At 35.8% G+C, this 57,671-nt stretch carries 48 protein-coding genes and 1 rRNA gene (2 of these 49 cut by a window edge); 29 read left to right on the forward strand and 20 right to left on the reverse strand.

Going from position 1 to position 57,671, the window contains the following annotated elements; genetic code table 11:
* Together trhP and DYE19_RS02075 are read right to left on the reverse strand one after the other, a co-directional pair.
* Positions 1 to 386: the 5' end (the start) of a prephenate-dependent tRNA uridine(34) hydroxylase TrhP gene (trhP, locus tag DYE19_RS02070; protein ID WP_115322444.1), read on the reverse strand. The gene continues 985 nt to the left of window position 1, outside the view; only the first 386 of its 1,371 coding nucleotides appear in the window; it begins with the start codon at positions 384 to 386; its stop codon lies beyond the left edge, outside the window.
* A gap of 159 nt (positions 387 to 545) precedes the next feature.
* Entirely contained in the window at positions 546 to 2,678 is a 2,133-nt protein-coding gene (locus DYE19_RS02075) for a hypothetical protein (protein WP_115322445.1), read from the reverse strand.
* 204 nt (positions 2,679 to 2,882) lie between these two features.
* Here DYE19_RS02075 and metF point away from each other — a divergent pair, with 204 nt between their 5' ends.
* The 6 genes from metF (at position 2,883) to DYE19_RS02105 (ending at position 9,753) form a co-directional block, all read left to right on the forward strand.
* Positions 2,883 to 3,767 (forward strand): methylenetetrahydrofolate reductase, encoded by an 885-nt coding sequence (gene metF, locus DYE19_RS02080; RefSeq protein WP_115322446.1) that lies wholly within the window; start codon positions 2,883 to 2,885, stop codon positions 3,765 to 3,767.
* 357 nt (positions 3,768 to 4,124) lie between these two features.
* The gene (locus tag DYE19_RS02085) at positions 4,125 to 5,639 is read left to right on the forward strand and encodes an ABC transporter substrate-binding protein (RefSeq protein WP_115322447.1); all 1,515 of its coding nucleotides are present in this window, start codon (positions 4,125 to 4,127) and stop codon (positions 5,637 to 5,639) included.
* A gap of 187 nt (positions 5,640 to 5,826) precedes the next feature.
* Positions 5,827 to 6,831, forward strand: coding sequence for an ABC transporter permease subunit (locus tag DYE19_RS02090; RefSeq protein ID WP_049216344.1), 1,005 nt, complete (start codon positions 5,827 to 5,829; stop codon positions 6,829 to 6,831).
* Between the two features lie 18 nt (positions 6,832 to 6,849).
* Positions 6,850 to 7,743: an ABC transporter permease subunit gene (locus DYE19_RS02095; protein ID WP_115322448.1), complete on the forward strand. Its 894-nt coding sequence runs from the start codon at positions 6,850 to 6,852 to the stop codon at positions 7,741 to 7,743.
* Between the two features lie 10 nt (positions 7,744 to 7,753).
* The gene (dppD, locus tag DYE19_RS02100; protein ID WP_049216342.1) at positions 7,754 to 8,749 is read left to right on the forward strand and encodes a dipeptide ABC transporter ATP-binding protein; all 996 of its coding nucleotides are present in this window, start codon (positions 7,754 to 7,756) and stop codon (positions 8,747 to 8,749) included.
* Between the two features lie 23 nt (positions 8,750 to 8,772).
* Positions 8,773 to 9,753 carry a peptide ABC transporter ATP-binding protein gene (locus DYE19_RS02105; protein ID WP_115322449.1) on the forward strand — a complete coding sequence of 327 codons (981 nt, stop codon included), beginning with the start codon at positions 8,773 to 8,775 and terminating at the stop codon, positions 9,751 to 9,753.
* 68 nt (positions 9,754 to 9,821) lie between these two features.
* Here the strand turns inward: DYE19_RS02105 and znuB are convergent, their stop codons facing one another.
* Both znuB and znuC read right to left on the reverse strand, forming a co-directional pair.
* Positions 9,822 to 10,607: a zinc ABC transporter permease subunit ZnuB gene (znuB, locus tag DYE19_RS02110; RefSeq protein ID WP_115322450.1), complete on the reverse strand. Its 786-nt coding sequence runs from the start codon at positions 10,605 to 10,607 to the stop codon at positions 9,822 to 9,824.
* 11 nt (positions 10,608 to 10,618) lie between these two features.
* A complete protein-coding gene (znuC, locus tag DYE19_RS02115; RefSeq protein WP_115322451.1) occupies positions 10,619 to 11,410 on the reverse strand; it encodes a zinc ABC transporter ATP-binding protein ZnuC in 792 nt (263 codons plus the stop codon).
* A gap of 204 nt (positions 11,411 to 11,614) precedes the next feature.
* On the opposite strand from znuC, the gene mepM reads away from it, so the two are divergent.
* Positions 11,615 to 13,372: a murein DD-endopeptidase MepM gene (gene mepM, locus DYE19_RS02120; protein ID WP_438361427.1), complete on the forward strand. Its 1,758-nt coding sequence runs from the start codon at positions 11,615 to 11,617 to the stop codon at positions 13,370 to 13,372.
* A gap of 178 nt (positions 13,373 to 13,550) precedes the next feature.
* Here the strand turns inward: mepM and DYE19_RS02125 are convergent, their stop codons facing one another.
* From DYE19_RS02125 to DYE19_RS02155, 7 genes are all read right to left on the reverse strand, one after another.
* The gene (locus tag DYE19_RS02125) at positions 13,551 to 14,498 is read right to left on the reverse strand and encodes a ribose-phosphate pyrophosphokinase (RefSeq protein ID WP_049216337.1); all 948 of its coding nucleotides are present in this window, start codon (positions 14,496 to 14,498) and stop codon (positions 13,551 to 13,553) included.
* A gap of 68 nt (positions 14,499 to 14,566) precedes the next feature.
* Positions 14,567 to 15,457, reverse strand: a complete 891-nt coding sequence (gene ispE / locus DYE19_RS02130; protein ID WP_115322452.1) for a 4-(cytidine 5'-diphospho)-2-C-methyl-D-erythritol kinase — start codon at positions 15,455 to 15,457, stop codon at positions 14,567 to 14,569.
* Complete coding sequence (gene lolB, locus DYE19_RS02135; RefSeq protein ID WP_115322453.1) at positions 15,457 to 16,074, reverse strand: lipoprotein insertase outer membrane protein LolB; 618 nt, start codon at positions 16,072 to 16,074, stop codon at positions 15,457 to 15,459. Before lolB ends, ispE begins: the two co-directional genes overlap by 1 nt.
* 40 nt (positions 16,075 to 16,114) lie before the next feature.
* The gene (locus DYE19_RS02140; RefSeq protein ID WP_115322454.1) at positions 16,115 to 17,392 is read right to left on the reverse strand and encodes a multifunctional CCA addition/repair protein; all 1,278 of its coding nucleotides are present in this window, start codon (positions 17,390 to 17,392) and stop codon (positions 16,115 to 16,117) included.
* An 11-nt stretch (positions 17,393 to 17,403) separates the two neighbouring features.
* Positions 17,404 to 18,015 (reverse strand): TIGR04211 family SH3 domain-containing protein, encoded by a 612-nt coding sequence (locus tag DYE19_RS02145; RefSeq protein WP_049216333.1) that lies wholly within the window; start codon positions 18,013 to 18,015, stop codon positions 17,404 to 17,406.
* Between the two features lie 70 nt (positions 18,016 to 18,085).
* Positions 18,086 to 19,348: an inorganic phosphate transporter gene (locus DYE19_RS02150; protein WP_115322455.1), complete on the reverse strand. Its 1,263-nt coding sequence runs from the start codon at positions 19,346 to 19,348 to the stop codon at positions 18,086 to 18,088.
* 28 nt (positions 19,349 to 19,376) lie between these two features.
* Positions 19,377 to 20,057, reverse strand: a complete 681-nt coding sequence (locus DYE19_RS02155; protein WP_115322456.1) for a TIGR00153 family protein — start codon at positions 20,055 to 20,057, stop codon at positions 19,377 to 19,379.
* A 175-nt stretch (positions 20,058 to 20,232) separates the two neighbouring features.
* On the opposite strand from DYE19_RS02155, the gene DYE19_RS02160 reads away from it, so the two are divergent.
* The 7 genes from DYE19_RS02160 (at position 20,233) to serS (ending at position 29,589) form a co-directional block, all read left to right on the forward strand.
* Positions 20,233 to 21,306, forward strand: coding sequence for a CYTH domain-containing protein (locus DYE19_RS02160; protein WP_115322457.1), 1,074 nt, complete (start codon positions 20,233 to 20,235; stop codon positions 21,304 to 21,306).
* Between the two features lie 3 nt (positions 21,307 to 21,309).
* Entirely contained in the window at positions 21,310 to 22,689 is a 1,380-nt protein-coding gene (radA, locus tag DYE19_RS02165; RefSeq protein WP_115322458.1) for a DNA repair protein RadA, read from the forward strand.
* Between the two features lie 60 nt (positions 22,690 to 22,749).
* A complete protein-coding gene (lrp, locus tag DYE19_RS02170) occupies positions 22,750 to 23,229 on the forward strand; it encodes a leucine-responsive transcriptional regulator Lrp (protein WP_082303084.1) in 480 nt (159 codons plus the stop codon).
* A 4-nt stretch (positions 23,230 to 23,233) separates the two neighbouring features.
* Entirely contained in the window at positions 23,234 to 26,032 is a 2,799-nt protein-coding gene (locus DYE19_RS02175; RefSeq protein ID WP_115322459.1) for a DNA translocase FtsK, read from the forward strand.
* A 10-nt stretch (positions 26,033 to 26,042) separates the two neighbouring features.
* The gene (lolA, locus tag DYE19_RS02180; RefSeq protein ID WP_049216326.1) at positions 26,043 to 26,660 is read left to right on the forward strand and encodes an outer membrane lipoprotein periplasmic chaperone LolA; all 618 of its coding nucleotides are present in this window, start codon (positions 26,043 to 26,045) and stop codon (positions 26,658 to 26,660) included.
* A 13-nt stretch (positions 26,661 to 26,673) separates the two neighbouring features.
* Positions 26,674 to 28,011 (forward strand): replication-associated recombination protein A, encoded by a 1,338-nt coding sequence (locus DYE19_RS02185; RefSeq protein ID WP_115322460.1) that lies wholly within the window; start codon positions 26,674 to 26,676, stop codon positions 28,009 to 28,011.
* A 288-nt stretch (positions 28,012 to 28,299) separates the two neighbouring features.
* A complete protein-coding gene (gene serS, locus DYE19_RS02190; protein ID WP_115322461.1) occupies positions 28,300 to 29,589 on the forward strand; it encodes a serine--tRNA ligase in 1,290 nt (429 codons plus the stop codon).
* Positions 29,590 to 29,730: 141 nt separating this feature from the next.
* Here the strand turns inward: serS and cdd are convergent, their stop codons facing one another.
* The 6 genes from cdd to potA all read right to left on the reverse strand — a co-directional run bounded on the left by cdd (position 29,731) and on the right by potA (position 35,929).
* Positions 29,731 to 30,627: a cytidine deaminase gene (gene cdd, locus DYE19_RS02195; protein WP_049216323.1), complete on the reverse strand. Its 897-nt coding sequence runs from the start codon at positions 30,625 to 30,627 to the stop codon at positions 29,731 to 29,733.
* 103 nt (positions 30,628 to 30,730) lie between these two features.
* Complete coding sequence (locus tag DYE19_RS02200; protein ID WP_049216322.1) at positions 30,731 to 31,780, reverse strand: extracellular solute-binding protein; 1,050 nt, start codon at positions 31,778 to 31,780, stop codon at positions 30,731 to 30,733.
* A 252-nt stretch (positions 31,781 to 32,032) separates the two neighbouring features.
* Positions 32,033 to 33,079: an extracellular solute-binding protein gene (locus tag DYE19_RS02205; protein ID WP_049216321.1), complete on the reverse strand. Its 1,047-nt coding sequence runs from the start codon at positions 33,077 to 33,079 to the stop codon at positions 32,033 to 32,035.
* Between the two features lie 126 nt (positions 33,080 to 33,205).
* Positions 33,206 to 33,973, reverse strand: coding sequence for a spermidine/putrescine ABC transporter permease PotC (gene potC / locus DYE19_RS02210; RefSeq protein ID WP_049216320.1), 768 nt, complete (start codon positions 33,971 to 33,973; stop codon positions 33,206 to 33,208).
* Complete coding sequence (potB, locus tag DYE19_RS02215; RefSeq protein ID WP_049216319.1) at positions 33,973 to 34,827, reverse strand: spermidine/putrescine ABC transporter permease PotB; 855 nt, start codon at positions 34,825 to 34,827, stop codon at positions 33,973 to 33,975. The genes potC and potB overlap by 1 nt, the downstream gene beginning before the upstream one ends.
* Complete coding sequence (potA, locus tag DYE19_RS02220) at positions 34,817 to 35,929, reverse strand: spermidine/putrescine ABC transporter ATP-binding protein PotA (protein WP_160531467.1); 1,113 nt, start codon at positions 35,927 to 35,929, stop codon at positions 34,817 to 34,819. The genes potB and potA overlap by 11 nt, the downstream gene beginning before the upstream one ends.
* 327 nt (positions 35,930 to 36,256) lie before the next feature.
* Here potA and pepT point away from each other — a divergent pair, with 327 nt between their 5' ends.
* Entirely contained in the window at positions 36,257 to 37,495 is a 1,239-nt protein-coding gene (pepT, locus tag DYE19_RS02225; protein WP_115322463.1) for a peptidase T, read from the forward strand.
* A 75-nt stretch (positions 37,496 to 37,570) separates the two neighbouring features.
* Here the strand turns inward: pepT and DYE19_RS02230 are convergent, their stop codons facing one another.
* Positions 37,571 to 40,228, reverse strand: coding sequence for a PqiB family protein (locus DYE19_RS02230; protein ID WP_115322464.1), 2,658 nt, complete (start codon positions 40,226 to 40,228; stop codon positions 37,571 to 37,573).
* On the reverse strand, positions 40,215 to 41,462 hold the full coding sequence (locus tag DYE19_RS02235; RefSeq protein ID WP_115322465.1) for a paraquat-inducible protein A: 1,248 nt from the start codon (positions 41,460 to 41,462) through the stop codon (positions 40,215 to 40,217). Before DYE19_RS02235 ends, DYE19_RS02230 begins: the two co-directional genes overlap by 14 nt.
* A 216-nt stretch (positions 41,463 to 41,678) precedes the next feature.
* Here DYE19_RS02235 and proQ point away from each other — a divergent pair, with 216 nt between their 5' ends.
* The 6 genes from proQ to DYE19_RS02265 all read left to right on the forward strand — a co-directional run bounded on the left by proQ (position 41,679) and on the right by DYE19_RS02265 (position 48,157).
* Positions 41,679 to 42,299: an RNA chaperone ProQ gene (proQ, locus tag DYE19_RS02240; RefSeq protein ID WP_115322466.1), complete on the forward strand. Its 621-nt coding sequence runs from the start codon at positions 41,679 to 41,681 to the stop codon at positions 42,297 to 42,299.
* Between the two features lie 96 nt (positions 42,300 to 42,395).
* On the forward strand, positions 42,396 to 44,447 hold the full coding sequence (prc, locus tag DYE19_RS02245; protein WP_115322467.1) for a carboxy terminal-processing peptidase: 2,052 nt from the start codon (positions 42,396 to 42,398) through the stop codon (positions 44,445 to 44,447).
* 67 nt (positions 44,448 to 44,514) lie between these two features.
* A complete protein-coding gene (locus DYE19_RS02250; RefSeq protein WP_115322468.1) occupies positions 44,515 to 46,023 on the forward strand; it encodes a L,D-transpeptidase family protein in 1,509 nt (502 codons plus the stop codon).
* A 143-nt stretch (positions 46,024 to 46,166) separates the two neighbouring features.
* Positions 46,167 to 46,727 (forward strand): peptidoglycan L,D-endopeptidase MepK, encoded by a 561-nt coding sequence (mepK, locus tag DYE19_RS02255; RefSeq protein ID WP_115322469.1) that lies wholly within the window; start codon positions 46,167 to 46,169, stop codon positions 46,725 to 46,727.
* Positions 46,728 to 46,926: 199 nt separating this feature from the next.
* The gene (gene tnpA, locus DYE19_RS02260) at positions 46,927 to 47,391 is read left to right on the forward strand and encodes an IS200/IS605 family transposase (RefSeq protein WP_115322470.1); all 465 of its coding nucleotides are present in this window, start codon (positions 46,927 to 46,929) and stop codon (positions 47,389 to 47,391) included.
* 136 nt (positions 47,392 to 47,527) lie between these two features.
* On the forward strand, positions 47,528 to 48,157 hold the full coding sequence (locus DYE19_RS02265) for an MBL fold metallo-hydrolase (RefSeq protein WP_115322471.1): 630 nt from the start codon (positions 47,528 to 47,530) through the stop codon (positions 48,155 to 48,157).
* A 273-nt stretch (positions 48,158 to 48,430) separates the two neighbouring features.
* Here the strand turns inward: DYE19_RS02265 and gap are convergent, their stop codons facing one another.
* Positions 48,431 to 49,435 (reverse strand): type I glyceraldehyde-3-phosphate dehydrogenase, encoded by a 1,005-nt coding sequence (gene gap / locus DYE19_RS02270; protein WP_049216309.1) that lies wholly within the window; start codon positions 49,433 to 49,435, stop codon positions 48,431 to 48,433.
* A 245-nt stretch (positions 49,436 to 49,680) separates the two neighbouring features.
* On the opposite strand from gap, the gene msrB reads away from it, so the two are divergent.
* From msrB to DYE19_RS02310, 8 genes are all read left to right on the forward strand, one after another.
* Positions 49,681 to 50,073 (forward strand): peptide-methionine (R)-S-oxide reductase MsrB, encoded by a 393-nt coding sequence (gene msrB, locus DYE19_RS02275; RefSeq protein WP_115322472.1) that lies wholly within the window; start codon positions 49,681 to 49,683, stop codon positions 50,071 to 50,073.
* A gap of 102 nt (positions 50,074 to 50,175) precedes the next feature.
* Complete coding sequence (gene gmk / locus DYE19_RS02280; protein ID WP_115322473.1) at positions 50,176 to 50,802, forward strand: guanylate kinase; 627 nt, start codon at positions 50,176 to 50,178, stop codon at positions 50,800 to 50,802.
* A 64-nt stretch (positions 50,803 to 50,866) separates the two neighbouring features.
* Positions 50,867 to 51,136, forward strand: a complete 270-nt coding sequence (rpoZ, locus tag DYE19_RS02285) for a DNA-directed RNA polymerase subunit omega (RefSeq protein ID WP_049216306.1) — start codon at positions 50,867 to 50,869, stop codon at positions 51,134 to 51,136.
* 54 nt (positions 51,137 to 51,190) lie between these two features.
* Entirely contained in the window at positions 51,191 to 53,314 is a 2,124-nt protein-coding gene (gene spoT / locus DYE19_RS02290) for a bifunctional GTP diphosphokinase/guanosine-3',5'-bis pyrophosphate 3'-pyrophosphohydrolase (protein WP_115322474.1), read from the forward strand.
* On the forward strand, positions 53,311 to 55,392 hold the full coding sequence (gene recG, locus DYE19_RS02295) for an ATP-dependent DNA helicase RecG (RefSeq protein WP_115322475.1): 2,082 nt from the start codon (positions 53,311 to 53,313) through the stop codon (positions 55,390 to 55,392). Before spoT ends, recG begins: the two co-directional genes overlap by 4 nt.
* Positions 55,385 to 55,912: a chorismate lyase gene (locus tag DYE19_RS02300; protein WP_115322476.1), complete on the forward strand. Its 528-nt coding sequence runs from the start codon at positions 55,385 to 55,387 to the stop codon at positions 55,910 to 55,912. The genes recG and DYE19_RS02300 overlap by 8 nt, the downstream gene beginning before the upstream one ends.
* Positions 55,905 to 56,714: a glutamate racemase gene (gene murI, locus DYE19_RS02305; RefSeq protein ID WP_115322477.1), complete on the forward strand. Its 810-nt coding sequence runs from the start codon at positions 55,905 to 55,907 to the stop codon at positions 56,712 to 56,714. The genes DYE19_RS02300 and murI overlap by 8 nt, the downstream gene beginning before the upstream one ends.
* Before the next feature lie 360 nt (positions 56,715 to 57,074).
* A 16S ribosomal RNA gene (locus DYE19_RS02310) occupies positions 57,075 to 57,671 on the forward strand (it continues 945 nt past the right edge of the window).

Consider the following 57,671-nt stretch of genomic DNA (forward strand, 5'->3'; position numbering starts at 1 on the left):
ACTGAAGCCCAGTTCACTGCGTTTGCTTGAACTGAAAGATGAATAGCAACATGTGGGAAGTGTTCACGTACTAACATAATTAAGCCAGGATCAGACATAATTAATGCATCAGGTCCCATAGCAATGACGGGTTCTAAATCGCGAATAAATGTTTTTAATTTTGAATTGTGTGGTGCGATGTTAACCACAACATAGAATTTTTTACCAAGTGAATGGGCTTCATCAATGCCAATTTTTAAATTAGCATGGTTAAATTCATTATTACGTACACGCAAGCTATAGCGTGGTTGTCCAGCATAGACAGCATCTGCACCATAGGCAAAAGCATAACGCATATTTTTTAATGAGCCTGCTGGAGAGAGCAGCTCAGGAGTGAAAGTTGTCATAGTGTTTCCGTTAGTCTGAGTTCAAGTCAGGTATTCACTGTCGTGAATAATTAAAGGGCAATATTGTATGGGGATTTTAGACTTTGTAAAGTAGAAAGCATTCGTCTAAATAAAAAGTGCGGTCTATTTTAACACTTTTTTAAAATAGACCGCTTTTGATTAAGGATTTGTAGGTTGGTTCTCTTGTTCAACTGTTGATGGTAATTCAGAAACAGGTTGTTCAAGAGAAGAGGATTCATCAATCGTTTCTGATTTTGTTGGTGAATTGAGCTTGTCCATTACTTCGTCAAATGGTTGACCATTAATAGTTTTCACATGATTTTGTTGTACATAATGGATGACGTAATTGTCATCTTGCTCGATAAAATAAGGGGCTAATTGCTCATTTGGTTTCACATAAGTACGTAGCATATCCCAAATATTGTGCTCTTGATTATCATTTGCTTGAATATCTTTAATTAGTCCTTTTGCAAGAGTTAATTTGATATCCATATTGGCGTACATGACACTAGATAACATATTGATTATATTCAAATACATCATGTTATTTTCAGAAGGTATAAGCTCAACAGTTAAATTAGCACTGATAGGATACGCTTGGCTATTAGGGAGAGTATCTAAAAAAGCCTTCAATTCTGCATTTTTAATTGTAGGTGTTGTTTCATTTGCAAAACTTTTTTGCCATTTTTGGTAGGTTTTTTCTGAAAGATAGAATGCACATAACATTCGATAACTATTGTCATAGCATAGATCTAATGGTGAAGCAGTTTTGCGTGGCGCTAGACGAAATGGGATTTGGTAGTTTAAATCATTAACTTGTAATTTAATATCATCATAGACAAATTTTCCAAGAGAAAGCGTTGAGGTATAGCCATATTTCTCTTGTTGTTGATCCTCTGTATGGGCCATCTTGAGTTTGTTTAATGCTAATTTTTTTGCTGATTGAGTATCAGCATAGCTTAATTCATCTATACTGAGTGTGAATTCATTTTTTTCATTAAATGTGGCTAAGTTGTGTTTCAATGTTTCAATGAAAGCTGGATCATCTTTCTCTGGGAAAGTCTTCATTGTTGATCCATTTTTTAATAGGTCTGTATAGAATCGAAGTAAACTCAAGCGATTGTCTAAGTTTATTTGAGCAAGTTTGTGTGTTGCAGATAAGCCTTTTAGGATTAATGTTTCTTTGTTATCTTTATGTCCTTCTCCATCTAAAGTGATTTGTTTTGCATTGAGTACTAAGTCTGTGTTGATATTTTGACGATCTTGATTATTAGCCTCGAAAGACAAAGAAAAATCGTTTAGTTTTAAAAACCTATTTTGATAGGGATTTTCCAGTAAGTTTAATTCCTTCATTGCTATTTTTGCTTCTGCGGAATCGTTATTAAATAGCGTATCAGCAATCAACTGAATAACTTCAGGAAAGGTTTTATTTTCTTCTAGGATACTGCTAAATTCACGGTAGAAACTTAAACTATTAGGGATTTTTGTGTGCTTAGATGAGAACACAAATTCATTTATAGCAGTTTGATCTTTTTCTGAGATTTTATTTTTGTTTGAGATATTAACTTTTTTGCTATTAAACTCTGTAGTCAAATCATAGTACTGTTCGTTTAAAGATTTGTTGAGTGAATAACGCATTTGTTCTAATTTGATATTCGTATTTTCACCATTTAATAAGTAAATATCAGCATTTTTTACGTTTAATTCTAATTCAGCCAAATCATAGTGATGATCCCCAATTGGGATCAGTACATATTGCCCAGTCACTCCATCAAATTTTGTCTTTGCATCATAATTAAAGCCAGAGAGTTGGCTTTGGATTTCCATAGACTTTGTTTTTGCCGCGTAGTTAATATCAATTTGTAGATCCTGTGGTTTGTTAGCAAGATCTCTAAATTGTGTCACAATATTAGATTGTAGGTAGTCGCCGACGACAGAGAATTTACTATTAATACTATTTTTATCAATAGTGATATTTAATTTTTTATTTAATTCGCTGATAAGAGGTTGAGGAATATGTGATTCTGCAATAATCGTAAAAGGGAGTGCAGTCAATTTTGTTGAAATAATGTTTGTTTTATGCTGTTTATCATCTTCAAGACTAAAAACTAATTCACGTTGGAAAAAATTAGCTTGTTTTTCAGTAACATGTAAGGTTAGTTGATCTTTAAGATGATAAGGAAAACTTTGCAAACTAAGATTAATTTTATGATTAGTGTAATACTGTGCTGCTATACCTAAAGCAAGTGTAATGCCTGATAAAATAAGCGTGATTTTTGCTTTTCTATTCATTATTTCCCCACTCCGTCTATTTTGACGTAATTGACATAGTATAAAGTATAACGAATTCATATTCTGAGTACAAATTCCTGTGTTTGGCTAGATCATGAATTCAATTCATTTATAGAATGAATTTTTTAAGGATTGACATAATAGATTTTTCTCTTTAATTTAGCCATATAGACATCTAAAAATGATTTTATTCTGAGGTGAACGATGAGTTATGCAAAAGAGATTGATACACTTAATCAACATATTGCCGATTTAGACGGCAAGATCAATGTATCCTTTGAATTTTTTCCACCTAAAAATGAAAAAATGGAAACGATTTTATGGGAGTCCATCCATCGTTTAAAAGTACTTAAACCTAAATTTGTCTCTGTGACTTATGGTGCCAATTCAGGTGAGCGCGATCGTACGCATTCCGTTGTGAAGAACATTAAACAATTAACAGGATTAGAAGCTGCACCACATTTGACTGGTATTGATGCTACACCACAAGAATTAATTAATATTGCCAAAGACTATTGGAGTAGTGGTATTCGTCGTATTGTTGCATTACGTGGTGATGAGCCAGCAGGCTACGCGAAAAAAACGTTTTATGCAGCAGATTTAGTCACATTATTACGTTCTGTCGCTGATTTTGAGATTTCAGTGGCAGCTTATCCCGAAGTCCATCCAGAAGCAAAATCTGCTCAAGCAGATTTAATCAATTTAAAACGTAAGATTGATGCAGGGGCGAATCATGTCATCACTCAATTTTTCTTTGATATTGATAGTTATTTACGTTTTCGTGATCGTTGTGCTTCCATTGGTATTGATGCTGAAATTGTGCCAGGTATTTTGCCAGTCACTAATTTTAAACAGCTAATGAAAATGGCTACGATTACTAATGTCAAAATTCCAACTTGGTTAGCCAAAAAATATGAAGGGCTGGATGATGATCAAACTACGCGTAATTTAGTTGCTGCTAGTGTCGCCATGGATATGGTACGAGTCCTTTCTCGTGAAGGTGTTAAAGACTTTCACTTTTATACGTTAAACCGTAGTGAACTGACTTATGCAATTTGTCATACACTCGGTGTACGCCCAATAGAATAAGGCTAGATGAGTGACCTGTTTTAGTAAAATTTAGTACTTAAAACTAAAAATGGGAATTAAAAAGATAATAGGTGGATTTTATACTGAGTTTTTTTAATAAATTAGAAGAAAGTTCGGCTTTCTCTTTCTTTTGTAGAGCTGTTTAATATATATATAGCCATATTTAGTGATAAATAATGTGTTTTATCTAAAAATATGGCTCTTTTTTTCGAAAAAAATTAATAAAAAATGATATTTTTTCACATTTTATTTACATTAGGGATTGCTATTTGGTCTAAAAATTGCCATATTCGTAGATGCTTATGCAAACAAAAGGTACATCTTTTGTACTAAATCGACAACATCTTGGAGTGAACAATGAAAAAATTAACAAAACTCTCTCTTATCGCATTGGCGATGACTTCGACTGCCGCTTTCGCAGCGGGTCCGAAAACATTTGTGTACTGTTCTGAGGCATCCCCTTCTTATTTAAGCCCAGTACTAGGTACGGATGGTGCGACTATTGATGCTTCTGGTCAGGCAATGTTTAATGGTTTAACGACTTTTGAGCGTGGTACGACGAATGTAATTCCTGCACTAGCAGAAAAATGGGACGTTGCAGAAGATGGTAAAACTTACGTGTTTCATTTACGTAAGGGCGTGAAGTTCCATAGTAATAAAGCCTTTAAACCAACCCGTGATTTTAACGCTGATGATGTTGTTTTCTCCTTCAATCGTCAATTAGATCCAAACCACCCTTATCACAAAGTATCTGGTGGTAATTATGAATATTTTATCGGTATGGATATGCAAAATATCATTGATAAAGTAGAAAAAGTGGATGACTACACTGTAAAAATTAGTTTGAAAGTTCCTAATGCACCATTTTTAGCAAATTTGGCGATGGATTTTGCTTCAATTTATTCTGCAGAATATGCAGATGCGATGGCAAAAGCAAAAACACCTGAAAAATTAGATAGTGTACCAATTGGTACAGGTCCATTTGAATTTGTTTCTTATCAAAAAGATTCTTCTGTACGTTATGCTAAGTTACAGAAAGGAGAATGTCATGCAGCACCATATCCAAATCCAGCAGATATTGCAAAATTAAAAGCAGATCCAAACATTAATTTATTAACTAAGCCTGGTTTGAATGTAGGTTATTTAAACTTTAATGTAAAAAAAGCACCATTTGATAATGTCAAAGTACGTCAAGCATTAAATTATGCTGTAAATAAAGAAGCGATTATTGAGTCTGTTTATCAAGGCGCTGGACAAGTTGCCAAAAACCCGATCCCGCCAACAATGTGGTCTTACAATGATGATGTAAAAGATTACGAATATAATCCTGAGAAAGCAAAGGCACTATTAAAAGAAGCGGGCTTTGAAAATGGGTTTGAAACGGATTTATGGGCAATGCCTGTATCTCGTCCATATAATCCAAATGCACGTCGTATGGCTGAATTAGTTCAAGCAGATTGGGAAAAAGTAGGCGTAAAAACAAAAATTGTTAGTTATGAATGGGGTGAATATCTCAAACGTATGCGCGCGGGCGATCACCAAACTGGTATGATGGGCTGGACTGGTGATAATGGTGATCCTGACAACTTCTTAAATACGTTATTAAGTTGTGCAGCAGTTGAGTCTGGTTCTAATTATGCAAAATTCTGTCATCCAGAATTTAATGATCTTGTGACAAAAGCGGCGCAAGTGACTGATCCAGCAGAACGTACAGCGATTTATAAACAGGCACAAGTTGTCTTTAAAGAACAAGCACCATGGATTACAATTGCTCACTCAACTACGTATTTCCCTGTACGTAAAGAGGCCACAGGCTATGTAATCGATCCATTTGGCTTACATAATTTCTATCATGTTGATTTAGAAAAGTAAGTTGTTAGCTTAAGTGCGGTCAAATTTTTATGAATTTGGCAATAAGGGATAGCATGAGTCATATAAGCTTGTGCTATCCTAATTAAGTTATCATTTATTCTACTTTCAGTTTGACCAGTTATAATTTTCCTCTTTATTTATAGGGGAGCAAGGGATTCAACACTATAAATAATATAGAGAGTCTTCGATGTTTCAATTTATTTTTAAACGCCTTTTAATGGTTATTCCTACGTTTATTGCAATAACCTTGATTACTTTTGCGTTAGTTCATATGATTCCAGGCGACCCAATCGAAATTCGTATGGGAGAGCGTGGTTTGACCCCAGAAGTGCATGCTGAAATGATGCAAAAGCTGGGATTGGATAGGCCTTTACCTGAACAGTATTTCAGCTATGTTAAAGGTGTATTACAAGGCGATTTAGGCACTTCATTTCGTAACAATGAACCTGTACTCAAAGAATTTTTTACACTCTTTCCTGCCACCGTCGAATTAGCTTTTTTTGCTTTGTTATGGTCGTTAATTTTAGGTGTTTTTTTAGGGGTAATCGCAGCTGTTAAAAAAGATTCCTGGATATCACATACAGTAACCACACTTTCTCTCACAGGTTATTCAATGCCAATTTTTTGGTGGGGATTAATTTTAATTCTGTATTTTTCGACTCCATTAGGATTGCCTGCGTCAGGGCGTTTACCTGCAGAGTATTGGATTGAAGCTGAAACAGGTTTCATGTTGATCGATACTTGGAACTCAGATGAACCAGGCGCATTTTTAGCCGCCATTAAGTCATTGATCTTACCTTCAGTTGTGCTTGGTACGATTCCTTTAGCTGTTATCACTCGTATGACACGATCTTCTATGTTAGAAGTGCTTGGTGAAGATTATATTCGTACAGCAAAAGCCAAGGGCTTGAACACAACACGTATTGTCGTAATTCATGCTTTACGGAATGCGTTAATTCCTGTTGTTACAGTTGTAGGGCTCATTGTTGGGCAATTATTATCTGGAGCAGTGTTAACTGAAAATATTTTTTCTTGGCCAGGGATAGGAAAATGGATTATTGATGCGATTAATTCTCGAGATTATCCTGTATTACAAGGTTCTGTATTGATTATTGCTACATTAATTATTTTAGTGAATTTAACGGTTGATGTAATTTATGGCATTGTGAATCCGCGTATTCGCCATACTTAATTTTGATTGGAGTGAAACATGTCAAGTGTGACCACACTGAGTTCACCTGCACCGAAAACACCATTACAAGAATTTTGGTTTTATTTTAAACAAAACCATGGTGCGGTGATTGGATTAACTTTTATTACGATTGTTTTAATTGTTTGTATTTTTGCAGGGCTGATAGCCCCTTTCGATCCTATTGCACAAGACCGAAGTGCTTTATTACTTCCTCCCTCATGGGTTGAAGGCGGAAATAGTGCCTATTTATTAGGGACTGATGATATTGGACGTGATATTTTATCGCGTATTATCTACGGTGCTCGCCTTTCTGTATTTATTGGTTTAACTATTGTTTTATTATCTTGTTTTTTTGGCGTGATTTTGGGTTTACTCGCAGGTTATTATGGCGGTTTAATTGATACAATCATTATGCGCTTTGTGGATATTATGTTAGCTATTCCGAGTTTATTATTGACCATCGGTGTAGTAACAATTCTTGGACCCTCTTTAACTAATGCTGCAATTGCAATTGCGGTTGTTTCCATTCCAAGTTATGTCCGTTTAACCCGAGCCTCAGTTTTAAGTGAGAAAAATCGTGATTATGTCATAGCGTCTCGCGTTGCGGGTGCTAGTGTATTCCGTCTAATGTTCATTGTTATTTTACCTAACTGTTTAGCGCCATTAATTGTACAAATGACAATGGGGATTTCTAATGCTATTCTTGAGCTTGCAGCATTAGGTTTCTTGGGGATTGGGGCGCAACCACCCACACCAGAGTTAGGTACTATGTTGGCGGAATCTCGAGGCTTTATGCAAACTGCGCATTGGCTAGTTACAATTCCTGGTTTGGCCATTCTTTCTCTCGTGCTTGCTTTCAATTTAATGGGTGATGGTTTACGAGATGCGTTAGATCCAAAATTAAAACAATAAGAGGAAAAGCATGGCGTTATTAAATGTAGAAAATTTATCTGTTCATTTCGGTGATGAAAAAGCACCATTTAAAGCAGTTGATCGCATTAATTACACTATAAATGAAGGTGAAGTATTAGGTATCGTCGGAGAGTCAGGTTCAGGAAAATCAGTGAGTTCATTAGCGATTATGGGCTTAATTGATTACCCTGGTCGTGTGTATGCTGACAAGTTGGAATTTAATCAAAGTGATTTGTTGACACTGAATGCTAAGCAAAAACAAAAAATTGTAGGTGCAGATGTGTCGATGATTTTCCAAGATGCGATGACTAGCTTAAATCCGAGTTATACGGTTGGTTATCAAATCATGGAAGCGTTGAAAGTACATCAAGGTGGAAGTAAAGCATGGCGACGAGAGCGAACAATCGAATTATTAACATTGGTAGGCATTCCAGATCCTACTTCTCGTTTAGATGTTTATCCACATCAACTCTCTGGTGGTATGAGTCAGCGTGTGATGATCGCAATGGCGATTGCTTGTAATCCAAAACTATTAATTGCAGATGAGCCTACAACAGCACTTGATGTGACGATTCAAGCGCAAATTATTGATTTGTTACTTGAACTACAACGTAAAAAGAATATGGCATTAATCTTGATCACGCATGATCTCGCTTTAGTAGCAGAAGCTGCACACCGTATTATTGTGATGTACGCAGGGCAAGTTGTAGAGGAGGGGAAAGCTGAAGAGATATTCAAAGCACCACTACACCCTTATACTCAAGCATTGTTACGTGCGCTTCCTGAATTTGCAGAAGGAAAATCGCGTTTACAGTCTTTACCTGGTGTTGTACCTGGTAAATATGATCGTCCAACAGGTTGTTTACTAAATCCACGTTGTCCATATGCAACGGAATTATGTCGTCAGCAAGAACCTGAAACACAGATTGTAAATGGTCATCGAGTAAAATGTCATACCCCATTAAATGCGCAGGGGAGACCGACTACAGCCGCACTTGCTGTGTGATAACAATAATAAAAGAGAGCAATATGCAACAAAATCAATTAGATGCTCCACTTTTGGATGCTATAAATCTTAAAAAATATTACCCAGTTAAAAAAGGGATGTTCAGTAAGCCGAGATTAGTTAAAGCGGTGGATGGAGTTTCTTTTACACTCGAACGTGGTAAAACTCTTGCAATTGTTGGAGAATCAGGTTGTGGGAAATCGACACTTGGTCGAATGTTAACAATGATTGAGGAGCCAACTTATGGTGAGTTATTTTATCAAGGACAAAATTTTTTGGTTAATGATGCAGTAACGCAAAAATTACGCCGCAAAAAAATTCAAATTGTTTTCCAAAATCCCTATGCGTCTTTAAACCCACGTAAAAAAATAGGAGCAATTTTAGAGGAGCCTTTATTAATTAATACTGATTTATCCGCTCATCAACGTAAACAACAAGTATTGGAAATGATGGCTAAAGTGGGTTTAAAACCTGAGTTTTATGATCGTTATCCACATATGTTTTCAGGTGGTCAGCGTCAACGTATCGCAATTGCTCGTGGTTTAATGTTACATCCAGATATTGTGGTCGCAGATGAGCCTGTTTCAGCTCTTGATGTTTCGGTACGTGCTCAAGTACTCAATTTGATGATGGATTTACAAGAAGAAATGGGACTATCCTATGTCTTTATTTCTCATGATCTTTCTGTTGTGGAACATATTGCTGATGAAGTTATGGTGATGTATTTAGGACGATGTGTTGAGCAAGGTGAAACTAAGAAAATTTTTAGTAACCCGCGTCATCCTTATACACAGGCATTATTATCTGCAACACCTCGATTAGAAGCTGAACACCGTAGAGAACGCATCAAGTTGACTGGTGAATTACCAAGTCCATTGAGCCCGCCTAAAGGCTGCGCCTTTCATGCTCGTTGTCGATTTGCAACTGCACAATGCGCAATTGAAAAGCCTGCATTAAAAACCTATGCCGATGGAACAAAAATTGCCTGCTTTATCGTCGATTAATTAGAAAAAAGCGAATATTGTATTCGCTTTTTTTACTTTTTCAAACTTCTCTGAAATCAGCCGCACTTTTAAGTACTTTCTTTCTTAAACAAAGAAAGTAAAAATAATAAACTGGCACTAATCACTACAGAAGGTCCAGCAGCAGTATCATAGAAGGCTGAAAGTAATAAACCTAAACTAATAGCAACCATGCTGATAAAAATAGCAATAATCACCATACTTTCTGGTGTTTTAGCAAATCGACGTGCTGTTGCAGAAGGAATAATAAGTAAGGATGTAATAATTAATGCACCAACAAATTTCATACTAAGGGCAATAGTTAATGCAGTGAGAATCATTAAAATGAAGCGCATTTTTTGTACATTAATACCTTCTACTTGTGCGAGTTCTGGACTAACAGTTGTTGAGAGTAAAGGTTGCCAAAAATACAGTAAAGTGACTAATACGATAATGACACCTAATCCGATAAAGAGCAGATCATCGTAATTCATTGCCAGTAGATCTCCAAATAAATATGCCATTAAATCCACGCGTACATTTTGTAATAAACCGACAGTGACTACACCGAGTGACAAACAACTGTGTGCAATAATGCCAAGTAAAGTATCTACAGAAAATTGCGTTTTACCTTCTAACCATACCATACTGACAGCGAGAATCAGCGTTAAAATAACAATAGATACATAAGGGTTAATATCGAGGAAAATACTAAGTGCAACACCAAGTAAGGCAGAATGTGCTAAGGTATCGCCGAAGTATGCCATTTTGCGCCATACAACAAAAGCACCAAGTGGTGCGGTAATCAGTGATAGTAAAATACCCGTTAACCAAGCTGGGAAAACAATTTCAAACATAATTTATCTCGTTATTTCTGATGGTGACATTGCTCTGATGTAAAGTTTGGTGCACAACAGATATCGCCATGTATATCATGTTTGTGATTATGCTTATGAGTATACAGTGCAACATTTTTAGCAAATTGGTCACCGAAGAAGTGAATAAAAGTCGGATCATTAGATACGATTTCAGGTGTGCCTGCACAACAAATATGTTGATTGATGCAGAGGACTTGATGTGTATCTGCCATCACAATATTTAAGTCATGCGACACCATCAAAATGGCGCAATTCAGTTTTTGTTGAGTTTGATGAATCAGTTGATATAGCTCTGCTTGACCATTAATATCCACACCTTGAGTAGGTTCATCAAGTACTAATAAGTTAGGCTTGTTTAGAATTGCCCTTGCTAACAATACACGTTGCATTTCGCCACCAGAGAGCTTTTGCATCTTACTTTTAGTTAAATGAGAAATAGATAATAGAGCTAGCGTTGATTTAATTTCTTGTGAGCTAACGCCTTTTTTAAGTGATAAAAATCGTTCGACTGTAATTGGTAAATTGTGATCAAGATGAATTTTTTGTGGTACATAACCGATACGTACATTTTTACTATAGTGTACTTTTCCTGATGTGGGAGTTAAGAGTTTAAGCAGGACTTTTAATAAAGTCGATTTACCACCACCATTAGGGCCAACAATCGTAATAATGGAATTGGGATAAATCGTGAGATTGATATTTTGTAATGCTCTTTTTTGTTCAAAAGTGACATTAATATTTTTTAGTTCAACTAGGGGTAAATTGATAGAATGAATTTGCATTATTTGTTAGACTTGACCGCTTAAAAATTGCAGTAAAAATAGCTTATTTTTAGCTATTTCACAAGTTTGCCGTATGAAAATGAGTAGAATGGATACAATTCCAGCATTTATTCGCTTTTTTTGAAAGCGTGTCGAATTTTTTAGCATTTATTTGGTCATAATAAAGCAACATTATTAGAGTTTAAGAATACATAAAGGGATAGAATGGTGCGACATGTTAAGTTAGCAAGAGATAGACGAAGAAAAAAATTACAAATTAAAGTAATGATTTTCTTTAGCGCCATTTTATTAATTATTACAGGTATTTTATTAAGAGATAAAGAAGAAACAGCTGATACTGTATCTACTACTGTTACGACTCAAGCACAAGAGAATATTCCACGCTCTGAATCCTCTAACCTATATTCAGAAGTTTCTGTTCCTACTTCAAGCACTGAATTGAATCAATCTGAGCATTCATCATTTACTAAATCTTCTACTGATACAAACGTCTCGACAACATTATCTTCTTCTCTTGAGTCTTCATCTCCACCTGAAATAACAAATTATGAATCACATTCAAAAGTAGCCGAGAATGAAATAGCATCAGTAAACCAGCTAACATCGCCTGTAGTAGATTCTACATCAGTTGGAGTTGACCCAGCAGAAACTATATCAGGAACTTCTTTAAGTTCAGGTTCTTCTACTGAGCATAGTGTAGTTGGAGAGAATGAAATAGATCGAGCTAGCATGAATAAATTGGAGGTTAATTCTCTTGATGCAACTTCGTATTATGATGATCTTGAAGCGAAAGATGATGAAGTTGATGAAATTAAGCCAGAAACAATCGATGAGCTCGCAGAGTTTCCTGAATCAGCTCGCAATGCATTAAATGATTTATTTGATGTGATGGATCAGGCTATGCGGATTAAAAATCAATTTAGTCATACTGTAGTTAAAGGCGATACATTAAAAGACGTATTAGAACTATCAGGTTTAGATGTGAAAGTCAGCGATGCACTGATAAAAAGTTATCCTGAGTTTAAAAACCTTAAACCTGGTCAGCAATTTTATTGGATATTAGATAATCAAGGTGAGTTAGAATATTTAAACTGGCTAGTTTCTGAACGTGAAGAACGAATCTATGAAAGAACTGAAGAAAGTAAGTTTAAACGTGAGATTCTCAAAAAACAGAGTGTATGGAAAAAAGAAGTATTAAAAGGAAAAATTGATGGTTCTTTTAATACAACTTTAAGAACATTAGGATTAGAGTTACGCCAAATTAATCAACTTGCAAATGCATTACAATGGCAAATTAACTTGAAACGTCTTAAAAAAGGAGATAAGTTCGCTCTACTCGTTACGCGTGAATATATTGATAATAAGCGCACTGGGCAAGGCAATGTAGATGGTATTCATATCATTTCAGGAGGCAAAAGCTATTATGCGATTCAAGCTAGCAATGGACGTTACTATAACCGACAAGGCGAAACATTAGGTAAAGGTTTCGCGCGTTATCCTCTACAGCGTCAAGCACGTGTTTCTTCTCACTTCAATCCTTATCGCCGCCATCCTGTAACAGGGCGTATTGCACCTCATAAAGGTGTTGATTTTGCAATGCCTATAGGTACTCCAATTATTGCGCCTGCTGACGGTATTGTTGAAAAAGTAGCATATCAGGCAAATGGTGCAGGACGTTATATTGTGATTCGCCATGGTCGTGAATACCAGACGGTTTATATGCATTTAAGTCGTCCTTTAGTAAAGGCAGGACAAAATGTTAAACGTGGTCAACGTATTGCTCTTTCAGGAAATACAGGGAGATCGACTGGACCACATTTACATTATGAATTTCATATTAATGGGCGAGCAGTGAATCCATTAAGTGTCAAGTTACCAGGGACAAGTAGTGGAATGGGAACAGCTGAACGCAAACAATTCCTTGTTCGGGCCAAAGAAGTTGAGCGGCAATTGAAACTATAGTAGAGATGATAATATTTTCTACACAAAGTGTGGTTAAAATTTTTCTAGTTTTAACCGCACTTTATTTACTAATAGTTATATTGATATTATAAATAAGCATGAGTTCATGACTTATTTGGTATTTTATAAAATATAAAAAAGGCGAATCTGATGATTCGCCTTCATTTTTTAAAGTATTTTATGTAAACATCGCAGAGATAGATTCTTCGTTACTGATACGACGAATTGCTTCTGCCAACATACCTGAAAGAGTTAAAACACGCACTTTGTTGAGTGCCTTAATTTCTGGTGAAAGTGGGATAGTATCTGTTACTACTACTTCATCTAAAGCATCACTTGCCAAGTTCTTTGCAGCTGAACCAGAGAATACCGCATGTGTAGCATAGGCAAACACACGTTTAGCACCACGTTCCTTTAATGCCTCAGCTGCTTTACATAATGTGCCACCTGTGTCAATCATATCATCAACTAAAATACAATCACGACCAGCCACATCACCAATAATATGCATAACTTGAGCAACATTAGCACGAGGACGACGTTTATCAATGATTGCCATATCTGTATCATTCAATAATTTGGCAATTGCTCTCGCACGAACAACGCCTCCAATATCAGGGGAGACGACGATAGGATTTTCCATATCTAGTTTCTTTAACATATCATGCACAAGTACTGGTGAACCAAAGACGTTATCTACAGGTACATCAAAAAAGCCTTGAATTTGTTCCGCATGTAAATCACAGGTAAGTACACGATCAACCCCAACACTGGATAAGAAATCTGCAACAACTTTCGCAGTAATCGGTACTCGAGCAGAGCGTACACGACGATCTTGGCGAGCATAACCGAAATAAGGTATAACTGCAGTAATACGACCAGCAGATGCACGACGCAGCGCATCAACCATTACAATCAACTCCATTAGGTTATCATTTGTTGGTGCACAAGTAGATTGAATAATGAACACATCACTACCACGTACGTTTTCATTGATCTGAACTTGGATTTCACCATCACTGAAGCGACCGACAGTCGCATCACCTAATGAGAGATATAAACGTTCAGAAATTCGTTTTGCTAGTTCTGGAGTTGCATTACCAGCGAAGAGTTTTATATCAGGCATTGTTAATTGAACCTCGAGGTTTAGATTGTAAAGAATAAAAAATAGTAGAGTTAATCTGTTATTGCATTTTATTTGTTTAATTGCATAAGCATTTTATGCAAAGGTGAAATATTTAATCCTTGTGCGACAAAACCAAAATATTGTTTTGGCATCGTTTGAAAGGCTTTTTTAGCACTTTCTTCATCATTAAATTCAGCAAATACACAGGCGCCAGTGCCTGTTAATCTCGATGGCGCATATTGTAGCAACCTGTGGAGTATTTCTTCAACCTCTGGATAATGATTTAGGACAACTTTTTCGCAATCGTTTTCATATTTTTGTGTAAGTAATTGCGCTAGTGGTTTTTTGGGGGTATTTCGCGTTAAATTCGGATCCGAAAATATTATTGCTGTCGAGATAGCAACATCGGGCTTTAATACAATATACCATTTTTCTGGTGGATCACAGTAAGTAATCTTTTCCCCCACACCTTCTGCAAAAGCAGCATGCCCATGTATAAAAATAGGCACATCCGCGCCGAGAGTAAGACCTAATTTTGCTAATTGTTCTATACTTAACTGTGTATTCCAAAGTTGGTTTAACGCGAGTAATGTCGTTGCAGCATTTGAGGAGCCTCCCCCAATACCCGCACCCATCGGCAAGATTTTATCTAAGTGTAAATTAGCACCTAGCTTGCAGGCGGTTTTTTGTTGGAGCAGTTTGGCAGCACGGTAGACTAAATTATCTTCTGTTGCCAAATTAGGTATTTCAGGTGTAAGACAGATTTCATCATCTTGTCGAACTTCAATCTCTAACCAGTCACCAAAATCGAGGAATTGAAATAATGTTTGCAATTCATGATAGCCATCAGAGCGTTTATTATTGATATAAAGAAACAAATTTAGTTTAGCGGGGCAAGGAAAACGTAATTTTTCCTCTTGTAATGATAAATGTGCAGTAGAAAATTGATAATTTTGCATTAATATGTCCAGTTATCTATACGTATTTTCAACGTTTGCCCTTCAGTTTTTAACAGAATATCTTTGGGTAAAGGTAAATTTTGTTGATGGTAGCTGAGGTAATCTGCTGTCCAAATATAGTCATTGAGTGGATAGCTAAAATTTGCTAATAGATGGTTCTCTCCCACATTGTAATCTACTTTTTCATCTGGCTGTCCTTTCAGCCATAGTGCAAACTGTGCTAACGGAAAATCTATACCAATCATTTCTTTTAATAATTGTCTTGCATCAGATGCCGCACGTTGATTGCCTTTGTTATCATAAATACGCATCAAGTTATTACGCATTTCAAGTGTCAGAGTCGTATTACTGATTGTCGATGAAAGGATCAAAAGATAATTTGCTGAGTTTTGATATTGCCAACTAAAACGCGTGGAGAATCTCTCTTTTGTACTGATATAACCGAGTTGACCTTGATTACGATATTGCTGGATTTTTTTTATTTGACTGAGGTGTTGTTGCCAGCTTGGATCTGTTTTATCGATATACTTGATATTTGTTGGGCGCTCTGTATCGAGTGTACAAGCGCTTAAAATAAGACTGATGATAGCTGAAAAAAAGATGTAATATTTTTTCATAATATAAAAAGAAACGTAAAATTAAGGTTATTTTACGAGCTTAATCCACATTAGTAAAGTGCGGTAGAATGTCCACTCGTTTTTGCTTGATGACTTCAGTACGACGACGATTAAGTTCATCGCGTATAGTCTGTTTTTTAAAGCCCTCAGCAATAATATTTTGGACATCAACTTGTTGTGCGGCTTGATAAAGCTGCCATAGAAAGTCTTTTTGTGGGTAAGTAACCTGCTCAAAGCCTATTCTTCCCCGACTATCAGCAATACAAACTAATAAAAACTCTTCAAAACGTTGTGGTTTACGCCATATATCAAAAGTATTAAATAACTTAATGATAGTTTGAGGTCTAAGCTCAAAAGCTTTATGGACATGTGAGTGATATTCACAACATAGTTCTGCCAAAGTTTGTATCGCTTTGGGTATTTTTAAACGCTGACATAACGCTTTTATTGGTTTGATACCTACTTTCTCGTGTCCATAATGGTGAGGTAAAATCGTTTTGGGTGTTAATGCTTTACCTAAATCGTGACAAATTGCAGCAAAACGAACCGCACTTTTATGGTAATTTGTATTCTCCGTGAGTAAAACTGCCTGCTGTAAAACTAACATGGTATGAATAAATGAATCGACTTCAGGGTGGTATTTTACTGGATTTGGTACGCCATATAATCCATCTAATTCTGGAAAAAGTATAGTCAGTGCACCAATTTGACGTAGTGTTTCAAAATAAATTTCAGGATTTTTTTCTAATAGTGCTTTTTCTGTTTCTGCCCAAACTCGTTCAGCAGTAAGATGAATGAGCTCACCTGCTTGTGTCAGTTGTTGCATGAGTGCAAGAGTTTCCTCTGCGATTGTGAAACCAAGATAGTGATAGCGAGCAGCAAAGCGGGCCACACGTAAAATCCGTAAAGGATCTTCTGCAAATGCGGGGGAAACATGGCGTAAAATACCATTCTTAAGGTCATGGAGGCCACCATAGAAATCATGTATTTTCCCATCTGAATCTTGGGCGAGTGCATTAATGGTTAAATCACGACGCATTAAATCTTGTTTGAGTGAAATAGTAGGTGAAAAATCACAGATAAAACCAGTATAACCACTACTTACTTTTCGCTCTGTACGAGCAAGAGCATATTCTTCTTTTGTATATGGATTAAGAAAAACAGGGAAGTCTTTACCGACTTGCTGATAACCTTGTGTAATTAAATAGTCTGGTGTGGCACCAACGACAACCCAATCGCGATCTTTAACTGGTAGTTTAAGGAGCTGATCTCGCACAGCTCCCCCTACTAAGTAAATTTGAATGTTGTCTTTTTGCATTAGTTTAAACGTTATGCCCAACCATTATTACGACGGCGTTTTGGTAAAATTAATGGGATGATTAAACCTAGTAAGAGACCAACACCAAGTACAGAACCACCATAAATGAACCATTGAATTGCAATTTCACGTTTTCCCGCATCAAGCATCGCTTCAAGATCACGATTTTTATTTTTAGTAATTTCTAATTCTCGTTTTAATTGAGAATTTTGTTCTAATAGTTGGCTACTTTGTTGTTCCGCTTGATTTGCTCTACGCTGCATTTCACTAGTACGCTGCTGCCAATCGCTGTCTAAGCGATTCAATTTCATTGTCAACTCTTGAATCTGTGTTTTTAATTTGGGATTTTCTTCTTTACTACTAGGTGTTGATGTTAACTCACTAGTGAGGATCCAAGCATCACGATTTTTACTATCGCGGATTAAGCTGTATTTATCTTTTTGATCTAATACTGTCACAGGTTCACCCGCACGAATTGCGCCTGCAATTTTGTATTGCTCACCTGCACCTTTACGTAGAAATGTAGTTAAATTCTCAGTAACATATTTTGTTTCGGCATGAGCCAATTGGATGGATACACCGAGAAAAAGACAGGAAAGTAAGACTTTAGTGATTTTCTGCATAAAACAATATCCTATATAAATCAATAACAAAAGAAAAGTGCGGCAAAATATCACCGCACTTTAATCAAGATTAGTGGAAAATAAAGCTTAACACATAATAAATGATAATGGCGAATAATGCACCAGCTGGTAGTGTAACAATCCAAGAGGCAATAATATTACGGATAACATTTAAGTTTAATGCTGCAATCCCACGTGCGAAACCAACACCTAATACCGCCCCTACTAGGGTTTGAGTTGTTGAAATAGGCAAGCCTGTACCTGAGGCGAGAACAACAGTAATTGCAGTGGCAAATTGTGCGGCAAACCCACGACTTGGCGTTAAATCAGTAATACCTGTACCAATTGTTGCCATGACTTTATATCCCATCACAATAAGACCAACTACGATACCTAATGCACCTAAAGGTAGTATCCACCAAGCAAGTTGTGTTTTTGGTAAGATTTGTCCACCATGTTCAACAATTGAAACAACAGCCGAAAGCGGCCCAATTGCATTTGCTACATCATTTGATCCATGCGCAAATGCCATAGCACAAGCAGTTAATAACATTAATATACTAAATACTTTTTCTACTGCACCAAATGTACCTTTTTGAACTTTTTGAATGAAATTTGGACTTCTAAAATAGAAATGGCAAATGGCGATAGAAATAATACCTACAATTAAAGAGATTAAAAAGACTTCAAAACCATTTAAGTGTAAGCCAATATGTTTTAATCCTTTAGTGAGAGTAACAATACACAAAATAAATGAGGTTAATCCCATATAATATGGCCCATATTTTTGTGCATTTTTGAGTGGTTCATCTGTATCAAAAATTAATTTTTGAGTACTGGCAAAAATACCATAAGCCAGAATACCAGCAATTACAGGAGTAATAAACCAGCTACCAACAATATTCTTAATTGTTCCCCATTCAACGGCCTCTTTACCTACAGTAACACAAGCAAAGCCAACAACAGCACCCACAATAGAGTGAGTTGTTGATACTGGCCAGCCCATGCGAGAGGCTATTAATAACCATAACCCAGAAGCAAATAATGCTGCCATCATACCTAATACTAAAATATCAGGAGTAGCAGCAAATTGCATTGGATCGATAATACCACTTTTGATTGTTTCTGTGACTTCTCCGCCAGCTAAATAAGCACCAGCAGACTCAAAAATCATTGCAATGATAATGGCTTGCTTTGCAGTAATAGTGCCTGAGCCAACAGAAGTTCCCATTGCGTTAGAGACATCATTAGCACCAATACCGAATGCCATAAAAAAACCAAAAATCGCAGTGATAAGAACGAGCACAGTACCATATTGATTAAGTAGTTCCATTTTTTGTTCTTCCTATTAAACCGATGGGTTATGAACGAGCTAACATTAATTCTATCCGTGAGCCTACGCGTTGAGCTTGATCTGCTAAGACGCCAACCCATTCAAGTGTTTTATATAAAAACATCACATCAATTGGGTTATAGCGAGATTCAATACTAAGTAGCATTTTTCTTAAATAAATTTGCATTTGATCTGTATCATCTTCAATTGCATCAAGTTCATTGATCATGCGATTAACTAGATCAAGCTCTCGTCCTTTGAAGCCAGTTTCAAGTAATTGCTCCATTTCATCGATCACACGGTGTGCTTGTACAATTGAATCTAGACTACGTTTTAAATATTTTTCAAATTCAGGTTGCATTTCTTCTGGAATTGCAAAATGGCGACCGATCATTCGACCTGAGATATCTTTGGCAAAATTAGCTAATTTATCTTGTTGAGTGACTAATTCAAGTAAATCTGTGCGATCAATTGGCATGAATAAGCCGCGAGGCAATTTCAAACGAATTTCTCGTTTTAATGTGTCTGCTTGACGCTCACATTCTGAAATTTTAGCGCGTAATTCTTCAGCTTTATCCCATTCGCCACGAAACGTGTGTTCAAAGAATGGAATAAGCAAATTACAGCATTCAGTCACTTTTTCTGAGTGTTTTTGCAACGGCTTTAACGGCGAATGTGCAAATAATCCAAGGATATTATTAATTGCCATAAGATAGCTCCCAAATAGAGATTGATGTATTTTTCACGCGAATCTTACCTTATGTCAGCTAAAAATTCACGATTTTAATCGAAAAAGTTCAGTATTTATTAGATAATGCAGAAATTAAATGCTTTTTATATAACTGATGAAGTTTATAATTTATTGAAATAAAAGGTTTTTTATAATGAGTAATGAAGTAGAGCTTAAATTAGCCGTAGAACCTAATTTTATTAATTTTTTACATCAAAAAATAACGGGTTTTCGTTTGTTAGGAAATGAAAAGCAATTTTTGGGTAATTGTTATTATGACACCCCAGAACATTTATTAGCAAAACAAAAAATGGGTTTACGAGTACGGCAGCAGAACGGGCAATATACCTTAACATTAAAAACCGATGGTGAAGTAAAAGGCGGATTACATATTCGCCCAGAATATAATGTTACTTTACCAAATGCGGAGCCTGATTTAGCTTTGCTAGTTAAAAAGTGCGGTGTGGATGTGGAAAATTTGGCTCAATTTAAGCTACAGCCTATTTTTAGTACTGATTTTGAACGTCAATCATGGTTGATTGAATGTGGAGCGCACACAGTGATTGAAATTGCTTTTGATTTAGGACAAATAAAAGCGAATGACAAACAAGTGCCTATTTCTGAAGTCGAGTTTGAATTAAAGTCAGGTAATATAAGTGACTTACTAGATTTTGTGGCAGGCTTAGAGTTAGAAGGGAATGTGCGTTTAAGTGGGGCATCAAAAGCCAAGAGAGGCTATGCATTGGCTTATGCACAACAACCAGTCGAAGTCACTCATTGGTTAGAAAAATGGCGCGAGTTTTTACAAGTTGAACAAAGTACACATAATCCTATAGATAAGCTCAGTGCACTTTTTCAATTAGAACAAGCTTTAATTGACGAAACTTTTACTATAGAGAGTAGCTATTTTAATGTGGATTTTTTACGTACTGTAGAACGCATTGGCGTATTTTTTAATTTGTATCATTATTACATTGATCAAACAGTTTTATTAGAAACAATTTTTAATCAAAGACAGTCAAAATGTCTCTCAGAAGTGAATGCTAATGTATTAATAGATTTGTTGGAAAGTAATAATGAACTATTTGTTCAGATTCGTGAGATTATACGTTTTCACAGTGAAACGAAAAACAATCAGATCGCTTTAGAAAAATTAAAACAAGTATTGCAAACTGGGCAATATGTAAAACGTATGATCAATTTAATTTCTTTAACCTTGGAGCATTAATTTATGGCAAAAGCACCTAAAACTGCTTATGTATGCAATGATTGCGGTGCAGAGTTTTCACGTTGGCAAGGACAATGTGCAGCTTGTAAGGCGTGGAATACTATTAGTGAAGTACGTTTAATCTCTGCGAGCACATCCTCTAAAGGGGATCGCTTTAGTGGCTATGCTGGGGAAACTCGTGCCAAAATTCAAACACTTTCAGATATTTCACTACAAGAAACGCCTCGTTTTGCGAGTGGCTTTAATGAATTAGATCGTGTATTAGGCGGTGGTGTGGTACCGGGTAGTGCAATTTTAATTGGTGGACATCCTGGAGCAGGGAAAAGTACGTTATTGTTGCAGGTCATGTGTGGTTTAGCTGAGAAAATGACCGCACTTTATGTGACAGGAGAGGAATCTTTACAACAAGTGGCTATGCGTGCAAAACGTTTGGGATTACCTTCTGATAAATTAAATATGCTTTCTGAAACATCAGTTGAGCAAATTTGTACTTTAGCTGATCAGTTAAAGCCACAAATCATCGTGATCGATTCTATTCAAGTTATGCATTTGGCTGATATTCAATCTTCACCAGGAAGTGTTGCTCAAGTTCGTGAATGCGCTTCATTTTTAACACGTTATGCAAAAACAAGACAAGTTGCGATCGTGATGGTCGGGCATGTGACGAAAGATGGGACTTTAGCTGGACCTAAAGTATTAGAACATGTGATTGACTGTTCTTTATTATTGGAAGGTGAGGCAGATTCACGTTATCGGACATTACGTAGTCAAAAAAACCGTTTTGGTGCAGTCAATGAATTAGGTGTATTTGCCATGACAGAACAAGGTCTACGAGAAGTGAAAAACCCATCTGCGATTTTTTTAAGCCGTGGTGAAGAACAAACTTCTGGTAGCTCGGTGATGGTTATTTGGGAAGGTACTCGTCCATTGCTAGTGGAGATTCAGGCATTAGTTGATCATTCTATGTTAGTCAATCCACGCCGTGTAGCTGTTGGGTTGGAACAGAATCGTTTAGCATTATTATTGGCAGTATTACATCGACATGGCGGACTACAAATGTCAGATCAAGATGTTTTTGTTAATGTTGTGGGTGGAGTGAAAGTAATGGAAACGAGTGCAGATTTAGCATTATTGTTAGCGCTGATTTCGAGTTTTCGTAACCGTCCATTACCACAAGATTTGGTCGTATTTGGCGAAGTGGGGTTAGCGGGTGAAATTCGCCCTGTACCGAGTGGACAAGAACGTATTAGTGAGGCGGCTAAACATGGTTTTAAACGCGCTATCGTACCATTCGCTAATCGTCCTAAAAATGCATTACAAAATATGGAAGTATTTACAGTGAAAAAATTATCTGATGCATTGACTATATTAGATAATTTTTAAATATCATAGTATTATCTGACTTAATCTTAAGATTGAAAACTACAATAAAGGATATCGCCGATGGAAAAGAAATTGATAAAAGCGCTTGATAGTATTGATATAAAAATTCTAGATGAATTACAACGCAATGGTAAAATTTCAAATATAGATTTGTCTAAAAAAGTAGGGTTATCACCTACGCCTTGCTTAGAACGTGTAAAACGCCTAGAAAAACAGGGCGTGATTATGGGGTATCGTGCCTTACTAAATCCTGAATTACTAGATTCACCGTTATTAGTTATTGTCGAGATTACGTTGATTCGAGGTAAACCTGATGTATTTGAAGAGTTTAATGCAGCAGTACAACAACTTGATGAAATCCAAGAATGTCATTTAGTATCAGGTGATTTTGATTATTTATTAAAAACACGTGTAGCAGATATGGCGGCTTATCGTAAATTACTCGGGACAACATTATTACGGCTACCTGGTGTAAATGACACCCGTACTTATGTGGTGATGGAAGAAGTAAAACAAACTAACTTTTTACAACTGAAATAAGACAATGATTAAACGAATTTCTGAAAAATTTACACCTAAGCAGTATTTGTTTGAGTTTTTCTTTATCTTGACTACATTTTTTGCGCTTTATTTGATTGCCGCGTGGTCAAGTTACTCGCCTTTAGATAATTCATGGGCATCTTCAAGCTATATTGGACATACAATCAATAAAACAGGTGCTTTGGGGGCTTGGTTAATTGATTTGTTTTTTGTGCTATTTGGACATATTGGACATCTTATTCCTTTCGTGATTTTAATCACTTCGCTTTATTTTTTACGTAATAAAAAAAACAAACAATTTAATATATTACGTTTCAGTTTTAGCGTATTCGGCTTTGTCGTTTTTTTATGTGGGGCTTGCGTTCTCGCTACGTTATTACTAACAAATTCACCGTATTATTTAGCTGGAGGGGTTCTTGGCGGCAGTTTAGTAACGGTATTTTTTCCTTTATTAGATTTTGTTGGCTTGATGTTATCTGGTGTTGCATTAACTTTACTTGGATTTATGTTGTGCTCTGGTTCCTCATTGATTCGTTTATTTGTTAGTTTCTTTAATTGGTTAACGATGAAAACTGATGATAAAACACGACAAAATGATATTCAGTCCTTACCAATGCAACAAGATTTAGACTTACAACATACTGATTTAGAAGAGAAAGAGACTAATAATCTATCGGATCTAATTGAAGAAATATCAATTGAAGAAGTGCCGACAGTTGAAACGACAGCACCTGATTTAGTGAACATTGAAAATTTTATTAATATTAATGGAGTAAATACTGAGCAAGCTACAGTAGCGGTGTCTCCATCAACATTAAATTCTGATGTTGAGTTTGATAATCTTGAAAATGCCCAACTTGGTGGGTATGCAGTTGAGCAGGATCTTTCATTGCCAACAGTAAGTGTACAAAATGAATATAATGTTCCACCTTTTTCAGTAACAATACCTGAACCTACATCTCCTGTGGTTGAAGAATTGCCTGAAAATGTGAGTGATTTTTCATCTGACATAACTGAAATACCAACAGTCTCTTTATCTCCACTTTCAGATAAGATTTCGCAAAATTTGACCGCACTTAATGATGAGCAAGAGAGTGATTTAGCGCGGCAATTTGCAGTGCAAGAACAGCAAAGATTGGATGAAATGGCATTACGTGCAAAAGAAATAAATGCAGAAGATGCACTTCAAGCGATTTTTACAGAACCTTCATTACAAGATGTTAATTTAGCACCAACTGCACCACTCTATAAATCTTATGCGGATTCTTTAATTCATCCTGCATTACAGCAAAAAGTGACGACTAAAGCTAAACCAACAACACCAATGCCGAGTTTAGAATTATTAGAGCATCGTCCAAGTCAGGCACATCGTATTACTCAGGAGGAAATTCTTGAAATATCGCAACGGATTGAACATCAATTACGGAATTTTGGTGTAAAAGCTACTGTCAGAGATGTGTTAGTCGGTCCTGTTGTTACTCGTTATGAACTTGAGTTACAACCTGGTGTCAAAGCTGCGAAAGTGACAAGTATTGATACAGATTTAGCACGAGCATTAATGTTTCGTTCAATTCGTGTTGCAGAAGTTATTCCAGGTAAACCTTATATTGGGATTGAGACACCGAATATTAATCGTCAAATGGTGACTTTACGCGAGGTCCTAGATAGTGAGGAATTCCGACAATCAAAATCGTTACTCTCAATGGCATTAGGCAAAGATATTAGTGGTAAACCCGTAGTGGTTGATCTTGCTAAAATGCCACATTTATTAGTGGCTGGTTCAACAGGATCTGGGAAATCAGTTGGAGTCAATACGATGATTTTAAGTTTACTTTTCAGAGTGAAGCCTGAGGAAGTAAAATTTATTATGATTGATCCTAAAGTCGTTGAATTATCTATTTATGATGGTATTCCTCACTTACTGACAGAAGTCGTGACAGACATGAAGAAAGCTGCAAATGCATTACGTTGGTGTGTTGATGAGATGGAGCGCCGTTATCAATTACTTTCTGCATTACGTGTACGCAATATTGAAGGCTATAACGAAAAAATAGATGAATATGAAGCCATGAATATGCCAATTCCGAATCCATTGTGGAGACCTGGGGATACAATGGATGCATTGCCCCCTCCATTGGAGAAATTAAGCTATATTGTGGTGATTGTAGATGAATTTGCCGATTTGATGATGGTAGCGGGTAAACAAGTAGAAGAGCTGATAGCACGTTTAGCTCAAAAAGCACGTGCTATTGGGATTCATTTAATTTTAGCAACACAACGTCCATCAGTAGATGTTATTACAGGATTAATTAAAGCTAATATTCCAAGTCGGATTGCTTTTACCGTGGCAAGTAAAATTGACTCTCGTACTATTTTGGATCAAGTTGGTGCAGAAGCATTACTTGGACGTGGTGATATGCTGTATTCAGGAGCAGGATCTTCTGATTTAGTTCGTGTGCATGGTGCTTTTATGAGTGATGATGAGGTTGCTCGCGTTGTTGATGATTGGAAAGCACGAGGCAAACCAACTTATATAGAAGGGATTTTAGATGGATCAGATGATGATGAAGCTGATTCGCAAAGGTCAACAACAGATTCGGATGATTTAGATGATTTATTTGATGAAGTCGTTGAGTTTGTTACCAGCACGGGCAATACTTCAACTTCATATGTACAACGTAAATTTAAAGTCGGTTTTAATCGAGCTGCACGTATTATGGATCAACTTGAAGAACAAGGGATCGTTTCGCCAATGCAAAACGGTAAACGTGAAATATTAGCACGACGTTCTTCTGATTTTTAAGGAAATCAATATGCAAAAAATTTTGTTAAAAACAATCGCACTTATTGCTACCTGTTTTAGTAGTTTAGTTTGGGCTGATGCTACTAGTGAGCTGCAACAGCGTTTGGCGAAAGTCAATGTCTTAAGTGCGGATTATACGCAAACTGTGAGTACCGCTGATGGAAAAAATGTACAACAGGGAAGTGGTAAAATTCAAATTAAACGACCTAATTTATTTCGTATGGATAATAAAGAGCCACAGGAAAGCCAAATTATTTCTGATGGTAAAACATTGTGGTTTTATGACCCTTTTGTTGAACAAGTCACTGCGAATTGGGTAAAAGAAGCGGTGAATAATACACCTTTTGTGTTACTTACGAGCGACGATAATAGCCATTGGACGCAATATTCGGTTGAACAAAAAGCAGATACTTTTATTCTAAAGCCAAAGGCTAAGAATAGTAATATTAAACAATTTGATATTCGTATTGATAGTGAGGGAATATTACGTAATTTCAGTACTATTGAAAAAGATGGGCAGTCAAATTTATATGTATTGCGTAATATTACTAACCAACCTTTAACTGACAGTTTATTTAAATTTACTGTACCAAAAGGCGTAGAATTAGACGATCAGCGTAAAAAATAAATAGGAATAGTTTATGTCTAACTTGAGTCTTGATTTTATGCACGATGATTTCCGCCCTCTTGCTGCAAGAATGCGTCCAACAACGCTTGAACAATATTATGGTCAAACGCATTTAATTGGTGCAGGAAAACCTTTGCGTAAAGCGCTCCAATCTGGACATATTCATTCAATAATATTGTGGGGACCACCTGGAACCGGAAAAACTACGCTTGCCGAGATTATCGCACAACACATTCAGGCGGAAGTAGAACGCATTTCTGCAGTAACTAGTGGTGTAAAAGAAATTAGAGAGGCAATTGAACGAGCTAAACAAAATCGTTTAACAGATAGACGTACAATTCTTTTTGTAGATGAAGTGCATCGTTTCAATAAAAGCCAGCAAGATGCTTTCTTACCTCATATTGAAGATGGCACTATTATTTTTATCGGTGCAACGACTGAAAATCCGTCTTTTGAATTAAATAGTGCGCTCTTATCTCGTGCTCGAGTATATATTTTAAAGCCTCTTACTACTTCTGATATTACTCAGGTTCTTCAGCAGGCTTTGAAAGATGACGTTCGGGGATTGGGAAAAGAACACATTGTTTTAGCCCCGAATTTACTTGAGACGTTGGCTGAATATGTGAATGGTGATGCTCGTTTGGCATTAAATAGCCTTGAGTTAATGGTTGACATGGCGGAAGAAAATACAAATGGAAAAGTGTTAGATCATACTTTATTAAAAGAAGTGTTGGGGGAACGCCAAGCCCGCTTTGATAAACAAGGTGATCGTTTTTATGATTTGATTTCAGCACTACATAAATCTGTGCGAGGTTCTTCACCAGATGCAGCATTATATTGGTATGCAAGAATTATTACTGCTGGTGGTGATCCTCTCTATGTTGCAAGACGCCTATTAGCTATTGCTTCAGAAGACGTGGGAAACGCAGATCCTAAAGCGATGCAAGTTGCACTTGCTGCTTGGGACTGTTTCACTCGTGTTGGTGCAGCTGAAGGCGAAAGAGCGATTGCACAGGCTATCATTTATCTTGCGGTGGCACCAAAAAGTAATGCAGTGTATGCCGCGTTTAATCAAGCAAAAAAGCAAGCAAGAGAATTACCTGATTATGATGTTCCAGTACATTTGCGTAATGCACCGACTAAGTTGATGAAAGAGCTTGGTTATGGGGCGGAATATCGTTATGCTCATGATGAGGTTAATGCTTATGCTGCAGGCGAAAATTATTTTCCTGAAGCTCTCAAAGATACACAATACTATTTTCCAACTAATCGAGGTATGGAAATTAAAATCAAAGAGAAACTTGACTGGCTTCGACAACAAGATCAAACGAGTCAGAAAAAACGTTATTAAAATATATTGGATTGACAAGTTTTGTTAGCCATAACTTGCATATCCTCATATCCTCATATCCTCATATCCTCATATCCTCATATCCTCATATCCTCATATCCTCATATCCTCATATCCTCATTATGTGTTTACAAGAAGTTGGCTTTATTCTTGATATTGTTTACTTTTAATCTCATACGCTTTGATTTTAAACTGGTTTATTCATGTAATTCGATCTAAAATACTTCAATCAATTTTATGCAAAAGTGCGGTTAATTCCGTCTAAATTTTAATCAAAGTAGGTAAAAAATGATCGATCCAAATCTATTGCGTAATAATCTTGCAGACGTGGCTGAGAAATTAAAAATTAAACGTAATTTTGTATTAGATATTGCGCTGTTAACAGAGCTTGAAGAGCAACGTAAAACATTGCAAGTGAAAACAGAAACTTTACAAGCAGAACGTAATGCGCGTTCAAAAAATATAGGTCAAGCAAAAGCGCGTGGTGAGGATATTTCAGCTTTATTAGCAGAAGTTGATCATATGGGGATTGAATTAAGTACAACTAAAGCTAAATTAGATGACGTATTAGCCGAAATTAATCAAATCGCTTTGGCTATCCCTAATTTACCAGCAGATGAAGTGCCTTTAGGTAAAGATGAGAATGACAATTTAGAGGTGCTACGCTGGGGAAATCCCAAAAATTTTGATTTTGATGTAAAAGATCATGTGTCATTAGGTGAAGCACTTGGTGGTTTAGATTTTGCGGCAGGTGCGAAATTAAGTGGTTCTCGTTTTGCTGTAATGAAAGCCCAAATAGCTAAATTACATCGAGCTTTATCACAGTTTATGTTGGACTTGCATACGGAGCAACATGGTTATACAGAAACTTATGTGCCTTATCTAGTCAATCATGCGACACTATATGGAACAGGTCAGTTGCCAAAATTTGGAGAAGATTTATTCCATACTCAAGCTTTAGAAGGACAGCAACCTTATGCGCTCATTCCAACCGCAGAAGTACCTGTAACTAACTTAGTACGTGATGAAATTTTGGACGAAACTGATTTGCCATTAAAAATGACTGCACATACGCCTTGTTTTCGTTCTGAAGCAGGCTCTTATGGGCGTGATACTCGAGGTCTCATTCGTATGCACCAATTTGATAAAGTTGAGTTAGTTCAAATTGTTGCGCCAGAAACTTCTATGGATGCTTTAGAAGAACTTACAGGGCAAGCTGAAAAAGTATTACAATTATTAGAATTACCATACCGTAAAGTCTTATTATGTACAGGAGATATGGGCTTTGGGGCTTGTAAAACTTATGATTTAGAAGTGTGGTTACCTGCACAAAATACATATCGTGAAATTTCGTCTTGTTCAAATATGTGGGATTTCCAAGCTCGTCGTATGCAAGCACGGTGCCGTTCTAAAGCAGATAAGAAAACACGTTTAGTCCATACTTTAAATGGTTCAGGTCTAGCGGTGGGACGTACTCTTGTAGCTATTTTAGAGAATTACCAAAATGTAGATGGAACGATTACTGTACCGCATGTGTTACGTCCTTATATGAATAATTTAGATATTATTGGCAAATAAATTTTTTACGAGAGAGGAATTTATTCTAGTTGGGCTATATCATTAAAATAAGTAATAATTCAGTCTAATCCTGTTATATGTAAAATGTGGCTAAGATTTTTAGTATTTTAGCCACATTTTTCTTTTTATAGTTATTTTTGACTAGAGAGATACATATTCTAATTTTATATCACAAATACTCTCGATTAAATCCTCACTCATTTTACGATAGCTTAGCGCATTTGCTTGTTCTATCATGACAATGCGTTGAATATTTTCAATTTCCTCTCCATTCAAAAATACATTATTAATAGCGACTTGCAGTGCAGGTAAACTTGGGTTAAATGCAGCGTTTTCTGCATAGCTACCAATAAAGATTTGTTGATTTTCAGTCTGGATTGCAACACCATGATAAGAGTTAGAATAAGGTGCATGAGCCATATTCGCTGCACTGAGAGCTGCTAAAATAACAGGATCATCTGTCTCATAGCTAAGATGATTAGAATGAGCATCTAACAAATGTAGTTCAATATCCAGATTTCTTGGACCAAAAGAGTCTGGTAAATATTTTTGTAGTGGGTTATTTTGACTATGAGGTAAATGAATTTGTAATTCTGAAGCTGAGTTTAGCTCATTCATGAATTGTCTACAGTGACCGCATGGTGTATGGTTTACGACAATATCAGTAAGTGATTTCTCCTTATTTATCCAAGCATATGAAATAGCACTTTGTTCTGCATGGATAGTTTGCTGGATGTTACTATCTGAAAATTCTTGATTTGCGCCAAAATAAAAATTACCGCTAATACCAATAGCGACTGCACCAACATGGAAATGTGAAATTGGTGTATGGGAATAGCAAGCCGCAACAGGTAACAATTTTAAGGCCAGTTGCTTATTATCAAGCTGATGTTTTTGGCCAAGATGATTGATAACGAAGTGAGGTAATAAGCCAGTAAAATGCTGCTCCTCTAAAATATGCCATATATCTTCTCCGAGCTGTCTCGGCTCAATAAGATAGGCTGCTTGTTTTATTCTGTCTGAAATATGTTGCTTCATATTATTTCTCCTTGTCTAAATATTTTTGACTATATTAATGTACAAAATGGAAAAGATCTTCATCCCGAAGATCTTTTTGTGATTGAAATCAAGCTATGGTCAATTATTTTGCTGCTTTTAATTTCTGATAATAACTATCGTACAGATCAATGGCATTGTCTACGTCAATTTGCCACTGGCTGCGATCAATTACTTCTTGAGTTAAGAAGGTAGCGTGATCTTCTGTCAATGTTTTGGGAAGACGTTTTAATGCTTCCAAGTTAGATGTTGGATAGCCAATATTTAATGTCAATTTTTCTGACACATCTGCACTTAATAAATAATTAATTAATTTATAAGCATTTTCTGTATTTTTTGCGCTGGAAGGTATAGCTAAATTATCTATCCAGAGCATTGTTCCTTCTTTTGGATAGACCATATCTATTGTTGCTCCTTCATTTTTAGCGATACGTACAGAACCATTCCACAAGAGTCCAATATCTGTTTCACCTGAAATAAAAGTACTTGCTGGATTATCAGAATTGAAAGAGAGAATATTTGAACGTATTTTTAATAATTCTTTATAGGCTTCTTCCAACACAGCAGGATCTTGTGTATTCGGGTCTTTTCCCATTTTTAATAACGCAATATTGAAGAGCTCACGGGGGTCATCAAGCATTTGTATTTTATCTTTAAATTCCACATTCCATAAATCTCCCCAAGATTGAAATTGCTCAGCTTTGTAGTTTGAAGTATTGTAAGCAATTCCTGTTGCACCAAATAGTTGGGGTAGTGAATATTTATTACCTTTGTCATAGGGACGATCAAGCATATTGGGATCAAGCTGTGTTATGACTGGTAGTTTATTGTGATCTAATTCTTTCAGCATCCCTTCTCTGGCCATTTTTGACACAAAATAGCTAGTTGGTGCGATGACATCATAGCCACCATCTTTACCAATAGTTTTTAATTTTGCATACATTGTTTCATTTGATTCTAAGCTTGATACAATAACTTTAATTCCAGTTTGTTTTGTGAATTCATCTAATAAACCTTCTGGAACATATTCTGTCCAAGTATAAAGATAAACTTCATTATTATTCGCTGCGTTTACGTAGTTATTTACACTTAGCATCATCACGCCAGTTGTTAAAATACAAGTGAGTTTTTTCATGAATATAGCTCCCATAAAAGGGGATAATGAATGTGTCAGTCAAAATATAGCTAAACTGACCTGAAGATGCCGAATGGATACGGACAGAGATGGATTTTAGGCTAGAAAATACAGATTGTAAATGAATTATTATATGAAATTTATGCTTAAAAATTCATTTGTTGAAAACAGAATGAGATAAGATGAAATAGAGAGAAAGTGCGGTTAAAATTTCAGAATTTTCACCGCACTTTATATAGTATGTAAAACAGATTATTTAGCTGCTTTTAACTGTTGGTAATAGTTTTCGTAATATTCAACAGCATCACCTACATCATCTTGCCAATAGCTATTTTGTAATATTTCTGCTGTTGGATAGATAGCTGGATCTTGTGTAATTTCAATAGGTAGTAGTTTTAGCGCTTCAACATTCGATGTTGGATAGCCAATTTCTTCAGTCAATTGAGCAGATACTTTCGCACTTAATAAATAATTAATTAATTTATGTGCGCCATCAGGATTTTTTGATGTTGCTGGAATTGCTAAAGTATCAACCCAAAGTACCGGTCCTTCTTTTGGAAAAACCATATCTAAAGGAGCTTGCTCTTTTTTAGCAATACGGACAGAACCGTTCCAAAGTTGGCCTACTTCAACTTCACCAGAGATAAATGAGTTAGCTGGATTATCTGAATTAAACGAAAGTACATTTGGACGTAATTTTAATAATTCTTCATATGCCTGCTTAATAATAGCTGGATCCGTAGTATTTGGATCCTGTCCTAATTTAAGTAGTGCAATATTAAATACTTCACGCGCATCATCAAGTAATTGTACTTTTCCTTTAAACTCAGGCTTCCATAAGTCTCCCCAAGCAGTGAAGTTATCACCTTTATAACTATCTGTGTTATAAGCAATACCAGGTGCTCCTAACAATTGTGGCAATGAATATTTATTACCTTTGTCATAAGGTTTATCTAACCAGTCAGAGTTTAATTCTTTGATAACAGGTAATTTGCTGTGGTCTAGCTCTTTTAGCATACCTTCACGCGACATTTTTGACACAAAATAATTTGATGGTGCGATAACATCATAACCACCTGTTTCACCTTGCGTTTTTAATTTCGCATACATAGTTTCGTTTGATTCCAAACTAGAAACGATGACTTTGATTCCCGTTTCTTTTGTAAACTCATCTAATAAACCATCTGGGACATATTCAGTCCAAGTATAAAGGTAAACAGTGTCATTGGTTGCATGTGCATTAGCAGTTAAGCCAAGTGTCATGATTCCTGCAGTCACAAGACCTGCAAATTTTTTCATTTCTATCATTCTCCTGTTAAGGGTAAACATTCTCTTTGGTAAGAGGTATAAAAAAACGCCTTGTTTGAAGGCAAGGCGTATTCTATTTTGTATTAAGTTGTTTGTGAAGTATTATTTTTACAATACTTATTTTCCTTTTCTGGCGACAACTTGGCTTAAAATCACTAATCCTAATGATAAGATAATCATGATTGTTGCTAACGCGTTAACTTCAGGAGTCACACCTGTTTTTACTAAAGAGAAAATTTTCAATGGTAAAATTTCATAACTGACTCCACTCACAAATGATGAAACAACAACATCATCTAATGAGATTGTAAAGCTGAGTAACCAACCTGAGATAATTGCAGGCAGTGCAAGTGGGAAAATAATTTTACGTAAAATCGTTACTTCACCTGCTCCAAGATCTTTTGCTGCCTCAAGCATTTTTATATCAAAACCTTTAAGACGTGAAAAGATAGTTACAACTACATAAGGTAAACAGAATGTAATATGGGCTAATAATAATGACAAAAAGCCTAAATTAATGCCAACAATCATGAATAAAGCAAGTAATGATACTGCCATGACGATATCTGGTGACATCATCACGATAAATAGCATGCCACTCACTGCTTGTTTACCACGGAAACGATAGCGATATAAGGCTATTGCTGTTAGACCACCAATAATCGTAGCGATTGTTGCTGCAAAAAAAGCAATCGTTACTGAGTGAATAGCTGCTTGAATGAGCGTATCGTTATTAAATAGTCGTTCATACCATTTCCAGCTAAAGCCTTTCCAAGTTAAACCATAGCGATCATCATTAAACGAGTTTGTCACCAAAATAATAATTGGGATATACAAATAAGCGTATACCACCAGCATAAAAATATTGCGTAGTAATCGGCTCATTATTCCAACTCCATTTTCTTATTCATTAATTTACTTGCTTTGTAGTAAACAAAAATGAGCAATGCCATCAGAATAGTTAAACCAATACTGATCGCGGAACCAAATGGCCAGTTACGCGAAATTAAGAATTCACTCTTAATTACATTACCTACTAGCAGTACTTTTGCGCCACCTAATAAATCAGCGACGTAGAACATTCCCATTGCAGGTAATAAAACTAATAAGCAGCCTGCAATAATACCTGGCATAGTGAGTGGAATAATCACTTTAATAAAACGTTGAAATGCATTTGCCCCTAAATCTTTAGCTGCTTCGAGTAAACGATAATCTAGTTTTTCTATCGCAGCATAGAGCGGTAAAATCATGAATGGCAAAAGTAAGTAAACTAAGCCAATGACTACCGCAACTTCAGTATTTAAAATACGAATTGGTGTATCAATAATACCAAGAGTCATTAATGTGTTATTGAGAATACCTTTTACTCCTAAAAAGATTTTCATACCATAGATACGAATGAGTGAGTTAGTCCAAAACGGTAACACAACTAAAAAGAGTAAGAATGGTCGATATTTAGGGTTAATTTTCGTTAATAAAAATGCAAAAGGATAACCAATAATTAAACAAACAAGTGTGGCTAGACCTGACATATACAATGAATTCCATACAACTTGAGCATAAAGTGGCTCAAATAAACGTGTATAGTTTTCAAATGTAAATGGCAATGCATAAAAGTTACTACTATCGCGAGTCAAAAAGCTGACGATAAGTACCAAAATGTTTGGTGCCAGTACAAAGAAGATCAACCAGCCAAAAATGACAGCAATAGTTGATTTTTGGAAAGCATTATTCTTCATCGCTCAACACAACCTCCCAGCCCTCGTGCCATGTTAATGCCACTTTTTGACCTAAAGAGTGATCAATATTAGGATCGTCTTCATTGAAGAATTCACTGACAAGTACTGTCATTCCATTGTGATCTAATGTGATATTGGATTCTAATGTCATGCCTTTGTAGTTACGATCAGCAACGTGACCAATAATTGCTTTTGAGCTTTGATTTTCATCAAGTTCTTCGATCAGAATATCTTCTGGACGGAGTAAAACTTTCAGCTTTTGTTCTGGTGTGACATTAAGGTTTGTATAAATTTCACAAATTCGACCTTCAACATTAGCACGTACACGTTTTTCATCAATGCGCTCTAAAACGGTTGCATTAAAGATATTGATTTCACCAATAAATTTAGCAACAAAAAGATTTTTAGGCTCTTCATAAATTTCACGTGGAGAACCATCTTGTTGAATATGCCCTTTACGTAACACGATAATGCGATCAGACATTGTCAGAGCTTCTTCTTGATCGTGTGTGACAAAAATAAATGTGATCCCTAATTTACGTTGCAATGCTTTTAATTCATTTTGCATTTGTTTACGTAATTTATAGTCTAAAGCAGAAAGTGATTCATCAAGTAATAATACTTTTGGTTTATTCACAACAGCACGAGCAATAGCGATACGTTGTTGTTGTCCACCAGATAATTGTGCTGGTTTGCTCTCTGCATATTCTTCAAGTTGAACCATACGTAATGCTTCTAATACACGAGGTTTAATCTCTTCATTAGGTACTTTTTGCATACGTAGACCAAATGCCACATTTTCAAAAATTGTCATATGTGGGAACAGAGCATAACTTTGAAAGACTGTATTGACATGGCGATGTTCAGCGGGAATGTTTGTGATGTCTTCGCCGTCAAGAATAATATGACCAGAATCTAATTCTTCTAAGCCTGCAAGCAAACGTAAAACAGTTGTTTTACCACAACCTGAAGGACCAAGAATGGTTAAAAACTCCCCATTATTGATCGTTAAATTAAAGTTTTCAATGATGGTTCTATCACCATAGGACTTAGTAATAGAACGAAGCTCAATAATAGGCTTGTTTTGAACTGAATTTTCCACTAGCTTTGGTTTTCTCCCTAATGTACCAATAATTTAGGTATTGAGTAGAAACAAATGCCAACAGAAAAACTGTTGGCGCTCACGATTAAAAAATAAATGCTAATGATATAGCGATTGTTTAATAAATAAAAGTGATTTTATAAAAAAATTGTAGGAAAAGGGGAGAATGACTTCACTCAGATAACACACTATTCTATAGCTATATTTTATTATTCAAAAATGAATAGCTGACTTTGAGAAAATTAACAGAGAAAGTTGTGATATATCAATGAATATAGCGTTATTTGCCATTAAACTTTAATCATTATTTTGTCGCGAGTAAATTCTATGTTAAATGAAGATCAAGAATATCGATTATTAGAGCGTTTTTTACATTACACTACTTATGATACTCAATCTAAACTTGGCGCTAAAGTGTCCCCGAGTTCACAAGGGCAAGTAAAATTAGCAAAGCATCTACAACAAGAGCTAGTTGCTCTAGGATTAGAAGAAATTGAAGTATCAAAAAATGCAGTTGTTACTGCTTTTCTTCCCTCTAATACTGATCCCAGCTCCCCAACGATTGGACTAATTGCCCATTTAGATACAGCAACTGAATGTAGTAGTAAAAATGTACAGGCTGAAGTGATTGAAAATTATCGTGGGGGTGATATTGCATTAGGAATGGGGGAAGAATTTATTAGTCCCGCACATTACCATTTTTTACACCAACTGGTAGGGAAAACCTTGATTGTTGCTGATGGAAATACGTTATTAGGAGCAGATAATAAAGCTGGAATTGCAGAAATTATGACCGCACTTTCAATATTCAAAGAAAACAATTTACCTCATTGTAATATTCGAGTGGCATTTACCCCAGATGAAGAGATTGGACTGGGAATGCAATTTTTTCCATTAGAAAACTTTTCTTGTGATTGGGCATATACTATTGATGGTGGGGAAGTTGGTGAATTAGAATATGAAAATTTCAATGCAGCTAGTGCAATTGTGACTATTGAAGGAGTCAATATTCATACAGGATCTGCAAAAGATAAAATGATTAATGCATTAAGTTTAGCTTGTGAGTTCCAACAGGGGTTGCCTGCGGATGAAACACCAGAGAAAACAGAAGGTAAACAAGGGTTCTATCATCTTAGCCGCTTTAGCGGTGATATAGAAAGAGTTGAGCTGCATTATTTGATTCGTGATTTTGAGCAAGAAAAATTTTTACAGCGTAAGGCTTTTATTCGGCAGCTTGTGAATGAGTTTAATATGAAAAAATCATTGAAAAAGCCAGTATGCGTGGAAATTACAGATAGTTATAAGAATATGAATGAGATTGTTAAAACTGTGCCAAAATCTGTAGAACTTGCGGATAAAGCAATGCAGATATGTGGTATTCAACCAATTCATAAAGCTATCCGAGGCGGTACAGATGGAGCATGGTTAGCAGAAAAAGGATTAGCGTGTCCAAATATCTTTACTGGTGGCTATAATTTCCATAGTAAACATGAGCTTATTACTTTGGAAGGGATGAAAAGTGCTGTGAAAGTGATAACAACTATTGCTGCATTAGCACTACAATAATGAAAATTGTCATCTATGTTTGGAATATGATAGACCGCATAGAAAGTGCGGTCTATTTTTTGAAATTTTTACATTTTATTTAGCTAAAGCTCCAGAGTTCCATTGTTGCGCATTAGCTGGGCGTTTTATTTGTAGTAAAAAATGTTGATTGGCTTTTGCAGCTGGTTTAATTATAGTTGTTGGTGGCGTAGAGAAAGCAATTCCGCCCTTCAATAATTGTTGTACAGAGCCAGTATTTACTTCTGCTCCATTTAGCCCAAAGCTGAAATCATAGCCTGCTGCAATCCAGAATTCTGAATTTTGACGTACTAAATGTTTATATTTTTGTGAAATTAAAATATGAACAAAAACACGATCACCTAATTCATTCAACTTAATTTGATTTATCGTACCTACTTCTACACCTCTGTATAATATAGGCGAGCCTGTCGTGATATTCAGAGCATCATGTGTTTCTAATATGAGCGGGAGGCCCTGAGCATATTGATTATTTTTACGCGGTGCAGATTGAGTTAGTTGGAATTGTGTTTTTGCTTTTCCAGATCCGATTTCAACGTCAATATAAGGTTGTAATAAGCTCTCAATATTTTCAATGCCACCAGCTGAGATTTGTGGTGAGATCAGTGTAAATCGACTACCTTCTTTCGCAATTAATGTTATATATTGTGGATTGATCAAGGCTTTTGCGATGACTTTATTGCTTTTGACATCGAGATTCACTTGTTCAATTTCTCCAATTGTTAAACCACGGTAGCGTAAGTTCATTCCTTTCGTTAAATTGGTCGCATCCTCTGTAATAAAAGTAAGTTGCTGTCCTGCTGATTTTGCGCGTAATTCGTTTGCATAAAGTGTATTAGCTGAAGCCCGACCAATAAGATTCTCAAAGCTTATTGCTCCTTTTAGAGAGCGAGCTATTGGCGTTGCATGTATGCTAATTCCTTTTGCTGTAATATCAATTTGTGCAGCACTTTCTACCCAGAAAACACTTTTATCGGTTAATAACTCTCGGTGTTTTGGATAAATAAAAATATCAACTTCAAATGTTTTAGCTTTTGGACGTACCTCTAGAATTTTCCCAACTTCATATTGGCGGTACAGAACTAAAGAACCTTGGCTAATATTCGGTAATTCTGTGCTAGTTAATGTGATCGTTGGTATTAATTGACCTCCTATAATACCCGATTCGGCATGGGAGATATCTTTATATAGAGGATAGACTGCGAGTGGTTTCCCCTGATTTTGTTTACCACTTAAGACTCGAATGCCTCCTTGTAACCATTTTTCAGGTGAGGCAGCCTCAAATCGAAACCCATTTACATCTAAGTTAATGTCCAGATTAGAGGCAGCAATAAAACGGGTATCTTGGTGAATTAAATGACGATACTTCTCTGCGATAGCGATTTTAAAGGTTACACCTTCAATATCAAGAGTCTGAGCGATGATTTCACCAATAGTAATATTGTTATAGTAGATAGGTTGACCTTCACTGACACCATAAGTTTCTGGAGCGGTTAAGGATAAGACCAAAGTATTTGGTTGTTGTAATAATAGCTCATTTTCCTTAATAACTGTGAATGTTGTTTGGGGTTCCCCCAGACCTGCAACGACTTCAAAATATTCTCCGCGCAGTAAATTTTGAATATTAGTAAGATCTCCTAAATTCAATTTTTTATTGCGTAAAACGATATTAGTTTTATTTGTAAAAAGATCGACTGAGAGAGGATCAACAAGTAACTTTCCTGTTAAGGACTCTGGATTATTGTCTACTTCGTTAAGCTCGGATAAAATACCTATTTGTTTGTTTTGATAATATACGCTAGTTTGTCCTGCTTGGAGTCCAGATGTTTTAGGTAATTTAATGTCGATTGGGATCCCTCGTTTAGCCGCATTGAAATTTGCATAAAGTGTAAACTTATCGTTATTTTGTGCAAGTTCACTCTGACTTGGTGAGTCGAACGCGACAGCACCTTGTACAATCGCATTTAAGCTATCCACATTAATATTGATGCCAGATAAACCAATTTGTGCATCAATACCACTGATATTCCAGAAATGACTGTCTTTTTTGACAAAATGTGCGTAGGCTTTATCAATAACTAAATTGATTGAGACCTTTTTACCATCTTCAATAAAACGATAATCGTAGATTTTACCAACGGGGAGTTTTTTAAAATAGACAGAAGCACCGATTGAGATTGATCCAAGATCATCAGCCAATAAATGGAGAAGTAGATCTCCATCATCAACTTGTGCGATAGGACCTTCTGTTTCCGCTATGAATTCATCTTCATTATCGCCATCACCTGGCTGTAAAGTGATATAGTTACCTGAAACTAAGGCATCAATACCTGAGATGCCAGCAAGTGAAGCACTTGGCTTAACTAACCAAAACTTTGTATTCTCACGTAAAACAGTTTTTGCTTCTGGATATATATTCGCTAGTACTTCAACCTGTTTCAGATCATTCGTAAAACTGACTTTTTTAACTACACCAATTTGTAAACCTTGGTAACGTACTTGCGTTTTGCCTGCAACTAATCCTTCACCATTAGCAAAAGTAATTTTAATTGTATACCCCTGTTCTTGAATAATTTGGAAAAAGAGGATTGCACCAATACAGAGGGCAATAAAAGGTAAGAGCCAGAACGGTGAGATTCGTCTGACTTGTTTTACATTTGCTTTTGCTTCTGTGTAAAGTTGTTCAACGGTGTCATTTTGATTATTGTTTGTCATAAATTTTCCAAATTAAGCGACTATCAAATTGTGAAGTAGATATCATAGTCAAAAATACTGCGATACCAAAGTAGAATGCTGCAGGACCTACGGAAAAGTCAATTATTTGTCCTCGTGCAACTAAGGACATCATTAGTGCTAATACAAAGAGATCAAGCATAGACCAACGACCTACAAAATGTACAAAATGTAATAAGCGCATTTGCCATTTTATAGCGTGTTTTAGTTTAAAGTGTACGCAAATCAGTAAATACAGCATGATAATAATTTTACTAATTGGAACGAAAATACTCGCAACAAAAACGACAAATGCAATGAAATAGCTTCCCATATCGATAAAGCTCAATACACCAGACATTAATGTATCTTCGCTTGGTGCACCGTTTAAATAAACCACTGACATAGGTAAAATATTCGCTGGAATAATCATAATAATTCCTGCAATTAAAGTTGCCCAAGTGCGCTGTAATTTTATATCAGGCGATAAATGAAGAAGAGAATCGCAACGAGGACAAGTTGCTCGCTGTTTATGATCATAAGTTGCTTGAGTAAAGCTATATTGACATTCGGTACAAAAGTGCGGTTGATTATCCGTTGGTATTTCAGTTAATGCATGGCTATTCGGATAAAACTCATTCCAAAGTGCCTTAGGATTGAGTTTTATAAAGAGTAATGTCGTCAATAAAGCGGTAAATATAAATGCTATAAGGTAAATGTCAATTTGTAAAGTAGCGTATTCACGCACTTTAAACATTGTCACAGCAAGCGCAACGAGGTAGACATCAAACATCACCCAAGGCTTAATATAAGTCAGCGAAATTAATAAGTTACGAGGTTTGATTCCAAGTAACTGAGATATGCGTAATAAAATTACTAATAAGGCAAAAGAAATAGGCATAAAAACAGCACAAATGAAAACGAGAAATGCTGTATAAGGGTAGCCTTGGGTTGCCATTTTCCATATTCCCCCCCAAACAGAAGCATCAATTTTTGAGCCTAATAAATCAATACTAAGCAAAGGGTAATTAAGTGCAAAAGGCATTAAAATTAAAATAGATAACGCTAACATAGCACAGCGATGTAAGCTCCAACGATCTGTAGAGCTCAGTGCATTGTGACAACGTGGGCATTCTGCATATTGTTGCTCTTTTAATGGAGGAAAGGAAATCACCGCATCACAATCCGAGCAACAAGCTAATTGGTTTGTAGATTTGTTAGGTGCGGTATTTATCATGTGAGTTAACTTGTTGGCGTTGAGATAAAGAATGGATATTCTATACTGTCTAAAAAAATTTGAAAATAGTTGTATAACTAATGAAAAAGTCCCATTTATTTTTGTTGAGAAACGTAAATTAACGTATTTATATGATTATATAATTGTCATTTTTTCTTAAAGTGAGCTAAACTATGCCGAGTTTTTCTAGTAGAAATATAGAGTCAGGAAGAGAGAATGAGCGAACTCCAAAAATTAACAAATAATAAAGACATTATTGCTTATTTAGTGGAAAAATTTCCACTTTGTTTTTCCTTGGAAGGTGAAGCCAAGCCTTTAAAAATTGGTTTATTCCAAGATTTAGCAGAAGCGTTAAAAGACGATGAACGTGTGAGTAAAACACAGTTACGTCAAGCACTGCGTGCGTATACATCAAACTGGCGTTATTTGCATGGTTGCAAATTAGGTGCTGAACGTATTGATCTAGAGGGTAATGCTTGCGGTGTATTGGAGCAAGAACATGTAGAGCATGCTGCAACACAGCTTGCGCAAGCGAAAGCAAAAGTCGCCGAAAAGCGAGCTTCTGAGAAAGCGGCTAAGCCTGAGAAAAAACGTTTAACTCAACGTACAGAAGGTAAAACGGTAAAAACAGAAAGAAAACCAAAACCAGTACGTAAGTCAAGAATAAAATTAAATACAATTGATTTCTCAACTTTACAAAAAGGTGATGTTGTTAAGGTCAAAGTCGGTGGAAACCCTAAAAATGCAATTGTATTAGAAGTGGTGAAAGAGTCTGCTCGAGTACAATTAGATAATGGTTTGGTCATTAGTGTTTCAGCTGAGCATCTATTTGCATAAATTTTATTAAAAATGAAAATGCCATCATGCTCGATGGCATTTGTGTATTTTATATTAATTAACCTGTAAGCATGTTTTCTTTTTTAGGAATAATAAATGATATTACGTAGCGCTAAAAGTTACTTAACAATATTTTTGTTAAGCACTTTTTTTATGAACTTCACTATCGTACAAGCAGTAGCTCCAAAAATTAAACAAGACGATATTGTGATTCCACAACCTACAGAAGAAAATCAATTAGCCACTAAACGAGCTACAACACGTTTAACGCAAAGTCATTACCGTAAATTTACACTGGATGATGCTTTTTCACAGAAGGTATTTGAACGTTATTTAAAATCATTAGATTTTAGTCGGAACATTTTTTTACAATCTGATGTGGACGAAATGAGAGCAAAATTTGCAACTCAATTTGATGAGTCATTAAATGAAGGGAATCTTTCAATTGCATTTGAAATGTATGATTTAATGATGAAGAAACGTTATGAACGTTATAAATATGCTCTTTCTTTATTAGATAAAGAGCCAAATTTATCAGAAGATGATCACATTGAAATTGATCGTGAGAAAGCAGATTGGGCTAAAGATGTAGCAGAGCTTGATAAACTCTGGCAACAGCGTGTTAAAAATGATGTTATCAATCAAAAACTAAAAGGGAAAAAGTGGTTAGATATCAGAAAAACCCTTGTTAAACGCTATGATTTAGCGATTCGTCGTTTAACGCAAACCAAAGCAGATGACATTCTTCAAGTGTACTTGAACTCTTTTGCTCGTGAAATTGATCCGCACACAAGTTATTTAGCACCACGTACAGCTAAAAGTTTTAATGAAAGTATGAATCTTTCTTTAGAGGGGATTGGTGCAACGTTACAGCAAACAGAAGATGAAGGCACGACTATTAAATCTTTAGTACCTGGTGCGCCAGCAGAGCGTAGTAAAAAATTGAAAGCAGGTGATCGCATTATCGGTGTTGGTCAGGCAACAGGAGAAATCGAAGATGTTGTTGGTTGGCGTTTAGAAGATATTGTTGACAAAATTAAAGGTAAAAAAGGTACGAAAGTACGTTTAGAAATTGAACCTGAAAAAGGCGGTAAATCGAAAGTAATTACGTTAACACGCGATAAGGTTAGAATTGAAGATCAAGCAGCCAAATTAACTGTAAGTAAAGTTGATGGACAAATTGTAGCCTCTATTAAGATTCCTAGCTTTTATATCGGTTTGACACAAGATGTACGTAAGTTACTGTCAGAAATGAAAATTAAGAAGGCAAAAGCGTTAATTATTGATTTACGTGATAACGGTGGTGGTGCATTGACTGAAGCTGTTGCATTAAGTGGACTCTTTATTAGTGATGGACCAATTGTGCAGGTTCGAGATGCGTTCCAACGTATTCGTATCCATGAGGATCCAGATAGTGAACAAGTTTATTCAGGACCATTATTTGTCATGATTAACCGCTTTAGTGCATCTGCATCAGAAATTTTTGCTGCGGCAATGCAAGACTATAACAGAGGTATTGTGATTGGGCAAAATACTTTTGGTAAAGGAACTGTACAGCAAAGTCGCTCATTAAATTTTGCTTTTGACGCAAATCAAGAACCTTTAGGATTGATTCAATATACTATCCAGAAATTCTACCGAATTGATGGTGGGAGTACTCAGCTGAAAGGAGTTGCTGCTGATATTGATTTTCCAGCAGCAATTGATGCTAAAGAGTATGGAGAGGAAAAAGAAGATAATGCTCTGCCATGGGATAAAATTCCCGCTGCAAATTATGTAGAAGTTGCTCAAGCAAGAGAAGCAGTCTCAACTTTGAATAAGAATCATCTTGAGCGTATTGCTAAGGATCCAGAGTTTATTGCATTGAATGAAGAGCTTAAAATTCGAGATGAGCGTAGTGAACGTAAATATTTATCTTTGAACTATCAAGTACGTAAGGTTGAGAATGACAAAGATGATGCTAGACGTTTAAAAGATTTAAATGCTCGTTTTAAACGAGAGGGTAAAAAACCACTAAAAGATTTAGATAGTCTACCAAAAGATTATGAGGCACCTGATTTTTATCTCAAGGAAGCAGAAAAAATAGCAGCAGATTTATTGAAGTTAGAAATAGAAAAAGCTAGGGTAGCTCAAGTAAAATTAAATTAGGTTTATTTTGACCGTACTTTATAGCTAAAAGTGCGGTCAGATTCTAATGATTTTAAGGAACTATAATATGTTAAATATCAAATTATTCAAATCTGCACAATTAGCATTTTTGTTTTCCTCGTTATATGCGATGAATGTACATGCTAATCCAGAACATCAAGATTCGCTTAATACAGGTACTGAAGTTACTCAAGAAGTTGATCTTTTAACTAAGCAGCAACTTGAGTTAGAGGCAAAAGCAATTGAAGATCAACTTGCAGCTGAAAAACAGCTTGAAGAAGAACGTATTGCAGCTGAGAAACAAGCATTAGCAGAAGAACAATTGAATGCAAAGTTAGGTGAAATAAAATTACAGTTTAAATCGGCAGTCGCTAAGATTTATGCCAGTAATAACTTTCAGCCGATTTGGCAAGATAGCTCCGCTGAAAAACAGTTTTTACGTGAATATGCAATGTTAGTTATCAGTGGTGTTTCAAAGAACTCGGCTGAAATTTTAGCAAAAATAGATGCTATACCAGAAGGCAATTTTGAACGTGATGTATTACTTACAGATACATTCTTGGATTACATGTATTATAGCTATAATATTATTAAATCTGCACAAAAATGGCTTTATTCAGCAAATAATTATAAATCTAGCTTGCCGACAGAGGAACAAATTTCAACTTGGCTGATGGCTGCTCAAGAAGGAAATATGTTGGCATTTTTAAATACGCTAACAACCGAGAACAATTTATATAAACAGACATTCGCTGCATTACCGGAGTTAGTGAATCCATCAAATATGGATAAAGAAGCATTAAAAAAACTATATAAATTAGCAATTAATGTGCAGCGTTTGCGGGTTATTCCAGCATTTGAGGATGGATTATTTGTTAATATTCCTAGTTATGAATTAGATTATTATCGTGACGGAAAATTAGTTTTAAGTTCCAAAGTGATTGTAGGCAAAAAAGCACGTAAAACTCCTGTTTTGTATAGTAAATTAAGTAATGTTGTCGTGAATCCACCTTGGAATACACCAACACGTTTAATTAATGAAGACATTATCCCAAAAGTACGAAAAGATCCGAGTTATATTTATCGTAATGGTTATACGATTATTGATAGTAAAGGAAAAACTATCGATCCTTATACAATTGATTGGGAAAATATGACTGCGAAAAAGTTCCCATATCGTTTACGTCAAGCACCTGGAGATAGTGCATTAGGCAATTTTAAATTTAATATGCCAAGTTCTGATGCAATTTTTTTACATGATACGCCAACAAGAAATTTATTTGCTAAGAAAGATCGTGCATTAAGCTCAGGTTGTGTCCGTGTTGAGAAAGCAGATGAATTAGCAACCATTTTATTGAAAGAAGCTGGTTGGTCTGAGGAAAGAAAACGAAATACATTACAAAGTCGTAAAACAACTTCAGCGAATGTGGCATCAAATAATCCAGTATTTTTATATTATGTAACAAGTTGGGTCGATGGTGAGAAGACTTATACTTTACCTGATATTTATGGTTATGATGTTACACCAGACTTAAGTTATATAGATTGGAATATGATCAAAAAATACATTAATTAATGTCATTTTTATTAAAAATTAAGCTAAATTTCCCTTCCATTTTGAAGGGAAATCAGTAAAATTGTTATGTTTTCTTAAGCTGAGAACTAATCTTAATTACGTTGGTCAAAATAAACATCAAATAACATAGAGATATTAACAGAATGAATACTATTAACCATAGTCGTCGAAAATGGTTATCCTTAGGTGGAATTGTATTAGGTGCTAGTTTGTTACCTAATAGCCTGTTAGCTGCTGTTTCAACCCCAAAACCACGTATTTTACGTTTTAGAAATATTAATACAGGGGATAAATTCAGTTCTGAATTTTTACCGAGTAAAGGATTCTCATCGGTGGCATTAAAAAAATTGGACTATTTAATGCGAGATAAGCGTAATAATCATATGCATCGGATGGATCCAAAGTTATTTTTAAAATTTTATCGTCTACAATCGAGTCTAGGGTTACGTAATAGTGAAATTCAAATTATTTGTGGTTATCGTTCCCCTGCAAGTAATGCCGCAATGCGTCGTAAAAGTCATGGTGTAGCGAGTAATAGTTATCATACACGTGGGCAAGCTATTGATTTTCGTATTGATGGTGTACCACTAGTAAAACTTCGGCAGGCAGCAGAAAAATTGAATAATGGTGGAGTAGGTTATTATCCTCGTAGCAATTTTATTCACATTGATACTGGTCCAGTAAGAACTTGGCGTGGAGCTTAGACGGGATTGAAGTAGAGGAATTTTTTAATGAACCGCACTTTCAAAGTGCGGTTTTCTTATTATAGCTAGACAAAGTCTAGCTATAAAAACCATACGCTTTGCGTATGGAACAGAAAAGCTTAAGCGGTGAGCAGAAAAAAACATCCTCCTATAATGAACAAGGCTGACAACCAAAATTCAACATATAGGAGGATAAGTCATGGCAAGTAAATCCAATGACGATTCAAGTCTATCACACACAAGATGGAACTGTAAGTACCACATAGTCTTTATCCCTAAGTATAGGAGAAAAGCAATTTATGGAAAATTGCGAGTTGATATAGGAGGGATACTAAGACAATTATGTCACTACAAGAATGTAGAGATAATAGAGGCATATGCAATGAAAGATCATATCCATATGCTGTTAAGGATACCTCCAAAACTGGCCGTTTCAAGTTTTATGGGGTATTTAAAAGGTAAGTCATCGCTAATAATATTTGAAAGACATGCAAATTTAAAATATAAGTATGGGAATCGAAATTTTTGGGCGAAAGGCTATTATGTAAGTACAGTAGGTTTAAATACAAAAATTGTAGAGGAATATATCCGAAATCAGGAAAAGGAAGATATGATTCAGGATAATTTATCGAAGAAAGAATATATGGACCCCTTTAAGGGGTAGGCAACAGAGTTATTGAACGGTTGTCAGACTTCACATGCCCCTTGAGGGGCATGTGAAGTACTAGGCCCTTATAGGGTGGCCTAAAAACCGCCCGTTTTACGGGCGGATTGTTATTATTTATAGATAGAGAGATGAGATGAATATTGAAATTATTCCCGTAACTGCTTTTCAGCAAAATTGTTCTTTAATTTGGGATGAAGACAAGAATGCAGCTATTATTGATCCTGGTGGTGAGGCAGATAAATTAATTAAACGTATTATAGAGCTTGAACTAAATTTAAAAGTGATTTTATTAACCCATGGTCATCTTGATCATGTTGGTGCTGCTCCCAAAATTAAACAACATTTCCAAGTAGAAATTATTGGACCTCATTCATTAGATTATTATTGGTTTGCTCAATTACCTCAACAGTCACAAAAATTTGGTTTATTTGAAATAGCAGCTTTTACACCAGATCGATGGTTAGATAAAGAAGGTGAAATAGTTGAAATTGGAGAAATGAAATTTGAAGTATTACATTTACCAGGACATACTCCAGGACATATTGGTTTTATAGAACATCAAAAACGTATTGCTTTTACAGGAGATGTTTTATTTAAGCAAAGTATTGGACGAACAGATTTTCCAGGAGGCAATCATCAAACTTTATTAACAGTGATTCGTGAAAAACTCTATCCATTAGGTGATGATATGATCATTTTAGCTGGGCATGGCCCTTATACAACTGTTGGTCAAGAAAAGTTAAATAATCCTTTTTTGCGTTAAATTAAATTTGATAATAGTATTTTTAAATTGGAATTTCTAATAAATAACTGTCGGAGAAGTATGAGAATGAATTTGATAATTTATTTAAAATAATCTAGCTATGATTTTCATATAGAAACATTTAGATAATCCGATTATTTGAGTAGAGTTTAATTTAATAAGTTCAGAAAATATAAAACCATTTTATGGTTGAGTGGATGTTGGTTGTAATTATATATTATAGGTATAAAACTAGCCTCTTGCAAAGCAAGAAGCTAGTTCAACATAGAGTAATTAACCTTTGTAGTTATAAACGTGAGCTACTAAGTCTAATACTTTGTTTGAGTAGCCAGTTTCGTTGTCATACCAAGAAACTAATTTCACGAAAGTATCTGTTAATGCAATACCAGCTGCTGCATCAAATACAGATGTTAATGTACAACCGTTGAAATCAGTAGAAACAACAGCATCTTCAGTGTAACCTAAAACACCTTTCATTTCATTTTCAGACGCACGCTTGATTTCTGCACAGATTTCAGCATAAGTTGCTGGTTTTTCTAAGTTAACAGTTAAGTCAACAACAGAAACGTTTGGCGTTGGAACACGGAATGCCATACCTGTTAATTTACCGTTTAGTGCAGGGATAACTTTACCTACTGCTTTAGCTGCACCAGTTGATGATGGAATAATATTTTGTGCTGCGCCACGACCACCACGCCAGTCTTTTGCAGATGGACCATCGACAGTTTTTTGTGTCGCAGTTGTTGCGTGAACAGTAGTCATTAAACCATCTTTGATACCGAATTTATCGTTGATAACTTTAGCAAGTGGAGCTAAACAGTTAGTTGTACAAGACGCGTTAGAAACGATATCTTGACCAGCATAAGTATCAAAGTTAACGCCACTTACAAACATTGGTGTAGCATCTTTAGATGGGCCAGTTAAAACAACTTTTTTAGCGCCAGCAGTAATATGTTTACGTGCAGTTGCATCATCTAAGAATAAACCCGTTGCTTCAACTGCGATATCAACGCCAATTGCACCCCAATTTAAGTTTGCTGGATCACGCTCAGCAGTGACACGGATTGTTTTACCGTTAACGACTAAATTACCATCTTTAACTTCAACAGTACCATCAAAACGACCGTGTGTTGAATCGTATTTCAACATATAAGCCATATACTCAACATCGATTAAGTCGTTGATACCTACAACTTCGATGTCATCACGATGTTGTGCAGCACGGAATACGATACGACCGATACGGCCAAAGCCATTGATACCAATTTTAATTGCCATAAGATTTTCACCTATATTTAAAGTTAAACAAAACTGTTACATAGAACAAAATGAAGTGATTCCCTTTTGTTTTTGTCGCGAGAGATTATAACATGGTTTCTTTTTAGTTGTGAAACTACACGACATTGAAAACAATAACAGATAAACTTTTTGTGATCTATGTCAAAATAATAAAAACTGTAACTTGTGAAAAATTACTCGATTTTTTAAAACGAATTATAAGATAATTTTTATTAGGAAAGAAAATGAAAAAAAGAGAAGAAATGACAGATATTCAAGTACATGTCTGCTTGAATCAAGGAACTGAACATCCTTTTACTGGTAAGTTATTAAATCAACAGAAAAAAGGCTTATATCGTTGTGTGGTTTGTCATTCTGCGTTATTCATTTCAGATACGAAATTTGATGCAGGTTGTGGTTGGCCAAGCTTTTTTGAGGCAATATCACCAGAAGCAATTCGTTATTTAGATGATTATAAATTATCTCGTCCTCGTGTTGAAATTCGCTGTGGAAAATGTGATTCACATTTAGGTCATGTATTTGAAGATGGACCAGATCCAACAGGGTTACGTTATTGTGTGAATTCTGTTTCTATGGCCTTTGAAGATTTATCAACAGGCGAAATTATAGAGGGTTAAATTTTTATAAAAAGTAGCCTTACTTTACTATTTTTTTAGCTGATTTTACATGAATTTCTCGGCATAATAGATAACAGTATTTTATTCATAAAGGGATGAGTTATGACACAAGGTAATTTATATATTATTTCAGCGCCCAGCGGAGCAGGAAAATCCTCATTGATTTCGGCTTTATTGCAGCAACAGCAGAATAATGAAATGATGGTATCGATTTCTCATACAACTAGACCACCTCGTCCAGGTGAAAGTCATGGAGTACATTATTATTTTGTGTCAATAGAAGAATTTGAATCATTAATCAAACAAGATTTATTTCTCGAATATGCGAAAGTATTTGGTGGTAATTACTATGGAACATCTTTACCTGCTATTGAAGAAAATTTGGCACAAGGTATTGATGTTTTTCTAGATATTGACTGGCAAGGTGCGCAGCAAATTCGCAAGAAAGTATCTAATGTGAAAAGTATCTTTATACTACCCCCTTCCTTAACAGAATTAGAACAACGATTGATCGGTCGTGGTCAAGATAGTCAAGAAGTCATCTTAACTCGAATGTCAAAGGCAATTGAAGAAATTTCTCACTATAATGAATATGATTATGTGATTGTTAATGATGTGTTTGAGCAAGCGTTAGCTGATTTGCAGGCAATTTTGCGATCTGAGCGTTTAACACTATCTCATCAAAAAAAACAAAATCAACAATTAATAGAACAACTACTGGCAAAATAAGCATTGCTTTAGTATCATATTAACCCTTTTTTAATTTTTTTGAATAATAGAGATGGAGTAAAATATGGCTCGTGTCACAGTGCAAGATGCGGTAGAAAAAATTGGTAACCGTTTTGATTTAATTTTAACCGCAGCACGTCGTGCAAGACAATTACAGTTACATTTACGTGAACCTTTAGTACCAGAAGATAATGATAAACCAACTGTGATTGCATTACGTGAGATTGAAAAAGGTTTAATCAATAATGAAATCATGAATGCACAAGAACGTTATGATGCATTAGAGAGAGAGAATACAGAATTACACGCAGTATCTTTATTATCTAATCAATAAAAGTGCGGTCATTTTTATAAAGTTTTCATCAACTAACTTGAAGTCAGGTGTCCCTTGTATCTTTTTGAAAGTTTAAATCGCATTATTGAAGCGTATTTACCCCCAGAACAGATCGAATTAGTTAAGCGTGCTTATGTCATTGCGCGTGATGCGCATGAGGGACAGTCTCGCTCAAGTGGTGAACCTTATATTACTCATCCTGTAGCCGTAGCATCTATTATTGCGGAAATGCGTTTAGATCATGAAGCAGTTATGGCAGCATTATTGCATGATGTAATAGAAGATACTCCATACACAGAAGAGCAATTAAAGGCAGAGTTTGGTGCGAGCGTCGCAGAAATTGTTGAAGGGGTTTCAAAACTCGATAAGTTAAAATTTCGTACACGTAAAGAAGCTGCTGCTGAAAATTTCCGTAAAATGATTCTTGCTATGACACGTGATATTCGTGTTGTATTAATTAAATTAGCTGATCGCACGCATAATATGCGTACACTGGGTTCATTACGACCAGATAAGCGTCGGCGCATTGCTAAAGAAACCCTTGAAATTTATAGCCCATTAGCTCATCGCTTAGGTATTGAGCATATCAAAAACGAACTTGAGGATCTTGGTTTTGAAGCAATGCACCCTCAGCGCTATGCAGTATTGCAAAAAGTCATTCAAGTTGCACGTGGTAATCGTAAAGATATGATTCAACGTATTACCAATGAAATTAAAGGACGCTTAGAGGATGTTGGTATTGAGGCTCGTGTTTTCGGACGTGAAAAACACTTATATGCGATTTACCAAAAGATGAAACTTAAAGATCAGCAGTTTCATTCCATTATGGATATTTATGCATTTCGTACTGTTGTAAAGGATGTTGATACTTGTTATCGTGTGTTAGGACAAATGCATAGTTTATATAAACCTCGTCCAAGTAGAGTGAAAGATTATATCGCTGTACCTAAAGCTAATGGCTACCAATCTTTGCATACTTCAATGATTGGGCCACATGGTGTACCTGTTGAAGTTCAGATTCGTACAGAAGAAATGGATCAGATGGCAGAAATGGGGGTAGCCGCACATTGGGCCTATAAAGAAGGTGGAAAAAACGATAGCACGACGGTACAAATTCGTGCGCAACGTTGGCTGCAAAGTCTGATTGAATTACAACAAAGTGTGGGTAATTCTTTCGAATTTATTGAAAGCGTGAAGTCAGAGTTTTTCCCAAAAGAAATTTATGTGTTTACACCAAAAGGGCGGATTGTCGAGTTACCCGTTGGTGCAACTCCAGTTGATTTTGCTTATGCTGTACATACTGACATTGGTCATAGCTGTATTGCTGCAAATGTTGATCGTAAATCCTACCCTCTATCACAAGCGCTTAGCTCAGGACAAACTGTTGATATCATTACACTCCCTAATTCTCAGCCAAGTGCAGGATGGCTAAATTTTGTTGTCACAGCCAAGGCAAGAACTAATATTCGCCATTTTCTCAAACAATTACGAGGTGGAGAAGCGATTAGCTTAGGTAAACGTCAGCTCACTCGTGCTCTAGCACCAACTAAATTAGAGGAGTTAGATAAAGCCAGAGTACAAAGTTTATTGAACGAACTGAAGTTAGAAAATTTTGATGATTTACTGATGGAAATTGGTCTGGGTAATCAAATGAGTGCTGTTATTGCTTATCGTTTACTTGGAGAAGCTATTGAAATTGATACTGATGGTGATATCACGCATAGTAAAGATCATTTTGAAATTAAAAGTGCTGGTGGACTGCTAACAACATTCGCACAATGTTGCCATCCAATTCCAGGTGATCCAATAGTTGCTTATACCAGTTCTGGTAAAGGTCTAGTAATTCATCACGAATCCTGTGCGAACTTAAAACATCGCAAAGAAAATCCTGAGCATTATATGTCTGTTGAATGGGAGAAAAGTGACAATGCGATTGACTTTGAAGCTGAATTACGTATTGAATTGATTAACCAACAAGGTGTTTTACCTAATTTAACTAACACAATTTCTTCTCTAGATAGTAATATTCAAAGTATTTGGACAGAAGAACAAGAAGGTCGTCTTTATCAAATCGTTGTACTATTAACAGTGAAAGATACAAAACACTTGGCTAATATTATTCGTAAGATCAAAGCAATACCTGGTTTTGTTAATATTGAACGCAATATCAATAAATGACAACTCAACTCCTTGATGCAGTACCATTGACCGTACTTTCTGGTGTAGGTACTGCAATTTCTGAAAAATTGAGTAGGATTGGCATCAACAATCTTCAAGATCTACTTTTTCATTTGCCTATTCGTTATGAAGATCGTACAAAAATCACTCCGATTATTGATCTTCAGGTAAATAGCTATGCAACTATAGAAGGACTTGTTCAAACTTGCGAAGTACAATTCGGCAAACGTCCTATCCTTACTGTTTCACTGTCAGATGGCTCATCTAAACTCATGTTGCGTTTTTTTAATTTTAATGCAGGTATGAAAAATAGTTTTCAGCAAGGTGTCCGAATTAAGGCTTTTGGTGAGGTAAGACGTGGGCGTTTTATGTCAGAAATGTATCACCCAGAGTATCAGATTATTCGTGATAATGCGCCACTGGTTTTAGAAGAAAATCTTACACCAATTTATTCTACAACAGAGGGATTAAAACAAAATTCATTAAGAAAATTAATAGATCAAGCGTTAGCTTTACTTGATAAAATTCAAGTACTAGAAATTTTACCTAGTGAATTTAATCCACATCCCTTTAGTTTAAAAGAAGCGATTTATTTTTTACATCGGCCTCCACCAGATATTTCAATTGAAGTTTTAGAAAAAGGGACTCATCCTGCTCAGCAGCGTCTGATTTTTGAGGAATTGTTAGCTTATAATTTAGCGATGCAGAAAGTGCGGTTAGGAACACAACGGTTTTCAGCTTATTCGTTGTACTATCAGACAGATTTAAAACTGCGTTTTTTAGCACAATTACCTTTTCGTCCAACTAACGCACAGATGCGAGTTACACAAGATATTGAACAAGATTTAGCACATATTTATCCTATGATGCGCTTAGTGCAGGGGGATGTTGGTTCTGGTAAAACTTTAGTTGCAGCTATAGCGGCATTACTTGCTATTGATAATGGCAAACAGGTTGCATTGATGGCACCTACTGAAATTTTAGCAGAACAACATGTGACTAATTTCAAATGTTGGTTTGAGCCACTTGGTATAAAAGTCGGATGGTTAACTGGCAAAGTAAAAGGAAAAGCGCGTAAAGTTGAATTAGAAAATATTCAAACTAATCAGGTTCAAATGGTAGTGGGAACGCATGCTCTTTTCCAAGAAGAGGTAGAATTTGCAGATTTAGCATTAGTTATAGTAGATGAACAACATCGTTTCGGCGTTCATCAACGTTTAATGCTGCGTGAGAAGGGAAAAAAAGCACATGTTTATCCTCACCAATTAATTATGACTGCAACACCAATTCCCAGAACATTAGCGATGACAGTTTATGCTGATTTAGATACTTCAGTCATTGATGAGCTGCCACCAGGACGTACGCCTATCACAACAGTAGCAATTTCTGAGGAGCGTCGTGATGAAGTGATTGCACGAGTAAATCATGCTTGTATTAATGAAAAGCGCCAAGCGTACTGGGTTTGTACTTTAATTGATGAGTCTGAGATACTTGAAGCACAGGCAGCAGAAGCTATTGCAGAAGATTTGCGAAAAATCTTACCGCACTTACGTATAGGATTAGTGCATGGGAGAATGAAACCAACTGAAAAACAAGAAATAATGGCTGCATTTAAACATGCAGAGATCGACTTATTAGTTGCTACAACTGTTATTGAAGTCGGTGTAGATGTACCTAATGCGAGTTTAATGATTATTGAAAATGCAGAGCGTTTAGGACTATCTCAGTTACATCAATTGAGAGGTCGAGTTGGGCGAGGGAATACAGCTTCTTTTTGCGTATTAATGTATAAACCACCATTAGGCAAAATTTCACAAAAACGTTTACAAGTATTACGTGATACTCAAGATGGTTTTATTATTTCTGAAAAAGATTTGGAGATTCGAGGTCCGGGAGAGGTACTTGGTACAAAACAAACTGGAATTACAGAATTTAAAGTAGCGAATTTGATTCGGGATCATAAAATGATACCAATAGTACAACATTGTGCAAGCCGTTTGATTGCTGAACGACCTGATGTAGCTGATAGTTTAATTAAACGTTGGCTTAATAATAAAGAGATTTACTCAAATGCATAAGTATTCTAAGTGTTTGCAAGAGGCAAATTGGTTATTTTTTGATAAATCTCATACTCTACAGCCTCCCCTAAATATTCAGAAATGGCTTCTTTTATCTTCTTCTCTCACTGAACAGTTACGATTACATTTTGGCTCAGTAAAAGTGAATGTTTTATCTGAGTATTGGTTAAATAATGTAGCTGAAAGTGAAAGACATTTATTTACAGAATATAAAAGATTTTGGTGTAGAGAAGTATTATTATATACACAAAATAAACCTCTCATTTTTGCGAGGACTCTCATGCCTGATCATTTTTTATTACAACATTTAGAATTACAGCAATTAGGTAATAGAGCGCTTGGAGAATGGTTATTTAACCAACGGAATCGTCAGCGGAAAACATCGCAGTGGGCAAAAATAGAGGAGTTTCAATATGAGACTTATGCAAGACGTACATTAATTGAAGTGAATACTTCTCCAATTATGGTGGCAGAATTGTTCCTTGAACCGCAAATTTTTACTGAGGAAATACATGGATAAACAAACTCAACCAACAATTCTTTTTTTTGATTCTGGTGTTGGTGGATTTAGTGTTTATAAAGAAACAAAGCAACTTTTACCTAATTGTCACTATCTTTACTGTTTTGACAATGAATATTTTCCTTATTCTGAAAAGACTGAGGAAGAAATTATTCAGAGAACATTATCGATCTGTCATAAAATTAATCAAGATTTTCCACTCGATATTATTGTTATAGCATGTAATACTGCTAGTACAGTTGTTTTACCCGTGTTACGTGAATATTTTTCTATTCCCATTGTTGGAACAGTACCAGCAATTAAACCCGCAGCTGAAATTTCTGAAACAAAACATATTGGTTTACTTGCGACAAAAGGTACTGTAAAAAGGGCTTACGTATCTGATTTAATTAAGAATTATGCTAGCTATTGTATAGTTGAAAAGATTGGCAGTACTAAATTAGTTGAAATTGCAGAGCAAAAATTACATGGAAAAAGTACTGATTTGATTACTTTGAAGCAAGAGCTTTTTGCTTGGCAGTCAATTATGGATTTAGATACGATTGTTCTAGGGTGTACACATTTTCCGTTAATCAAAGAGGAAATTGCCCTGTGTTTACCACAAGTTAAGTATTTTATGGACTCAGGTAAAGCAATAGCACTAAGAGTAAAGAACTTATTATCTAATGCAAAAGTGCAGTCAAAAATTTCAGAAAAAAATCTTATTTTTTGTACTCAAAAATTTAACTATGATAGTCAGTTTGAAAATACAATTAATATTTGGGGCTTTGAAGAATTAAATATATTAACTGTAAATGAATAAAAAGAATATTATTGATTATTTTAAATGGGTAGTTGAAAAAATAACCGTTTAATAAAAAAATCAAAAAAAAGCATAAAAAGGGGTTGCGCGATATTTATTTTTGCCTATAATACGCGGCACACAACGACGCGACGTTGTATGGGATAAGAGATTACAAGTTGCGTCGTTGTTTTGTTCTTTAACAATTTATCAGACAATCTGTGTGGGCACTTGTTGATTGATTTCATTTTGAAAAAATTTAATTATTGAAGTCTTGATAGGTGCTTATAACTGAAAATTCATACTGATTTAATATTAAGAGTTTAATATTAAATAGAAGTGTAAACTTTAGCTAAGCAGTTTATTGAGCGATTGAACTTTGAATTGAAGAGTTTGATCATGGCTCAGATTGAACGCTGGCGGCAGGCTTAACACATGCAAGTCGAACGGTAGCAGGAAGAAAGCTTGCTTTTTTTGCTGACGAGTGGCGGACGGGTGAGTAATGCTTGGGAATCTGGCTTATGGAGGGGGATAACTGTGGGAAACTGCAGCTAATACCGCGTATAATCGAGAGATGAAAGGGTGGGACCGTAAGGCCACTTGCCATAAGATGAGCCCAAGTGGGATTAGGTAGTTGGTGGGGTAAAGGCCTACCAAGCCTGCGATCTCTAGCTGGTCTGAGAGGATGGCCAGCCACACTGGGACTGAGACACGGCCCAGACTCCTACGGGAGGCAGCAGTGGGGAATATTGCGCAATGGGGGGAACCCTGACGCAGCCATGCCGCGTGAATGAAGAAGGCCTTCGGGTTGTAAAGTTCTTTCGGTGATGAGGAAGGGGTATTATTGAATAGATAATATCATTGACGTTAATTACAGAAGAAGCACCGGCTAACTCCGTGCCAGCAGCCGCGGTAATACGGAGGGTGCGAGCGTTAATCGGAATAACTGGGCGTAAAGGGCACGCAGGCGGACTTTTA

The sequence above is a fragment of the Pasteurella canis genome (assembly GCF_900454865.1).
Lineage (GTDB): Bacteria > Pseudomonadota > Gammaproteobacteria > Enterobacterales > Pasteurellaceae > Pasteurella > Pasteurella canis.

Bases quoted from the DNA above. Each gene is read 5' to 3' on its own strand.
- serS (WP_115322461.1), top strand. From the start codon at position 28,300: ATGATCGATCCAAATCTATTGCGTAATAATCTTGCAGACGTGGCTGAG.
- DYE19_RS02250 (WP_115322468.1), top strand. From the start codon at position 44,515: ATGTTAAATATCAAATTATTCAAATCTGCACAATTAGCATTTTTGTTT.
- proQ (WP_115322466.1), top strand. From the start codon at position 41,679: ATGAGCGAACTCCAAAAATTAACAAATAATAAAGACATTATTGCTTAT.
- rpoZ (WP_049216306.1), top strand. From the start codon at position 50,867: ATGGCTCGTGTCACAGTGCAAGATGCGGTAGAAAAAATTGGTAACCGT.
- recG (WP_115322475.1), top strand. From the start codon at position 53,311: ATGACAACTCAACTCCTTGATGCAGTACCATTGACCGTACTTTCTGGT.
- mepK (WP_115322469.1), top strand. From the start codon at position 46,167: ATGAATACTATTAACCATAGTCGTCGAAAATGGTTATCCTTAGGTGGA.
- DYE19_RS02300 (WP_115322476.1), top strand. From the start codon at position 55,385: ATGCATAAGTATTCTAAGTGTTTGCAAGAGGCAAATTGGTTATTTTTT.
- DYE19_RS02145 (WP_049216333.1), bottom strand. From the start codon at position 18,015: ATGCAGAAAATCACTAAAGTCTTACTTTCCTGTCTTTTTCTCGGTGTA.
- DYE19_RS02150 (WP_115322455.1), bottom strand. From the start codon at position 19,348: ATGGAACTACTTAATCAATATGGTACTGTGCTCGTTCTTATCACTGCG.
- DYE19_RS02075 (WP_115322445.1), bottom strand. From the start codon at position 2,678: ATGAATAGAAAAGCAAAAATCACGCTTATTTTATCAGGCATTACACTT.
- dppD (WP_049216342.1), top strand. From the start codon at position 7,754: ATGGCGTTATTAAATGTAGAAAATTTATCTGTTCATTTCGGTGATGAA.
- DYE19_RS02105 (WP_115322449.1), top strand. From the start codon at position 8,773: ATGCAACAAAATCAATTAGATGCTCCACTTTTGGATGCTATAAATCTT.
- DYE19_RS02160 (WP_115322457.1), top strand. From the start codon at position 20,233: ATGAGTAATGAAGTAGAGCTTAAATTAGCCGTAGAACCTAATTTTATT.
- DYE19_RS02085 (WP_115322447.1), top strand. From the start codon at position 4,125: ATGAAAAAATTAACAAAACTCTCTCTTATCGCATTGGCGATGACTTCG.
- potC (WP_049216320.1), bottom strand. From the start codon at position 33,973: ATGAGCCGATTACTACGCAATATTTTTATGCTGGTGGTATACGCTTAT.
- lolA (WP_049216326.1), top strand. From the start codon at position 26,043: ATGCAAAAAATTTTGTTAAAAACAATCGCACTTATTGCTACCTGTTTT.
- pepT (WP_115322463.1), top strand. From the start codon at position 36,257: ATGTTAAATGAAGATCAAGAATATCGATTATTAGAGCGTTTTTTACAT.
- prc (WP_115322467.1), top strand. From the start codon at position 42,396: ATGATATTACGTAGCGCTAAAAGTTACTTAACAATATTTTTGTTAAGC.
- DYE19_RS02235 (WP_115322465.1), bottom strand. From the start codon at position 41,462: ATGATAAATACCGCACCTAACAAATCTACAAACCAATTAGCTTGTTGC.
- znuC (WP_115322451.1), bottom strand. From the start codon at position 11,410: ATGCAAATTCATTCTATCAATTTACCCCTAGTTGAACTAAAAAATATT.
- msrB (WP_115322472.1), top strand. From the start codon at position 49,681: ATGAAAAAAAGAGAAGAAATGACAGATATTCAAGTACATGTCTGCTTG.
- DYE19_RS02175 (WP_115322459.1), top strand. From the start codon at position 23,234: ATGATTAAACGAATTTCTGAAAAATTTACACCTAAGCAGTATTTGTTT.
- DYE19_RS02205 (WP_049216321.1), bottom strand. From the start codon at position 33,079: ATGAAAAAATTTGCAGGTCTTGTGACTGCAGGAATCATGACACTTGGC.
- gap (WP_049216309.1), bottom strand. From the start codon at position 49,435: ATGGCAATTAAAATTGGTATCAATGGCTTTGGCCGTATCGGTCGTATC.
- potB (WP_049216319.1), bottom strand. From the start codon at position 34,827: ATGAAGAATAATGCTTTCCAAAAATCAACTATTGCTGTCATTTTTGGC.
- ispE (WP_115322452.1), bottom strand. From the start codon at position 15,457: ATGCAAAATTATCAATTTTCTACTGCACATTTATCATTACAAGAGGAA.
- tnpA (WP_115322470.1), top strand. From the start codon at position 46,927: ATGGCAAGTAAATCCAATGACGATTCAAGTCTATCACACACAAGATGG.
- lolB (WP_115322453.1), bottom strand. From the start codon at position 16,074: ATGAAAAAATATTACATCTTTTTTTCAGCTATCATCAGTCTTATTTTA.
- DYE19_RS02265 (WP_115322471.1), top strand. From the start codon at position 47,528: ATGAATATTGAAATTATTCCCGTAACTGCTTTTCAGCAAAATTGTTCT.
- metF (WP_115322446.1), top strand. From the start codon at position 2,883: ATGAGTTATGCAAAAGAGATTGATACACTTAATCAACATATTGCCGAT.
- DYE19_RS02095 (WP_115322448.1), top strand. From the start codon at position 6,850: ATGTCAAGTGTGACCACACTGAGTTCACCTGCACCGAAAACACCATTA.
- lrp (WP_082303084.1), top strand. From the start codon at position 22,750: ATGGAAAAGAAATTGATAAAAGCGCTTGATAGTATTGATATAAAAATT.
- murI (WP_115322477.1), top strand. From the start codon at position 55,905: ATGGATAAACAAACTCAACCAACAATTCTTTTTTTTGATTCTGGTGTT.
- cdd (WP_049216323.1), bottom strand. From the start codon at position 30,627: ATGAAGCAACATATTTCAGACAGAATAAAACAAGCAGCCTATCTTATT.
- znuB (WP_115322450.1), bottom strand. From the start codon at position 10,607: ATGTTTGAAATTGTTTTCCCAGCTTGGTTAACGGGTATTTTACTATCA.
- DYE19_RS02140 (WP_115322454.1), bottom strand. From the start codon at position 17,392: ATGCAAAAAGACAACATTCAAATTTACTTAGTAGGGGGAGCTGTGCGA.
- radA (WP_115322458.1), top strand. From the start codon at position 21,310: ATGGCAAAAGCACCTAAAACTGCTTATGTATGCAATGATTGCGGTGCA.
- DYE19_RS02155 (WP_115322456.1), bottom strand. From the start codon at position 20,057: ATGGCAATTAATAATATCCTTGGATTATTTGCACATTCGCCGTTAAAG.
- gmk (WP_115322473.1), top strand. From the start codon at position 50,176: ATGACACAAGGTAATTTATATATTATTTCAGCGCCCAGCGGAGCAGGA.
- mepM (WP_438361427.1), top strand. From the start codon at position 11,615: ATGGTGCGACATGTTAAGTTAGCAAGAGATAGACGAAGAAAAAAATTA.
- DYE19_RS02200 (WP_049216322.1), bottom strand. From the start codon at position 31,780: ATGAAAAAACTCACTTGTATTTTAACAACTGGCGTGATGATGCTAAGT.
- DYE19_RS02090 (WP_049216344.1), top strand. From the start codon at position 5,827: ATGTTTCAATTTATTTTTAAACGCCTTTTAATGGTTATTCCTACGTTT.
- DYE19_RS02230 (WP_115322464.1), bottom strand. From the start codon at position 40,228: ATGACAAACAATAATCAAAATGACACCGTTGAACAACTTTACACAGAA.
- DYE19_RS02185 (WP_115322460.1), top strand. From the start codon at position 26,674: ATGTCTAACTTGAGTCTTGATTTTATGCACGATGATTTCCGCCCTCTT.
- DYE19_RS02125 (WP_049216337.1), bottom strand. From the start codon at position 14,498: ATGCCTGATATAAAACTCTTCGCTGGTAATGCAACTCCAGAACTAGCA.